The sequence below is a fragment of the Stenotrophomonas sp. 109824_Sma genome, assembly GCF_056480025.1.
Genome location: NZ_CM151078.1, coordinates 2,313,771 through 2,368,520, shown reverse-complemented (window position 1 = coordinate 2,368,520; position 54,750 = coordinate 2,313,771). Strand labels below are relative to the sequence as shown.

58 protein-coding genes (2 of these 58 running past the window's edge) are annotated in these 54,750 nt (G+C 63.5%); 32 read left to right on the top strand and 26 right to left on the bottom strand.

Features of this window, described 5'->3' with window-relative positions; translation table 11 throughout:
* The 10 genes from ACZK1G_RS11230 to ACZK1G_RS11185 form a co-directional block, all read left to right on the top strand.
* Positions 1 to 493, top strand: partial view of a copper-binding protein CopB gene (locus tag ACZK1G_RS11230; protein ID WP_005413421.1) — the 3' end only. The gene continues 776 nt to the left of window position 1, outside the view; 493 of the gene's 1,269 nt are visible here — the last part of the coding sequence; its start codon lies beyond the left edge, outside the window; its stop codon occupies positions 491 to 493.
* A 12-nt stretch (positions 494 to 505) separates the two neighbouring features.
* Positions 506 to 1,276: a c-type cytochrome gene (locus ACZK1G_RS11225; protein WP_005413420.1), complete on the top strand. Its 771-nt coding sequence runs from the start codon at positions 506 to 508 to the stop codon at positions 1,274 to 1,276.
* The gene (locus ACZK1G_RS11220) at positions 1,260 to 1,805 is read left to right on the top strand and encodes a nuclear transport factor 2 family protein (protein ID WP_223224792.1); all 546 of its coding nucleotides are present in this window, start codon (positions 1,260 to 1,262) and stop codon (positions 1,803 to 1,805) included. The genes ACZK1G_RS11225 and ACZK1G_RS11220 overlap by 17 nt, the downstream gene beginning before the upstream one ends.
* Before the next feature lie 14 nt (positions 1,806 to 1,819).
* Positions 1,820 to 2,344: a DUF411 domain-containing protein gene (locus ACZK1G_RS11215; protein WP_012480214.1), complete on the top strand. Its 525-nt coding sequence runs from the start codon at positions 1,820 to 1,822 to the stop codon at positions 2,342 to 2,344.
* Positions 2,345 to 2,414: 70 nt separating this feature from the next.
* A complete protein-coding gene (locus tag ACZK1G_RS11210; protein WP_012480213.1) occupies positions 2,415 to 2,765 on the top strand; it encodes a four-helix bundle copper-binding protein in 351 nt (116 codons plus the stop codon).
* Positions 2,766 to 2,943: 178 nt separating this feature from the next.
* A complete protein-coding gene (gene copC, locus ACZK1G_RS11205; protein ID WP_005413416.1) occupies positions 2,944 to 3,327 on the top strand; it encodes a copper homeostasis periplasmic binding protein CopC in 384 nt (127 codons plus the stop codon).
* A gap of 10 nt (positions 3,328 to 3,337) precedes the next feature.
* Positions 3,338 to 4,267 carry a copper homeostasis membrane protein CopD gene (gene copD, locus ACZK1G_RS11200; RefSeq protein WP_017354978.1) on the top strand — a complete coding sequence of 310 codons (930 nt, stop codon included), beginning with the start codon at positions 3,338 to 3,340 and terminating at the stop codon, positions 4,265 to 4,267.
* Between the two features lie 247 nt (positions 4,268 to 4,514).
* The gene (locus ACZK1G_RS11195; protein WP_024957401.1) at positions 4,515 to 6,650 is read left to right on the top strand and encodes a copper-transporting P-type ATPase; all 2,136 of its coding nucleotides are present in this window, start codon (positions 4,515 to 4,517) and stop codon (positions 6,648 to 6,650) included.
* A gap of 28 nt (positions 6,651 to 6,678) precedes the next feature.
* On the top strand, positions 6,679 to 6,954 hold the full coding sequence (locus ACZK1G_RS11190) for a hypothetical protein (RefSeq protein WP_005413412.1): 276 nt from the start codon (positions 6,679 to 6,681) through the stop codon (positions 6,952 to 6,954).
* 74 nt (positions 6,955 to 7,028) lie between these two features.
* Entirely contained in the window at positions 7,029 to 7,580 is a 552-nt protein-coding gene (locus ACZK1G_RS11185; protein WP_031269107.1) for a DUF305 domain-containing protein, read from the top strand.
* Between the two features lie 29 nt (positions 7,581 to 7,609).
* Here the strand turns inward: ACZK1G_RS11185 and ACZK1G_RS11180 are convergent, their stop codons facing one another.
* On the bottom strand, positions 7,610 to 7,798 hold the full coding sequence (locus ACZK1G_RS11180; protein WP_187756563.1) for an arginase family protein: 189 nt from the start codon (positions 7,796 to 7,798) through the stop codon (positions 7,610 to 7,612).
* Between the two features lie 73 nt (positions 7,799 to 7,871).
* On the opposite strand from ACZK1G_RS11180, the gene ACZK1G_RS11175 reads away from it, so the two are divergent.
* Together ACZK1G_RS11175 and ACZK1G_RS11170 are read left to right on the top strand one after the other, a co-directional pair.
* Entirely contained in the window at positions 7,872 to 8,180 is a 309-nt protein-coding gene (locus ACZK1G_RS11175) for a TonB-dependent receptor (protein ID WP_251101649.1), read from the top strand.
* Positions 8,181 to 8,206: 26 nt separating this feature from the next.
* Positions 8,207 to 9,037: a DUF4198 domain-containing protein gene (locus ACZK1G_RS11170; RefSeq protein ID WP_005413408.1), complete on the top strand. Its 831-nt coding sequence runs from the start codon at positions 8,207 to 8,209 to the stop codon at positions 9,035 to 9,037.
* A 104-nt stretch (positions 9,038 to 9,141) separates the two neighbouring features.
* On the opposite strand, the gene ACZK1G_RS11165 is transcribed toward ACZK1G_RS11170, so the two are convergent.
* The 5 genes from ACZK1G_RS11165 to ACZK1G_RS11145 all read right to left on the bottom strand — a co-directional run bounded on the left by ACZK1G_RS11165 (position 9,142) and on the right by ACZK1G_RS11145 (position 15,943).
* The gene (locus ACZK1G_RS11165; protein ID WP_005413407.1) at positions 9,142 to 12,282 is read right to left on the bottom strand and encodes an efflux RND transporter permease subunit; all 3,141 of its coding nucleotides are present in this window, start codon (positions 12,280 to 12,282) and stop codon (positions 9,142 to 9,144) included.
* Positions 12,279 to 13,793, bottom strand: a complete 1,515-nt coding sequence (locus ACZK1G_RS11160) for an efflux RND transporter periplasmic adaptor subunit (protein ID WP_005413406.1) — start codon at positions 13,791 to 13,793, stop codon at positions 12,279 to 12,281. The genes ACZK1G_RS11165 and ACZK1G_RS11160 overlap by 4 nt, the downstream gene beginning before the upstream one ends.
* Positions 13,790 to 15,094 carry a TolC family protein gene (locus ACZK1G_RS11155; protein WP_153855341.1) on the bottom strand — a complete coding sequence of 435 codons (1,305 nt, stop codon included), beginning with the start codon at positions 15,092 to 15,094 and terminating at the stop codon, positions 13,790 to 13,792. Before ACZK1G_RS11155 ends, ACZK1G_RS11160 begins: the two co-directional genes overlap by 4 nt.
* A 73-nt stretch (positions 15,095 to 15,167) precedes the next feature.
* Complete coding sequence (locus ACZK1G_RS11150) at positions 15,168 to 15,563, bottom strand: hypothetical protein (RefSeq protein WP_005413404.1); 396 nt, start codon at positions 15,561 to 15,563, stop codon at positions 15,168 to 15,170.
* A 137-nt stretch (positions 15,564 to 15,700) separates the two neighbouring features.
* Entirely contained in the window at positions 15,701 to 15,943 is a 243-nt protein-coding gene (locus ACZK1G_RS11145; protein ID WP_224482004.1) for a heavy-metal-associated domain-containing protein, read from the bottom strand.
* 315 nt (positions 15,944 to 16,258) lie between these two features.
* Between ACZK1G_RS11145 and ACZK1G_RS11140 the strand changes: the two genes are divergently transcribed.
* The 5 genes from ACZK1G_RS11140 to ACZK1G_RS11120 all read left to right on the top strand — a co-directional run bounded on the left by ACZK1G_RS11140 (position 16,259) and on the right by ACZK1G_RS11120 (position 20,400).
* Positions 16,259 to 16,552, top strand: coding sequence for a BPSL0761 family protein (locus ACZK1G_RS11140; RefSeq protein WP_223224794.1), 294 nt, complete (start codon positions 16,259 to 16,261; stop codon positions 16,550 to 16,552).
* 2 nt (positions 16,553 to 16,554) lie between these two features.
* Positions 16,555 to 17,496 carry an SseB family protein gene (locus ACZK1G_RS11135; RefSeq protein ID WP_049401588.1) on the top strand — a complete coding sequence of 314 codons (942 nt, stop codon included), beginning with the start codon at positions 16,555 to 16,557 and terminating at the stop codon, positions 17,494 to 17,496.
* Between the two features lie 403 nt (positions 17,497 to 17,899).
* Entirely contained in the window at positions 17,900 to 18,043 is a 144-nt protein-coding gene (locus ACZK1G_RS11130; RefSeq protein ID WP_153855340.1) for a hypothetical protein, read from the top strand.
* A 197-nt stretch (positions 18,044 to 18,240) separates the two neighbouring features.
* Complete coding sequence (locus ACZK1G_RS11125; RefSeq protein WP_031269101.1) at positions 18,241 to 18,672, top strand: NIF family HAD-type phosphatase; 432 nt, start codon at positions 18,241 to 18,243, stop codon at positions 18,670 to 18,672.
* Positions 18,673 to 19,770: 1,098 nt separating this feature from the next.
* Positions 19,771 to 20,400: a cyclin-dependent kinase inhibitor 3 family protein gene (locus tag ACZK1G_RS11120; RefSeq protein WP_306341171.1), complete on the top strand. Its 630-nt coding sequence runs from the start codon at positions 19,771 to 19,773 to the stop codon at positions 20,398 to 20,400.
* Between the two features lie 314 nt (positions 20,401 to 20,714).
* Here the strand turns inward: ACZK1G_RS11120 and ACZK1G_RS11115 are convergent, their stop codons facing one another.
* From ACZK1G_RS11115 to ACZK1G_RS11105, 3 genes are all read right to left on the bottom strand, one after another.
* Complete coding sequence (locus tag ACZK1G_RS11115) at positions 20,715 to 21,389, bottom strand: helix-turn-helix domain-containing protein (RefSeq protein ID WP_005413401.1); 675 nt, start codon at positions 21,387 to 21,389, stop codon at positions 20,715 to 20,717.
* A 242-nt stretch (positions 21,390 to 21,631) separates the two neighbouring features.
* Positions 21,632 to 22,159: a DUF6988 family protein gene (locus ACZK1G_RS11110; RefSeq protein ID WP_395760189.1), complete on the bottom strand. Its 528-nt coding sequence runs from the start codon at positions 22,157 to 22,159 to the stop codon at positions 21,632 to 21,634.
* A gap of 436 nt (positions 22,160 to 22,595) precedes the next feature.
* Entirely contained in the window at positions 22,596 to 22,856 is a 261-nt protein-coding gene (locus ACZK1G_RS11105; RefSeq protein WP_049401600.1) for a hypothetical protein, read from the bottom strand.
* Between the two features lie 61 nt (positions 22,857 to 22,917).
* Between ACZK1G_RS11105 and ACZK1G_RS11100 the strand changes: the two genes are divergently transcribed.
* Entirely contained in the window at positions 22,918 to 23,118 is a 201-nt protein-coding gene (locus ACZK1G_RS11100; protein ID WP_032966765.1) for a hypothetical protein, read from the top strand.
* Here the strand turns inward: ACZK1G_RS11100 and ACZK1G_RS11095 are convergent.
* The 8 genes from ACZK1G_RS11095 to merT form a co-directional block, all read right to left on the bottom strand.
* Entirely contained in the window at positions 23,115 to 26,081 is a 2,967-nt protein-coding gene (locus ACZK1G_RS11095) for a Tn3-like element TnAs1 family transposase (protein WP_005413400.1), read from the bottom strand. The two genes, ACZK1G_RS11100 and ACZK1G_RS11095, sit on opposite strands and share 4 nt — an antisense overlap.
* A gap of 3 nt (positions 26,082 to 26,084) precedes the next feature.
* Entirely contained in the window at positions 26,085 to 26,645 is a 561-nt protein-coding gene (locus ACZK1G_RS11090) for a recombinase family protein (RefSeq protein ID WP_010921730.1), read from the bottom strand.
* 175 nt (positions 26,646 to 26,820) lie between these two features.
* Positions 26,821 to 27,810, bottom strand: coding sequence for a DUF3330 domain-containing protein (locus ACZK1G_RS11085; RefSeq protein WP_003132006.1), 990 nt, complete (start codon positions 27,808 to 27,810; stop codon positions 26,821 to 26,823).
* Entirely contained in the window at positions 27,807 to 28,043 is a 237-nt protein-coding gene (gene merE / locus ACZK1G_RS11080) for a broad-spectrum mercury transporter MerE (protein WP_003132004.1), read from the bottom strand. The genes ACZK1G_RS11085 and merE overlap by 4 nt, the downstream gene beginning before the upstream one ends.
* On the bottom strand, positions 28,040 to 28,405 hold the full coding sequence (merD, locus tag ACZK1G_RS11075; protein WP_000995360.1) for a mercury resistance co-regulator MerD: 366 nt from the start codon (positions 28,403 to 28,405) through the stop codon (positions 28,040 to 28,042). The genes merE and merD overlap by 4 nt, the downstream gene beginning before the upstream one ends.
* Before the next feature lie 17 nt (positions 28,406 to 28,422).
* The gene (merA, locus tag ACZK1G_RS11070) at positions 28,423 to 30,108 is read right to left on the bottom strand and encodes a mercury(II) reductase (RefSeq protein ID WP_003156770.1); all 1,686 of its coding nucleotides are present in this window, start codon (positions 30,106 to 30,108) and stop codon (positions 28,423 to 28,425) included.
* 71 nt (positions 30,109 to 30,179) lie between these two features.
* A complete protein-coding gene (gene merP, locus ACZK1G_RS11065) occupies positions 30,180 to 30,455 on the bottom strand; it encodes a mercury resistance system periplasmic binding protein MerP (protein ID WP_003131987.1) in 276 nt (91 codons plus the stop codon).
* 12 nt (positions 30,456 to 30,467) lie between these two features.
* Positions 30,468 to 30,818 carry a mercuric ion transporter MerT gene (gene merT, locus ACZK1G_RS11060; protein ID WP_003131974.1) on the bottom strand — a complete coding sequence of 117 codons (351 nt, stop codon included), beginning with the start codon at positions 30,816 to 30,818 and terminating at the stop codon, positions 30,468 to 30,470.
* Positions 30,819 to 30,889: 71 nt separating this feature from the next.
* Between merT and merR the strand changes: the two genes are divergently transcribed.
* Positions 30,890 to 31,324, top strand: coding sequence for an Hg(II)-responsive transcriptional regulator (gene merR / locus ACZK1G_RS11055; protein ID WP_005413387.1), 435 nt, complete (start codon positions 30,890 to 30,892; stop codon positions 31,322 to 31,324).
* Between the two features lie 2,453 nt (positions 31,325 to 33,777).
* The gene (locus ACZK1G_RS11050) at positions 33,778 to 34,554 is read left to right on the top strand and encodes a hypothetical protein (protein WP_032966761.1); all 777 of its coding nucleotides are present in this window, start codon (positions 33,778 to 33,780) and stop codon (positions 34,552 to 34,554) included.
* Here ACZK1G_RS11050 and ACZK1G_RS11045 read toward each other — a convergent pair.
* The 4 genes from ACZK1G_RS11045 to ACZK1G_RS11030 all read right to left on the bottom strand — a co-directional run bounded on the left by ACZK1G_RS11045 (position 34,551) and on the right by ACZK1G_RS11030 (position 37,674).
* A complete protein-coding gene (locus ACZK1G_RS11045) occupies positions 34,551 to 34,877 on the bottom strand; it encodes an HNH endonuclease (RefSeq protein WP_323162603.1) in 327 nt (108 codons plus the stop codon). The genes ACZK1G_RS11050 and ACZK1G_RS11045 overlap by 4 nt on opposite strands.
* A 253-nt stretch (positions 34,878 to 35,130) precedes the next feature.
* Positions 35,131 to 35,280 (bottom strand): hypothetical protein, encoded by a 150-nt coding sequence (locus tag ACZK1G_RS11040; protein ID WP_324615445.1) that lies wholly within the window; start codon positions 35,278 to 35,280, stop codon positions 35,131 to 35,133.
* 526 nt (positions 35,281 to 35,806) lie between these two features.
* Positions 35,807 to 37,123, bottom strand: coding sequence for a glycoside hydrolase family 2 (locus ACZK1G_RS11035; protein ID WP_101765445.1), 1,317 nt, complete (start codon positions 37,121 to 37,123; stop codon positions 35,807 to 35,809).
* 71 nt (positions 37,124 to 37,194) lie between these two features.
* Positions 37,195 to 37,674, bottom strand: a complete 480-nt coding sequence (locus tag ACZK1G_RS11030; RefSeq protein ID WP_101765444.1) for a GNAT family N-acetyltransferase — start codon at positions 37,672 to 37,674, stop codon at positions 37,195 to 37,197.
* 133 nt (positions 37,675 to 37,807) lie between these two features.
* Here ACZK1G_RS11030 and ACZK1G_RS11025 point away from each other — a divergent pair, with 133 nt between their 5' ends.
* Positions 37,808 to 40,003, top strand: a complete 2,196-nt coding sequence (locus tag ACZK1G_RS11025; RefSeq protein WP_101765443.1) for an AsmA family protein — start codon at positions 37,808 to 37,810, stop codon at positions 40,001 to 40,003.
* Between the two features lie 71 nt (positions 40,004 to 40,074).
* Complete coding sequence (locus tag ACZK1G_RS11020) at positions 40,075 to 40,560, top strand: TspO/MBR family protein (protein ID WP_049445281.1); 486 nt, start codon at positions 40,075 to 40,077, stop codon at positions 40,558 to 40,560.
* Between the two features lie 16 nt (positions 40,561 to 40,576).
* Here the strand turns inward: ACZK1G_RS11020 and ACZK1G_RS11015 are convergent, their stop codons facing one another.
* Positions 40,577 to 40,870, bottom strand: coding sequence for a hypothetical protein (locus ACZK1G_RS11015; protein WP_032127324.1), 294 nt, complete (start codon positions 40,868 to 40,870; stop codon positions 40,577 to 40,579).
* A gap of 107 nt (positions 40,871 to 40,977) precedes the next feature.
* Positions 40,978 to 41,187, bottom strand: a complete 210-nt coding sequence (locus tag ACZK1G_RS11010) for a hypothetical protein (RefSeq protein WP_182474419.1) — start codon at positions 41,185 to 41,187, stop codon at positions 40,978 to 40,980.
* On the opposite strand from ACZK1G_RS11010, the gene ACZK1G_RS11005 reads away from it, so the two are divergent.
* The 3 genes from ACZK1G_RS11005 to ACZK1G_RS10995 are packed head-to-tail and all read left to right on the top strand — an operon-like array spanning position 41,123 to position 46,216.
* Positions 41,123 to 43,360 carry an ATP-binding protein gene (locus tag ACZK1G_RS11005; RefSeq protein ID WP_049445284.1) on the top strand — a complete coding sequence of 746 codons (2,238 nt, stop codon included), beginning with the start codon at positions 41,123 to 41,125 and terminating at the stop codon, positions 43,358 to 43,360. The genes ACZK1G_RS11010 and ACZK1G_RS11005 overlap by 65 nt on opposite strands.
* Positions 43,357 to 43,824 (top strand): response regulator, encoded by a 468-nt coding sequence (locus tag ACZK1G_RS11000; protein ID WP_049445287.1) that lies wholly within the window; start codon positions 43,357 to 43,359, stop codon positions 43,822 to 43,824. Before ACZK1G_RS11005 ends, ACZK1G_RS11000 begins: the two co-directional genes overlap by 4 nt.
* Entirely contained in the window at positions 43,817 to 46,216 is a 2,400-nt protein-coding gene (locus ACZK1G_RS10995; RefSeq protein ID WP_101765442.1) for a hybrid sensor histidine kinase/response regulator, read from the top strand. The genes ACZK1G_RS11000 and ACZK1G_RS10995 overlap by 8 nt, the downstream gene beginning before the upstream one ends.
* A gap of 2 nt (positions 46,217 to 46,218) precedes the next feature.
* On the opposite strand, the gene ACZK1G_RS10990 is transcribed toward ACZK1G_RS10995, so the two are convergent.
* The 3 genes from ACZK1G_RS10990 to ACZK1G_RS10980 are packed head-to-tail and all read right to left on the bottom strand — an operon-like array spanning position 46,219 to position 48,216.
* Positions 46,219 to 46,920 (bottom strand): Rossmann-fold NAD(P)-binding domain-containing protein, encoded by a 702-nt coding sequence (locus ACZK1G_RS10990; protein ID WP_233490863.1) that lies wholly within the window; start codon positions 46,918 to 46,920, stop codon positions 46,219 to 46,221.
* A 1-nt stretch (position 46,921) separates the two neighbouring features.
* On the bottom strand, positions 46,922 to 47,596 hold the full coding sequence (locus tag ACZK1G_RS10985) for a ChrR family anti-sigma-E factor (RefSeq protein WP_101765440.1): 675 nt from the start codon (positions 47,594 to 47,596) through the stop codon (positions 46,922 to 46,924).
* Positions 47,593 to 48,216, bottom strand: coding sequence for a sigma-70 family RNA polymerase sigma factor (locus ACZK1G_RS10980; protein ID WP_101765439.1), 624 nt, complete (start codon positions 48,214 to 48,216; stop codon positions 47,593 to 47,595). Before ACZK1G_RS10980 ends, ACZK1G_RS10985 begins: the two co-directional genes overlap by 4 nt.
* Before the next feature lie 133 nt (positions 48,217 to 48,349).
* Here ACZK1G_RS10980 and ACZK1G_RS10975 point away from each other — a divergent pair, with 133 nt between their 5' ends.
* The 7 genes from ACZK1G_RS10975 to ACZK1G_RS10945 all read left to right on the top strand — a co-directional run.
* Complete coding sequence (locus ACZK1G_RS10975) at positions 48,350 to 49,117, top strand: hypothetical protein (RefSeq protein WP_101766403.1); 768 nt, start codon at positions 48,350 to 48,352, stop codon at positions 49,115 to 49,117.
* An 81-nt stretch (positions 49,118 to 49,198) separates the two neighbouring features.
* Positions 49,199 to 50,149: an acyl-CoA desaturase gene (locus ACZK1G_RS10970; protein WP_101765438.1), complete on the top strand. Its 951-nt coding sequence runs from the start codon at positions 49,199 to 49,201 to the stop codon at positions 50,147 to 50,149.
* Position 50,150: 1 nt separating this feature from the next.
* Positions 50,151 to 51,428: an NAD(P)/FAD-dependent oxidoreductase gene (locus ACZK1G_RS10965; protein ID WP_101765437.1), complete on the top strand. Its 1,278-nt coding sequence runs from the start codon at positions 50,151 to 50,153 to the stop codon at positions 51,426 to 51,428.
* Positions 51,425 to 52,192: a DUF1365 domain-containing protein gene (locus ACZK1G_RS10960; RefSeq protein ID WP_101765436.1), complete on the top strand. Its 768-nt coding sequence runs from the start codon at positions 51,425 to 51,427 to the stop codon at positions 52,190 to 52,192. Before ACZK1G_RS10965 ends, ACZK1G_RS10960 begins: the two co-directional genes overlap by 4 nt.
* Positions 52,189 to 53,448: an SAM-dependent methyltransferase gene (locus ACZK1G_RS10955; protein ID WP_101765435.1), complete on the top strand. Its 1,260-nt coding sequence runs from the start codon at positions 52,189 to 52,191 to the stop codon at positions 53,446 to 53,448. The genes ACZK1G_RS10960 and ACZK1G_RS10955 overlap by 4 nt, the downstream gene beginning before the upstream one ends.
* Position 53,449: 1 nt before the next feature.
* The gene (locus ACZK1G_RS10950) at positions 53,450 to 53,995 is read left to right on the top strand and encodes a DUF2878 domain-containing protein (RefSeq protein ID WP_101765434.1); all 546 of its coding nucleotides are present in this window, start codon (positions 53,450 to 53,452) and stop codon (positions 53,993 to 53,995) included.
* Positions 53,992 to 54,750: the 5' portion of a DUF1295 domain-containing protein gene (locus ACZK1G_RS10945; RefSeq protein ID WP_478448369.1), read on the top strand. The gene runs 27 nt beyond the window's last position; 759 of the gene's 786 nt are visible here — the first part of the coding sequence; its start codon is at positions 53,992 to 53,994; its stop codon lies beyond the right edge, outside the window. Before ACZK1G_RS10950 ends, ACZK1G_RS10945 begins: the two co-directional genes overlap by 4 nt.

The window sequence follows — 54,750 nt, the reverse complement described above, 5'->3', positions numbered from 1 at the left end:
CACGGATGGTCAGACCGAGTCGGCTGATCTGGAAGTGCTTTACGGCCGCAGTATCTCCACGTGGTGGGATGTGGTGGCCGGTGTGCGTCATGACTTCAAGCCTGGGGCATCGCAGAACTTCGCCGCTATCGGTGTACAGGGCTTGGCGCCGATGAAGTTCGAAGTGTCCGCCACAGCCTATCTCGGCGAAGGGGGCCAGACTGCCGCCAATGTCGAGGCCGAGTACGAATTGCTGCTAACCAACCGGCTGATCTTGCAGCCGCTGGTGGAAGTCACCGCCTATGGCAAGAACGATCCATTGCGCGGGATAGGTTCGGGTCTGAGTGCCGCTGAGGCGGGGCTACGACTTCGCTATGAGTTCACCCGAAAGTTCGCTCCCTACATCGGCGTGGTGTACGAGCGCGCGTTTGGCAATACCGCAGACATGCGACGCGAGCATGGCGAGTCCTTTGAAGACACGCGCTTGGTCATCGGCCTTCGTACCTGGTTCTAAGGGGAACTGACAATGAAATCCAACAAAAAGATGTGGGTATGGCTCGGTGCCGGCGTGGCATTGGTTGCGGTGGTCGCAACCGCCACGCTCTCTCTGGGCGTGTACAACGTGGCCGCCGACGATCCGCATAGTCGCCCGGTGTATGCGCTACTTGAAACGGCGCGCGAGCGTTCCATTGAGGTGCGCGCCGCCAAGCTTCAGCTACCCACGAACCTTGATGATCCTGAGCGTATCCGCCAGGGTGCGGGCAACTACAACGCCATGTGCGTGACCTGCCATCTTTCACCAGACGCGGCGGCCACCGAGATGAGCAAGGGCCTGTACCCCGCGCCACCGAACCTAAGCAAACAGCCGGTCGCTCCAGCTGAGGCGTTCTGGGTGATCAAGCACGGCATCAAGGCCAGCGGCATGCCCGCTTGGGGCGGCAGCATGGACGATGAGTTCATATGGAACATGTCGGCCTTCCTGCAGAAGTTGCCCACGCTGGACGCGACTGCGTACAAGGAACTTGTCGACAGCAGCGAGGGCCATTCGCATGGCGGCGGCGAGACGCAAGGCCACCATGACGACGAAAAGGCCGAGGATCACCCTGCCTTATTCGAGCCGGGCAACAACTCCATGCCGCATGCGCACCCGCCGGGCGTGGACGACGATCACCACGGCCCGACACCCAGCGACACGGAAGTCGGGTTGGTGAGCCACGGCCATCCCGACGGCAAGGTGGAGTCGCACCCTGCACCACACACGCCCGTGGCCGATGACGGCCATGCGCACCCCCATTGATCTTCTTGGAGCCCACGCAATGAACGCAACAGCAATCTCGTTCACCCTCGCACTGGCACTGGCCGTCGTGTCCCCCGCAATGGCGCAGGCGACACAGCCGCACGCACATCACCCCGCTGCCGCGGCATCTGCGGACGTCGACGTCCCAGTCACTGCAGAGGCCGCGGTCGCCGTAGCGGAGCGTTTCAACAGGGCCCTGTCTAGCGGCGATCTGGCCACGGTCGAAGCCCTGCTCGCTGCCGACGTTCTCATCCTCGAGTCCGGGGGCGCCGAACGCAGCCGCGAGGAATACATGGGCCATCACGCAGTCAGCGATGCGGCGTTCCTCAAGGGCGCCCATCGCCAGCTGCTCCGTCAGCGCGCACGAGCCGCTGGCGAGTTCGCGTGGGTCGGAACCGAAAGCGAGTTGCATGCCCAGAAGGACGGCCAGCCACTGACCGTCCAGAGCGACGAGACGATGGTGCTGAAGGAGACCGCGGACGGCTGGCGGATCGTCCACATCCACTGGTCCTCGCGGACCAAGCGCTGAGTCGAGAGATTGAAATGACTACGCTCACATTGCACCGTCTGACTTTTGTGGTCCTTGCCGTGGCTGGTCTGGGTGCTTGCACCCAGGATGCTTCATCCGCGCAACCCACAACCTCGCCCTCCGCACAGGTTGTCGTCCAATCAGCCGACGCGACTCCAGCAGCCCTGCCACGCATGACCGTCCACAAGACCCCGACCTGCGGGTGCTGCGGTGTCTGGATCGACCACGTGCAGAAGGCGGGATTCACCGTGGATGTGCACGACATGGATGACCTGGGTCTGGTCAAGGAGCGGTTGGGTGTCCCCTATGCAAAGGGCTCCTGCCACACGGCCGAGATCGGCGGATACGTCATCGAAGGCCACGTTCCGGCCGCGGACATCAAGCGTCTCCTCGAAGAAAAGCCGAACGCACGCGGCCTGGTCCTCCCAGGGATGCCGCTTGGTTCTCCGGGCATGGAGGTCCCGGAGGGACGCCAGCAGCCGTTCACGGTCGAGCTGATACATCGCGACGGAACCACTGAACCGTTCGCACAGCACTGATCCGTCGCAGCAACAGGGGACGGTGTTGCGGGCGCGCCGATTCTCGCCCGCGAGGAAGAAGGAGAACTACATGACTCACCATTCCGCAGCACACCGGCCCCAGGCCATGAACGAGTGCATCGACAACTGCACGCAATGCCATGCGATCTGCCTGGAGACCATCAACTACTGCCTGACCAAAGGAGGTGTTCACGCGGCCCCGGAGCACATCGCGCTGTTGGCGACGTGTGCCGATACCTGCGCAACCAGTGCCGACGCGATGCTGCGCGGTGCCAGCGTTCACGACGTGGTTTGCGGTGCCTGCGCGGAGATCTGCCGCCAGTGCGCCGATGCATGCGACGCCATGAACGACCCTGAGATGACGCGCTGCGCCGAAGTTTGTCGCCGCTGCGCGGAAAGCTGCAGCGCCATGGCAGCGTAATGCGTCGAGGATCCCGCCTGAGCCGGTGGGATCCTCGTCTCGCGAAAGCGGAAGTATCAAGAAAATCCGACAAATCGTGGTTTCAGTGACAGTCCGACATCTAACGCTTGTCGCATCGAACACAGCGCGGCCCCTCCCGAACGGGCTTTGCATCACATTCCAATGAGGATTTATCCATATGAAGTCGTCCAACGTCATTCGCTCCTTCGCGCTCGTCCTCGCAATCGCGGCCGGGCAGTTTTCGCTGCAGGTCGCGCACGCCCACGCCGCGCTGCAGCAGTCCACACCGGCGGCAAATGCGGTGGTGGCCTCGCCAGGCCAGATCGATCTCGTGTTCAACGAGACATTGATTCCGCGGGCGTCGCGTCTCAAGTTGCTCATGAAGCACGGCAGTTCCACCATGCCGATCGAGAATTTCACGACCGAGATCGTCAACAACGGCAAGACCCTGCGTGCCAAGTTGCCTGGACCGCTGGCTCCGGGCGTCTATACCGTGGAATACCGCGCCGTCGGTGGTGACAACCACCCCATGCCGGGCAGCTTCAGCTTCACGGTGCGCTGAGGAGTCGCGAATGTTCGACCTGTCGGCTTATGCACTGAGATTCTTGGAATACCTTGTCATCATGGTTCTTTTCGGGGTTCCACTCTTCGGTTGGTACGGGTCGCGTCGATCGGCACTCGCCGACGCCTTGGCCGGGTGGTCACTCATGGGCGTTCTATTGGCGGGTGCCGTAGCCGGTCTCGTGCTCACCGGGCTCGATGTCGTCTTCAAGACCGCGGGCATCATGGGAATGCCGCTTGCCGAGGTTGATCGCGCATCGCTTGGCTGGTATCTGCTCGAGACGTCCGCGGGCCGGGCAGCCATGGCGAGAGGCGCGCTGCTGGTCGCCCTGATGTTCGTGCTCGGATGGCATCGTCGCCGCGGGAAGGTGGAGACCGCCTTCCCGCTGGGGGCGATGCTGGCGGGCGGCGCACTCGCTTCGCTGGCATGGAACGGCCACGCCGCCGCTGGCGAGGGCTTGGCAGGCGCGGTCCGGCTTGCTGCAGGCATCGTCCATCTTCTCGCGGCAGGCGGCTGGATCGCAGCGGTCCTGATGTTCCTTGCCATGCTGCTGCGCGGCAAAGAGACGAACGGCAGCGGGCGTCTGCGATCAACGCATGACTTTCTGCATGGTTTTTCGACGCTGGGAACGATCTTCGTTGGTGCGCTCATCGTGTCCGGCATCGCGCACTACGGGGATCTCACCGCGTGGTCGTTTTCGGCCCTGTTCCAGAGCACCTACGGGAAGTTGCTGCTTTTCAAACTGGCCCTGTTCGCTGGAATGCTGGGTTTGGGAGCGCTGCACCGATGGACGCTGGTGCCGCGCTTGGAACGAGCGCTGACCAGCGGAGATCCCGCGCAGGAGGTGCGGGCTTTGCGGCAGAGTGTTACGGCTGAGGCCGCGCTGGCCATCTTGATCCTGATTGTTGTTTCAGTGCTCGGGACGCTCAGCCCCGAATAGCTGTGTAACCCGCAATGGCACACTGCCTTGGCAGTCCATCCCCACTAAAGCGAGCATCGGCATGAACTCACCGTCGTCCCATGACCATCACCATTCTGCAGGCGCAGCCCCTGTCGAGGCTGCGGATGGACGGGTCATCACCAATCCCGTCCGCTATACGGACGATGCTCCCCAGCAAGTTGAAGTGACCGCCCCAGCAGCGGTGGCCCAACCCAGCGGTACCCACGCCACGGTCTACACCTGCCCGATGCATCCGCAGATTCGTCAGCCAGGTCCCGGCACCTGTCCGATCTGCGGCATGGCGCTGGAGCCGGAGATGCCCTCGCTGGAGGAGGACGACAATCCAGAGTTACGCGATTTCACCCGAAGGTTCTGGTGGACGTTGCCTTTGACGTTGATCGTCCTGGTCTTGGCCATGCTGGGACACCGTCTGCCCGGCTTGTCCACGCAGGCGCGCACCTGGATTGAGCTCGTGCTGAGCGCCCCGGTGGTGCTCTGGGCGGGGTGGCCTTTCTTTGAGCGCTGCCTACAGTCCATCGGCAATCGCAGCCCCAACATGTGGACGCTGATCGGCATCGGCGTGGCCGCCGCGTTTGGCTACAGCGTGGTGGCCACCGTGGCACCGGACCTGTTTCCGGACTCTTTCCGCGAGCATGGACGGGTAGGGGTCTACTTCGAGGCGGCAGCGGTCATCGTCTCGCTCACCCTGCTCGGACAGCTGCTGGAACTGCGGGCGCGTTCCAAAACCTCGGCGGCCATCAAGTCCCTGCTGGGATTGGCGCCCAAGACGGCTCGCCGCGTCAAACCCGATGGGGGCGAAGAGGACGTTGCGCTGGATCACGTGCACGTGGGTGATCTGCTTCGCGTACGACCGGGCGAGAAGGTGCCGGTCGATGGGGAAGTCATCGAAGGCCGCGCCAGTGTCGATGAGTCGATGCTGACCGGTGAACCCATTCCGGTGGAGAAGGCTGTCGGTGATCACGTTATAGGCGCCACGCTCAACGGGACGGGCGCCTTAGTCATCCGGGCGGACAAAGTCGGATCCGGGACGGTACTGGCGCAGATTGTGCAGTTGGTAGCCCAAGCCCAGCGCTCCCGCGCGCCGATGCAGCGTATGGCGGACAAGGTGGCGTACTGGTTTGTCCTGGCCGTGCTGGCCACGGCGGTGCTCACGTTCTTCGGATGGGGTCTGTTTGGACCCGAACCGTCCTGGACCTTTGCCGTCCTCAATGCCGTATCGGTTCTGATCATTGCTTGCCCGTGTGCCTTGGGTTTGGCTACCCCCATGTCGATCATGGTCGCCACTGGCCGCGCTGCGCAGGTCGGGGTCCTGTTCCGCGATGCTCAGGCGATCGAGCAGCTACGTCTGATCGACACGTTGATCGTGGACAAGACCGGTACGTTGACCGAGGGGCGTCCAGCCTTTCGCGACACGCTCTCCAACGCCGGCTTCGACGCCGATCAGATCCTTTGTTTGGCCGGCAGCTTGGAGCAGGGCAGTGAGCACCCCTTGGCCGAGGCCATCGTGGCTGAAGCCCAGCGACGTGGCTTGAACCTGGTGGCCGCCCAAGATTTTGATTCGCTCACCGGCCAAGGCGTCCGCGGGCGCGTGTCCGATCAGGATGTCGTGCTCGGCAACCAAAGCCTGATGGCGTCGGTTGGCGCCGATGTAGCACCTTTGCAAAGCAGCGCCGAGCGTCTTCGGAAAGAAGGCGCTAGCGTGATGTTCCTGGCGGTCAATGGTCGGTTGGCCGGCGCCATTGCGGTGGCTGATCCCATCAAAGCCACGACCTTGCCTGCCTTGAACCTGCTACGTGCCGATGGCCTGCACGTGGTGATGGCCTCCGGTGACGCACAGGCGACGGCCGAGGCCGTGGGGCGCACGCTGGGCATCGAGGATGTGCGTGGTGGCGTCAAGCCGCAGGACAAGGCCGACCTGGTCCAGCAACTCAAAGCCCAGGGTCGTCGCGTGGCCATGGCTGGCGATGGCATCAACGATGCGCCGGCCCTGGCGGCAGCCGATGTGGGCATCGCGATGGGGACGGGCACGGATGTGGCCATGTCCAGCGCCCAGCTCACCCTGGTCAAGGGTGATTTGAGGCGCATCGTGCAAGCCCGTGCCATCTCGTCTTTGACGGTGGCCAATATGAAGCAGAACCTGGGCTTCGCCTTCGTCTACAACGCCATCGGCGTGCCTATCGCCGCCGGCTTGCTGTATCCCAGCTTCGGCCTTTTGCTCAGTCCGATGATGGCGGCCCTGGCCATGAGCCTGAGCTCGGTTTCGGTGGTCACCAATGCCCTGCGTTTGTCCGGCTCCACCGTTGTTGCCACCCCCCACCCTGACCGCGCCGATGAGCCTGCGCGCGGCCATTCCTGTCACTGATGGCTCATATCCCACAAGGAGTACTGCAATGAAGCGTTATGCCTCCCTCTCGATGATGGCCTTGTTCCTGATGGCGGGCGCGGCCTTCGCCGGCGGCCAGACCACCACGCCCACCACCGACCACGGTCAGCACAAGCCGGCGGCGGCCGATGCCGATTTCACCAAGCTCGATGCCAACAAGGACGGCTCGCTGTCCAAGGAAGAACTGGCCAAGCACAAGCTGGCGCCGCACTTTGGCATGCTCGATAGCAACAAAGATGGCAAGCTGAGCCCGCAGGAATTCGCTGCCGGCAAGGGTATGTAAGTGTTCTCAGCCCGGGAGCTGTTCCAACAGTTCGCGGGTTCTTCCGCCGTTCTGCCATTCCCACGGAGATTGTTATGTCCTCTTCGCACGGTACGCACGAAAACGCGCAAGACCCGCAGTCCCAGCACGCAAAACCGCACGCCTCACACCAACCTGCCCACCAGGCACAACAAGGGCATCAAGGCCATTACGGCCGCCTGTTGTTGATGATGGGCCTGTCTTTCGTGGCCATGTACGCATTGATGTACGCAATGGTCGATCAGTGGGCTAACGTCTATAACAACGTGAACCAGTTCTACATGGCGGGCCTGATGGCCGCTCCCATGCTGCTGATCGAGCTGTGGCTAATGTCCAGCATGTACCCCGATCGCCGACGCAATCTGATTCTGGCTGGTCTGACGGTGGCGTTCATGCTGTTCTGCTGGTGGGGCATTCGCACTCAAGCAGCGGTCACTGACAAACAGTTCATCCGTTCGATGATTCCCCACCACGCTGGCGCCATCCTGATGTGTGAGGAGAATCGTCTGAAGGATCCTGAGTTGGTGAAGCTCTGCCAGGACATTATTACCTCGCAGACACAGGAGATCGCGCAAATGAAGCAGTTGCTGGCTGAGCGTTCCCATTAGCTCACTGCCTTTTGCCAGCCGATATCACTTCACTGAGCCTGCGCACTGACCATTCGGTGGATCAAACGCGCGGCCACACGTGCGGTGGCTTGATCCGGATCCAGGGGCGGACACAGTTCCGCCACGTCGACCACACGTACCTTGCCCGAGGCCATGACCAGATCCAGCAGGGCTTCCAGGACCTCCAGACTCACCCCGCGTGGGTTGGGGGCGCTCACGCCCGGGGCCACCACCATTGAGTACGCCGGCAAGATCACCAGCGGCTTGGGTAGCTACACCCAGTGGCGTGGCTTGGGCTCACTGCGTATGGGCAAGAACCGTTGGACCGGCGTCTATTCGGCGCAGTACATCGGCAGCGCGGACGACATCATCGCCGTGCCCGACACGATCGGCTCGCATGTGTCCAGCGTGGTGTACCACAGCCTGCAACTGAGCTACGGCATCAAGAAGAAGTGGGATATCTCCGCCGGCGTTGAAAAAGTGCTCGATAAGAAGGCGCCGTTCGTGAAGAACAACCCCAACACCGACACCGACACCGACACCATGACGTACGACTTGCTGGGTCGTCGCTGGAATGTCCGCTTTGGTTACCACTGGTAAGCCACGATCACGAGGAGCTACACATCATGAGAAACACGCAACTATCCGCCACACTACTGCTGTTCGCTGTGGCCGGCAGTGCCGGTGCGCACGACCTGTTTGTCGCTTTCTCCAAGCCTGGCACCGCAGCGGGCGAGGCGAACACAGCGTTGGTGAACAATGGCACCTTCGATGAAAGTGCAGGTGCAGTCACCCGAGCGCGTCTACAGGACGTTTCGCTGAGTCAGGGCGGCGCTAAGGCTGCACCGGACTTGGCCAGTTGGAAAGAGGTCGGCAAGCAGAGCCAGCTCACCGTGCATCCGGCGGGCGAGGGCACCTATCTGCTGGGGGTCTCGACGATGGCCTCCACCAGCACGCGTACGGCCAGCGAGTTCGGCAAGTACCTGGAGTTGGAAGACTTGCCCGATACCCTGGCCACCTATGATGCGAGCAAGTTTCCCAAAGGGGTCACCTATAGCTATACCAAGCATGCTCGTACCATTGGACAGGTGGGCACAAAACTGACCGACGATTTCGCTGCCTCGCTGGGCTATCCGCTGGAGATCCGCTTGGCCCGCAATCCTGGAAGCGTGAAGGTCGGCGAACAGCTGTCGTTCCAGGTGCTGCAGCAGGGCACGCCAGTGCCCAACCTACGCGTGTACGTCGGTCATCGTGCTGACGCACCGGTCAAGGGTGGGCACGGTAGCGCTACGCTCCTGCGCACCGATGCCCAAGGCCAAGCCAGTTTCCAGGTGACCACCGCCAAGACCTGGTACATCCACACCAATCACATTGTGCCCTCTACACAAAAGGGTTTGGATTTTGTGTCGGATCGGGCGTCGCTGAGCTTTGAGATTTCCCCGCACGCCGGGCACTGATAAGTAAGCATGTAGGCGGTACTCTCCCCTTTGACGCCAGTCATGACTTCTTCCATGACTGGCGTCTTTTTGTGGGGACTTACCTCAAGTGCTCAGTCTGTCTCTCATTGGTCGCCCCGCGCCGCGCGCAATCCACGTCGCCGCACTAGATAGAACGCTGCGGGAATCACCACCATAGAGAGCACCGGTGCGGTGAGCATGCCACCCAGCATCGGCGCGGCGATACGTTGCATGACCTCCGAGCCGGCACCGGCACCGACGAAAAGCGGAAACAACCCGGCCAGGATGACGGCTACCGTCATCGCCTTCGGGCGCACCCGTTGCACGGCGCCTTCGTAGATAGCCTCTTGCAGGGTAGACACATCTTCCGGCGCACCGCTGGCCAAGCGCTGCTCCCAGGCATGACGCAGGTACAGCAGCATGATGACGCCGAACTCAGCCGCAACGCCGCCCAGGGCGATGAATCCGATCATGCTGGCCACCGAAATCGCATGGCCCAGCCCCCAGATCAACCAGAAACCGCCCACCAACGCCAAGGGCAAGCTGAGCAGGATGATGGATACATCGCTAAGCCGGCGAAACACCATCCAGATGACCAGGAAGATGATCGCCAACGCCGCGGGCACCACCCATTGCAGGCGTGCCAAAGCCCGTTGCAGATACTCGTACTGCCCCGACCACGCCAGACCATAGCCGGCAGGCAAACTCACCTGGGTCTGCACCGCGGCTTGCAGGTCCTGGACCACCGATCCCAAGTCGCGATCGGCCACATCCACGTAGATGTAGCCCACCAACCGGCCGTTATCGCTCTTGAGCATCGGCGGGCCTGGGCTGATTGACAGCTCCGCCACCTGGCTCAAGGTCAGTTGCACACCGCCTGGCGCGATCAGCGGCAGATCCTGCAAGGCCTGCAACGAGTCACGCTGGCCACGGGGGTAGCGCAAGACGATGGGATAGCGTTCGCGCCCCTCGATCGTTTCCCCGATTGGATCACCGCCAACGACCGTGGCAATCAGTTGCTGGAGTTGGCCTTGAGTGAATCCGTAACGTGCAGCGATTTCCGGGCGCACCTGTACATCGACATAGCGCCCACCCGTGACGCGTTCGGCCAGTGCCGAACTCACGCCGGGCACAGTCTTGGCCACCTGCTCGATCTGCTGGCTCAGGCGCTCGATCTGCTCCACATCGGGTCCGGAGACCTTGATCCCAATCGGGCTCTTGATGCCGGTGGCCAACATATCGATGCGATTGCGAATGGGCGGGACCCATAGGTTGGTCAGACCGGGAATCTTGACCGCTGCGTCCAACTCCTGGCGTAGCTTCTGGGGGGTCATGCCCGGGCGCCATTGATCCCGCGGCTTGAAGGTCACGGTGGTCTCAAACATTTCGATCGGTGCCGGATCGGTCGCACTTTCGGCACGGCCCGCCTTGCCGAACACGTGCTCAACCTCCGGTACGGTCTTGATCATCCGGCCCGAGAGCTGGAGCAACTGACGGGCCTTGTCGGCGGACAGGCCGGGCAGGGCCGTGGGCATGTACAACAGGCTGCCTTCTTCCAAGGGCGGCATGAACTCACTGCCCAACCGGCTAAAGGGGATCAAGGTGAGCACTAGCAGCAGGCCGCTGAGCAGCAAGGTGACACCGGGATGTTTGAGGACCCACAGCAGGATGGGCCGATAGCCAGCGATCAGGATGCGATTGATGGGGTTCTGCTGTTCCGGGCGGATGCGGCCGCGGATCAGGTAGCCCATCAAGACGGGGATCAAGGTCACCGACAACCCTGCTGCGGCGGCCATCGCGTAGGTCTTGGTGTAGGCCAGAGGCGAGAACAATCGCCCTTCCTGCGCCTGCAGGGCAAAAACCGGCACGAAAGACAGGGTGATGACCAGCAAGCTGGCGAACAGGGCCGGTCCGACCTCGGCCGCCGAGCGGGCCATCAGCTGCCAGCGCTCCTCACCCTGAGGTTCCCGGCCGTGCGCCTCCCGCCAGTGCTCCAGATGCTTGTGTGCATTTTCGATCATCACCACCGCTGCATCGACCATCGCACCAATGGCGATGGCGATGCCGCCTAATGACAGCAAGTTGGCGGAGATCCCCTGGGCGTGCATCACGATGAAGGCCGCCAGGATACCCAAAGGCAGGGTGATGACGGCCACCAACGCCGAGCGTAGGTGCCACAGGAACAGCAGGCATACCAGCGCTACGACCAGAAACTCTTCGCCAAGCTTGTGGGTGAGGTTGCGTACCGCATCCTGGATCAGCTCGGAGCGGTCGTACACCGGCACCACTTCCACGCCCTCGGGCAAGCTGGATTGCAACGCCTGCAGTCGCGCTTTGACGTTCCGAATGGCCCCCAAGGCATCCTTGCCGGTCCGCAGGACGATCACGCCGCCGGCCACCTCACCTTGACCATCCAACTCTGCGATACCACGACGGAAGACCGGCCCGCGACTGATCGTGGCCACCTCGCCGAGCAGGACGGGGATGCCGTCGTTGCCGGTTACCGGCACCTGTTCGAACGCCTCCTGTGTGCGCAGGTAGCCTTCGCTGCGCACCATCAGTTCGGCTTCGCCTTGTTCGATCACCGAGCCCCCGGTAGCGCCGTTGGCCGCATCCACCGCCTCGATGAGCTCGGCCACCGTCAGTCCACGGGCCGCCAACGCCTGCGGATCGGGCTGGATCTGCCAGGCGCGCACCGCACCGCCCACACTGGCTACTTCAGCCACGTCCGGCACGGTTTTTAGCTCATAACGAAGAAACCAGTCCTGCAACGCACGCAGCTGCCCCACATCACGTTGACCTGTCCGATCCACCAAGGCGTACTGGTAGATCCAGCCCAGTCCTGTCGCATCAGGACCCAGCGCCGGATTCACATTCGGCGGAAGTCGATCGCGTACCTGGCTCAAGTACTCGAGCACTCGAGAGCGCGCCCAGTAAAGATCAGTGGCATCGTCAAACAGGATGTAGACGAATGAATCACCGAAGAAGGAGAAGCCGCGTACCGCCTTCACGCCCGGCACGGACAACATCGTGGTGGCCAACGGGTAGGTGACCTGGTCTTCGATGATGCGCGGGGTTTGCCCCGCCCATTGCGTGCGGATGATGACCTGGGTATCGGACAGGTCCGGCAGCGCATCCAGCGGCGTGTTCTTTACCGACCAGATACCGACCACCGCCAGCAGCGCGGCGGCAACCAGCACCAGCACGCGATTGGCGATGCAAGCATGGATCAGGCGCGCGATCATGGTGTGCCCTCCATCGCTTCGGACATGACCTCGCTTGCCTGGCAATCAGCGGCTGCGGCGGGGCCGAACTTGGGTACCAACTGCATATCCATGAACGGTGACTTGCCCGGCTTGTCGAAATGCTTCTCCGGCACCATCGGGTCATACCAGTACTGCACCGGGCAGCGCGGCGGCGTAGAGGTGGAGGTGTCTGGCGCGACAGGCGCCGGCTGTCTGGACGGTGACGGCACGACAGTGCGTGGTTCGTGCCCGGCGTCATGGCGCTCGTGCACACCTGATGCGCTGGCAGGGCGTGTCGGTTGTGCAGCACCCAGGCGCTCCAACGCACCGGAGAGACTGGCTTCGGAGTCGAGCAAGAACTGACCCGAGACGACCACGCGTTCACCACCGGCCAAGCCTGCCACGATCTGCGTGCGCCCTTGCACGCTACGTCCCACACTCACCCGCACTGGCCGGAAGCTCCCGTCCGGATCCTGCACGATGACCCGGCTGTCCCGCCCGGTGGCGATCAGCGCCTCCGTGGGAACGACTGGCAGGGCCTGCTCGGCGTCGGGCTGCACCAGAACCTCGGCGAACATGCCCGGCACCAGCCGACGCTGCGGGTTGCGCAGCACAATTCGCGCCCGCTGCGTGCGACTAGCCATGTCGACCTGGGGAAGCAACGCCTGGATCTGTCCGGCAAAGCGCTCTGCCGGCCAGGCACTGACCGTGGCCTGCACTGAGGTCCCCGGCCGCAAGGTGCCCAGCGCTGCCTGGGGTACCGAGGCCTCCAGCCACAACGTGTCCAGCCCATTGATCTTGAACAGTGGCGTACCGGGCATCACCGTCTGTCCCTCGCGTGCCAGGATCTCGGTCACGACACCACTGTGGTCTGCGCTAAGCACGACGCCACTTCTGGCCGAGGCGCCAGAAGGAACACCCAACGAACGCAACCGTTGTTGCGCCGCACCCTGCAGCTCACGCGCGCCCGCGGACTGAGCTTGGCTCAGGGCATGTGCTTCGGCGATGGCCGCGTTCCATGCCGGGGCCTGCACGGTGGCCAGCGTTTGACCACGACGAACCTCGGTAAACGGCGCCTTTACCTGCACGTGGGTGATCAAGCCTTCCATGCGCGCACTGATCACGCTTTCCTGGGTCAGATCCCACGTCAGTGTGCCCGGCACGCGTACGGCAGTCCCTAGTAACTCTACCGTCACTTCCTGAGTGCGTATGCCCACGTTCTGCTGCAGGCGCGGATCGATCTGCGTTCCGCCCCCTATGGCCTCATCTGCGTATTTGGGCAGCAACTCCATATCCATGAACGGAGATTTGCCCGGCTTGTCGAATCGCTGCTCCGGCGCCATGGGGTCGTACCAGTACAGCACCTTGCGTGCTTGATCTGCGACGCTCGTGCCGGGGGGCGGGGTGGTATCAGAGGTTCGAGTCATCCAGGCGTAGCCGCCGGCAAAGCCGAGCGCCAGCAACCCGAGGGCCACGGCGAGCTGTGTGAGACGCGTCTTGGTCGGGCTCATGGCGTGTTCTCCTCATGGGGTAGCAGATAGGCCAGTGCCGCCCAGGCACGGCCCTGTTCGCCCAGCAGACGGGCGTTCTCCAGGTGCAATTCGATCTCATCGCGCCGCGCTTCCAGCCACGGCTGCAGGTCGGCACCGGCGCCGTAGGCGGCCAACGCCGTGCGTGCACGATCGCGCGCCAAAGGCAGGCTCTGCGTGTTCTGGCGCTCCAACTGGCCGGTTAACCCGCGCCATCGCGCTATCGCGCGTTGCACCGACTCGGCTTGGATGCGCCGGGCCTCATCGCGCTCTGCGGACACCGCCTCCAGCTCGGCCCGCCGTGCCGCGATGCCTCGTGCTTGGCGGTTCTTCTGGAACAGCGGCAGGCCCACACCCACTTCCACCATGAGCATGTCGCTGCGCGCCATGCCGTCGGGTGCGCGCTCGCGACGTCCGTAGGTGAGCTCCACACTCCAATCCGGGCGGGTTTCGGCCACGGCCGCATCCACCTGGGCCTGGGCTAAGCTCTCGCGTGCCTCCCAGCCCAGTAGTGGCGTGTGTTGGTCCAGTTTGGCCAGCAGTTGGGTGGGCTCCAATGGCAACTGCGAAAAATCCGGTGCCGCACCACTGGCCAAGATCGCCTCTGGTGCAATACCCAACCACCGCGCCAGGCCGGCCTGCGCGGCGGCGTGCTCCGCATGTACCTGCTCCAGGCGATTGTCCAACTGCAGTAGGGCGGCCTGGGCGGCAAGCACATCACTGGCCCCGGCCGTGCCGCCTGCCAAGCGAGCACGCGCCGCACGCTCGGCTATACGGGCCGGCTCGCGCAGACCTTCCAACGCATCTACGGCTTGCTGCGTACTCCACAGCTCGATCCAGGCCAGCGCGGCCGCTTGGGCCACCATCTGCTGTTCGGCCATCGACAGTGAGCGCGCTTGCGCCAGCGTCGCTTGCGCCAACGCGTGCTCGGCACGTCGTTTCGCACGCGCAGGAAACTCCTGCATCAGACCGATTTGCTGGGTGGTCATCTCATCGGCCCGCAAGCTGAAGGCATCGGGTCCGCTGACGGGCCAGTTCGCCAGCCCCACGATCAAACGTGGGTCGGGAAGCGCGCCAGCACGCGCGGCTTCTTCGGTACTGGCATCGATCTGCGATCGGCGCACGTGCAGGGTTGGGGCGTTAGCAAGCGCCCGTTGTAGGGCTTCTGTGTAGCTGATCGGGATAGCGGGCGATGCCGCCAGCACAGGACCACTGAGCGCCAGGGCAAACACGAACCCACACGCCATCTTGCGCCTTGCACGCAAGAAGAAAGACATCTCCATAAGACCTCCGGGAAACGACAACGAGCGCGCTGCAACGCATGCAGCACGAGCACGGGTCAATCCAGGAGGGGGCTTAAATCAGCAGGCTACAGAAGCGCTGCAGGGGAGGCGGATCGGACACGCACACCGGAACATCCCGATACAACTGCGCGTGTACCGGTGGCAACAGAGCCTGCACCAGCGCGAAGGCGGCCAGCGCGGGCTGGTAAGGCACTTGAGGGGCCTTCGCATCGGCCGTGGCGATGTGATCGCGCTGGCAATGCTGGTCGCACAACGCCGGAGCATCGGGATCCGGCGTGGACATCTCTTCGCAACCGACCATCAGGGTCGCTTGTCCAGCTTCCACCGATTCCAGCGGACAGGCGTAAGCCACCAGCGCGAGTTGCTGCAGCAGCAGCGCCCACAGTCCCAGCCATGCCAGTCGGGCACGAGAACGGGGTCGCCGCCACCGCCTCAGCAGCCTCACCATGACAGCTCCCGCACGCCCGAAGCAGCGCCTGCGGACGCTGGGCAGATCAGGGCAGGGGACGTGCGAGCTCTCATGATGGCCAGTCTAGCCCTCTTGGGGCCGACTGTCATTGATCAGGATCAAGCCCTCGCGCGGACTCAGCGGTGGCATCCGCCGCAGCAGGAGGATGCGACGGCCGGGGCGGCCGGCGTACCAGCCTCAGAAGGGAGCACCGCAGCGATCACATAGCCTTGCCGCTGGATAGCCTCAACCGCCTGTTCTACGGCAAGCAGGCCCTCGATCTTGACCACGCCACTGCCCAGATCGACGTCCACCTGGGCGTGGGGGTCAAGGGCCTGAATGGCTTGGGTGACCGTTCGGACACAGTGACCACAGGTCATACCTTCAACAACGAGATTCATGGACAACCCTCCAAAAGCATCGGCGGTTTGCCGACGGCGTGACGATGAGCCTTCCCACGGTGGGAAGGTCAAACGACAGGCAAGTTGAGTGGTAATCCGTCCCGCGTTGTTGACCTTCCCATCATGGGAAGGCTCAGGCTACCTGCTCGTTCCTATTGGCCCTCACTCCATGGACATAACGCTCACTTATGCGAATTAAGTTATTGATTATATTACATTAATACAGGAATCGCAAGGTCTGTAGTTGCACCGTGCCCTGGCCGGCCACAAACGCGATAAGCTAAGCATTCCTTAGTGCTAGTCATTCTTGATGTCATGACGATGCCATCTGAGCGCACCCGCAATGTGCTGCAGGCGGGCGCGTTCCTCAGGCAGCTAGCGGCCAGCCAAGCCGTGCCTAAAGAGGTGCGGCAAGAGGCATATCGACTGCTGCGGCACTATCCAACCGTCAGCGACATCGAGGCGATTGCTGAGCACGAAGAGCGGCTGCGAGCGCTGACCCAGTCGGCCTTCGTACGACCCTACCTGAGCAGCGAGATCGAGGCGGATTGGTTCTCCGGGTACCCGCTCGGCCCTCATCGCATCTGACCATGAAGCAACCGAGCAGGCCGCGTGGAAGAGGGACTACGTCTGCGGAGACAGCGCTGGAGGCTTCCTTTGAACGGGCCCGCGACAGTGCGGCCGAGGAACGCGCATTCTTCAAGCGACTGATGGATGCGATCGTGTACGTGCATGCGCCCATCTCGGACGACGCGCAGACACTGCGGCTGGTCCAGTTCCGCCATCCTGACGGTTTCGATGCGATCCCTTTCTTTACCTCGCTCGACAAGGCGCAGGCGGCCAGCTCGTCTGCTGTCAGAATTCTGGGAGTTTCAGGCCGTGAGCTGCTAACCGGTACTCGCGGCGCGACGTTGATGCTCAATCCCAACTACGGCGGCGTTGTCCTGTACCCGGAAGAGGTTGCGACATTGTTGGATACGGGCTTTCTGGCCAGGGTGGAACGTCTGGCGCCGGCGGAGTTCGCGGTGAGACCTGCCCAGGCCGCGCCGGCTTGGCTCGCTCCGGCCATCAGCGGCAGCCTTGAGCACGCCGACTTCGTCTCGTCGGCCTATCTCCTGGAAACTCACTCGTCAGGGGGCGTCGAACAGCCTCCCGGTCTGTTGATCTGGCTGGTGGTGGACCTGGCTTTCGCCGAGCGGGCGGCTCGTCTGGTGACCACCGCCATACAGCCCTTATGCTCAGATTTGGACGTCATCATCGACTTGGCGGTCCACGACGTATCGCTGCCTTTGCCGGCGGGCTTGGATGATCCCCAGATCCTGCCCATATTTTTTCACGAGAATCAAGCCAACTTGAGCACAGCTCATCGGCCTATGAGCCCTGAAGATAAGCTACTAGCACTCCTTCCGGGATTGACCGAGGAAGAGAAGGAACGGCGGACCCGCGAGGGTATGGCCGACGTCGACGCTGGACGTACGATCCCGCACGAGGAACTACTGCAATGGATCAGGCGACGGTCAGAGCCTTCTTGAAGGTTTCCGTTGGGTCAGGAGCGTGGAAACTCTTGAATCCAATATTCAAGAAGGGCACGCGTGCCTGAGCAGTACTCCAGGAATGCCTGTGTCACGCGGCTTCTGGTTCAATCAAGCCTAGGTCTGTAATCCACGAACTGCCTGACGTCGAGGGGTGTTTCCTCGTTGAATCATGGTGTTAGAGACGATTCGGCTGTTTTTCTCACGAATCCCTGCCGACCTTCTTGAAAAACTGAACCAGACCTACCCAAACGCTTCCGTAAGGCAGGTGGTGAGAGGGCAGGTTAAGCACATCAGGGATAGCAATCCCAAGGAGATAGAAGCGCTATGACAGGAGGCCAACGATCAACTTCCTACTATCGCCGAGCTAAAGAGGGTCAGTGCGGTTGATCCAGAGTTCCGGATGGAAAACAGCTTCTTTGGGCCCAAGCCAGTCATCACCGCCCGCATCATCAACCGCTCAACACTGCCATTGAGCGAAGCGAGCTGGAATGCGGCGCTGTACATCAGCTACATCCACACGCGTCGAGCTGGAGATGATCCCTGAGACAGCAATGGACTTTACGGACAAAGCCTATCTAAGTGCCGATCTTCAGAAGCGCATTGATTTCCTTGAGAACCAACTCAAGCAAGCGAGCGAGTTCGAAGATGTCTGATGCTACCAAGCCCCGCCGGCGGATCACCCTCCGGCGGGGCTTGGTAGCGGTACCGACGTTCACCCCCGCCAAAGAGGACCATTACACAATGCGCCCGTCCATCCTCGCCTTGGACTTAGAAGGAACGCTGATTTCCAACGCTGTAAGCCAGATCCCGCGCCCGGGCCTCTACGAATTTCTGGAGTCGGCAAAGTCGCTCTTTGAGGGTCTAGTCATCTTCACCACAGTTCCGGAGCCTAGATTTCGCGAGATTGCCGACCTATTGGCTTGCGAAGGAGCGGCCCCGGGTTGGTTTGCCCGCTTGCCATACATAGACTGGACTGGGCCGACGAAGGATCTTGCCAACGTTTCCCAGCCCATCGGCTCTGCATGGCTACTAGATGATTACGCCCCCTATGTACAACCGGGACAGGAACATTGCTGGGTCCCGGTTCAACTGTTTTGTTCTCCTTACCCCGAGGACGACGCGGGACTGGACGATGCCATCGAGGCAATCCGTAAGCGACTGAACGAGTACTAGAGGGCCATCTCTTGGCCAGCGTCCAATGGGCCACAGGCTCGCCGGTCAACCAAGGTCCAGCGCTTCGTTGGAGAACCGTCGATATAGACCTGGGGGGGCGTTTACCGCGATAGAGTCCTGAGCCCCCTCAAACCATCTCATGGACCCGTGGCAGCTGGTCGGTCTACTCAGACTAGAAGCTAAAGCTGCCAACTGCCGCTAGGTTCCAGCCAGTACGCCATGCCCAGCGGCAGGAAAGTCTCCATTGCAACGTCCAGGATCAACGGCTGACGCCAACCCTGACCAGGCAAGAAGCAAAAATCCTTCCGGGCGAGGGTTCCAGCTTGCTCGCGTCCAGCTAACCAGATGCATCTGCGTTTTATCTCGCGATCAAGTGCTCGCCTCGCGGCATGCTCATCCAAACCGCTTTGTATGAACTCCGAGGCAGAATTTCGCATGCTCGCCCACAGCACGTAGCGCTTACGCCCCAAGCTGAGCGCATTCCATTCAGGCGATCCAATCGACTGAAGCCCGTCGCCTAGCTTCGGGTCCAACCGATGCTTCCGCAGAAGGTTTGCCAAGTACGCTCGAGCTTCGGTGGATGCCAGTGAAATTCCGAGATTCCGCCTCGCACTGGGCGTGCACTCAGCCGCCCACTGGGTGAGCGACCGGGTCAATGCCGACTCAAGGTTCAAGTCACTGCGAGACCACGGAGATTTGTAGGACCAAGCCAGGGGCTCATACAGAGATCTTGCGGCAAGCCGAGAACATTCGACTGGTTCGCGATGGAGGACGCGCAGCGTCGCAAGCGTGTCAAGTGCCTGCGAGGCCAACCCCTCAGCAGCTACCGGCGAACTAGCCGTTCTTGAGCGCTCTAGCGCGCACCACGCGCACGCAAGAAAGGGACCTATTGAACGAACGAAATTGTCCAGTTCTGGCCAGGGCGCGATGAGGGTCGGTTGGCTAACGACATAGGCCACACAGCCCTCAAATCGCGATACCAGTTGTCAGGATATCAACCTGCCCACAGACTGTCTATCTGACTTTCCGATATTGACCCTTAGGTGTTCTCTCCAGTTCAACGATATCTGAACATCCGATATCCTAGCCGTGCAGCGAATGAGCGGGGAGCGCCCCGGCGCACGACGCAGAACGTTACCGCATGTTGGGAGAGCCGAAATGATGCGCACCAGCGCTAGCCACCCGTTACTGATTGCAGAGTTGCCTGTTGGAGCCCATGGAGGCGGCATAGGGGTGACATTTGCGCCAGGCAAGTACCAGGAAGTCGCCATGACTGGAGCATGGGCGAGAGACCTAGATGTGGACGTCTCGGCTATTCAGGACTGGGGTGCCACTCACCTAGTCACCTTGCTTGAGCCTTGGGAGCTCAAGGACCTTCGAATCGAGAGCTTACCGGCGATAGTGGCGGGGAAGGGCATCTCTTGGCATGGACTGCCAATCACTGATGGAGCCGCACCAGACGACAGACTCCTCAAAGATTGGCTACAGCTAAGTGCTGAGCTCGTCGCTGACATGCTGAGCGGTCAAAGGATCGTGGTCCACTGCAAGGGGGGGTTGGGACGCGCGGGAACGGTCGCTGCCATGCTTTTGCTGCAGTCTGGCGAGGCCAAGCGGGCATCGGATGCCATCCACATGGTGCGGCATGCCAGGCCAGGCGCAATCGAAACGATTGCTCAAGAGGAGTTCCTAGAGTACTGGGCGCAGAGCCTTCACCCGGGCGGAGCTTGACCACTCAGGTGCGCAGTCAGGAACTCAAGGACGAGTTGCCTGTGGATCCAGAACTCGAGGGCTTCTTAGGTCTGGATCCAGAAATCGACGGCGTCTCCATAGTGGATCTTCGCGAGGGTTCAGGGCACATCAAAAATTCGCTGCCTCGAAAGCTAAGAACCTTGCTGTCGCACGAATCAGGGTCTTGTGCTGGGGCCGGACCAGCGCTATCGCTGACTAAGGCAGGGCAACCTCCAGGGACTGTACTGCGACGGCGCGATCAATAGACATCTGTCAGATGTATCGCCACCACTATCGATCTAATGAATGCTGACTCAGCCGATGCGTGCTGCCTTAGGAGTTACGATCTGACTGCACTCGTGGCCGAGGCGAAACGCCACGACGTACAGGACCGTGGCATCCATCGGCATACCTGAGCCCATCCGAATGACGACCTTACGCTGACCGTGCGACAGTGATACTCCCAGTTCCCGCAGGACCTCAATGCGCTGCTGCAGCCCGTCGTAGATGTCTAGCTTGTCGACTTCTGAATACAGGTCTTGGCAGTCGCGATACTCACGGTAGTAGTCGACCAGTGCAGCAAACTCGCTCGCCGCCTCGCGCGACAGCTCGAAAGCCGGTTCGGACAGATCCATGTCGCACGAAACGATCAGGCTGGCCAGCTCGCGCCCAGCAGCAAGCGGGGACACCGCCAGGGTGATGTAGTCGCGCTCAAACTGCGCTTGCGCCGCCTGCAGTTCCTCGTCTGTCGGCAGCGAGAAAGGCTTGTTGAGTGCATCGATGTCATTGAAATCGAAGGCGCGCGCCAGTGCGCGACGGGTGTCGAAACTGGCCGAGTCACCCTGCTCAACCCGCTGAACTGTTCGCACGTTCAGGCCCGAGATCTCGGCCAATTGTTCTTGCGACCAATGACGCAACTGGCGGAACTGGCGAATGCAGGCGCCAACCTCAGCAGCGGTAAGCAGGCGAGGCGGGGTCTTGGTGGTCATAGAAGATAACTCCGGAGGGGTAGGGAGCCCAGATTAGGAGGGTGCCGAACTTGGAAACATGACAGTCGCCCGACAGGCCCCCGACACAGATCAACTGCCAGGACTTGCCCCAACGAGAAATCCGGGGCAACTGCTTATGCGCCCGTGATGTTCTCCCCGTGCCCCCAGAGGGGGGCGAGGCCCAACTGCCTAGTCACTCACCACAGACCCCACCCTAGACGCGCAGGCGATCCGGGACAGCTCTATGGCGAGGGCTGATGGGGGGTCAATGGCTCCAACTCTGGCAAAACACCCCCAAATTGATGATGCAGTGCATTCATCCATGCCAGAACTGGTTCGCCTGGCCACAGGTGCGCCAGATTCAGAAGGGTTAGCATGGCAAGCGCATTGCTGTTCATGGCCACCCCCGCCAGAAGCGCGCCCGGGTAGCCATTTAACTGCCTTGCCAAGGGGTGAATCCCGGCATGGAGATAGGAGTTCAAGCCGACATAAAGGCATTGTCTGGCTCTGCCCAACAACTGTGATGCTCCTCGGGGCCCAGAGGACTCAAGCTTTACGAGCATGTCCTGAACGCCAGGGAGCCTCTTTGCCGCTTGCTGACTCTCCAGAGTCAGGGGCGCAAGAAGCTTCTCGATGTCGGTGTCGGTAGCTGCATAACATGCCCAGGTTGCACGCACGAGGGCCTCATACTGGGGCCGGACCAGCGAGATTGCTGACTGGGGCAGAGTAGCGATCAGGGACTGTACTGCCACGGCGTGATCAAGGGACATCTGGCAAAGTGCCGCCACCGCCGTCGATCTTCGGTCACGTCCATGCTCTATCTCCATCCAAGCGGCTCGAATTTCACCCAAGAGCTCTAAGGAGCCCTCCAGCACAGACGCCCGATCCTGGTCAGCCGATTGAGGCACAAGTCATCCTAGAATCGTGATCTGCAGGCAAGAGTAACGGCTCGTCCATCGGGCAAAGCCCTCAGTTGGCCGGCTGGGCTGCAGCATCTGTTAGCCGGTAATCTCTGCATTGCATCATCCGTGCATCAGCAATTTCTGCGTTGCGTCAGTCGCAAGTCAAATTTTTCTGCAATGGACCGTCTTGCACTGAAATTTTATTCCTCAAAAGCTGAAATCTCTGCAATGGCACCCTAAGAATGTCTGCGATGAACAGCGTTCTGGTCCGCGCGCGATTGCTTCCTATATTGCAACCATACGCTCAGCCAGCCAACCGCCGGGATCCATGATCGCGCGAGCGGACGATCCCGGTCGCAAATGGCTGGCTGCCGTCACTCTCGTGGCTTTGAGCGATCAAGGGGAGCAGTCTGGCCCACGTGTCGAACAGAAGCCTTGGATCTTGGTGGATCAGAAGCGAAACCCGCAGCGCATCTTCCATCGCCTTGAGGTAGCCGCGGCGTATCTCAAGTGCGTTCTCGCAAGCATTGGGGCGACCAAGAATTTGTGTGATCGCGGAGGCCATAGCAGTCTGGACAGGAGGGGAGGGGAAGGCGATAGTCTGCAAACGTCTAGACGATCCCGCAATGAGCATCCTCAACGTTCTCCTCACTCGTGACCACCTCGTCGTCGCAGCGGATACCCTGGCAGAGGATGCTCTCACAGGGGCGTATTCCGCGGGGGCAAAGCTGCTGCTGATCCCTCAGCACAACGTAGTGCTTGCTGCGCGCGGGTCTACGCAATTCTTCCTGGGGGGCTCGCAGAATTCGGAAAAAATCGTACGCTAAGGTTTTCCGGGCATCCGTAGGGGCCGAAACTTCCCGTCTTCCAGTCTGCGGCTCTGCCGCCAGACGTAATCGCCGGTGAGGTTGATGTGCTCCCAGCCCAGCGGCGACAGGAATTGCAGCAGCTCGCCGTCCACCGGCTTGCCGGCCTCGACCAACCCCTGGGTGGCGCGCTCCAGGTACACCGTGTTCCACAGCACGATAGCCGCCGTCACCAGGTTGAGGCCGCTGGCCCGGTAGCGCTGCTGCTCGAAGCTCCGATCCCTGATTTCCCCAAGGCGGTTGAAGAACACCGCCCTGGCCAGCGAGTTGCGCGCCTCACCTTTGTTCAGGCCGGCATGCACGCGGCGGCGCAGCTCAACACTTTGCAGCCAGTCTAGGATGAACAGCGTGCGTTCGATCCGGCCCAGCTCGCGCAGGGCCACGGCCAGGCCGTTCTGGCGCGGATAGCTGCCGAGCTTGCGCAGCATCAGCGAGGCAGTGACGGTGCCCTGTTTGATCGAGCTGGCCAGGCGCAGGATGTCGTCCCAATGGGCGCGGACGTGCTTGATGTTCAGGGTGCCGCCGATCAGCGGCCGCAGCGTCGGGTAGGTCTGCACGCCCTGCGGCACGTACAGCTTGGTTTCGCCGAGGTCGCGGATGCGCGGCGCGAAACGGAAGCCCAGCAGGTGCATCAGGGCGAAGACGTGATCGGTGAAGCCGGCCGTGTCGGTGTAGTGCTCCTCGATCCGCAGGTCGGACTCGTGGTACAGCAGGCCGTCGAGCACATAGGTGGAATCGCGCACGCCGACATTCACCACGCGGGTGCTGAACGGCGCGTACTGGTCGGAGATATGGGTGTAGAACAGCCGTCCCGGCTCACTGCCGTACTTCGGGTTGACGTGTCTGGTGCTCTCGCCCCGGCCGCCAGCCCGGAAACGCTGGCCATCGGAGGATGAGGTGGTGCCGTCGCCCCAGTGGGCGGCGAAGGCATGCTGGTACTGGTGGTTGACCAGCTCGGCCAGGGCCGCCGAATAGGTCTCGTCGCGGATGTGCCAGGCTTGCAGCCAGGACAGCTTGGCGTAGGTCAGACCGGGGCTCGACTCGGCCATCTTGGTCAGCCCGAGGTTGATCGCATCACCGAGGATCGCGGACAGCAGCAACGTCCGGTCTTTGGCCTCGGCCCCGTCCTTCAGGTGGGTGAAGTGGCGGCTGAAGCCCGTCCAGTCGTCCACGTCCATCAGCAGTTCGGTGATCTTGATGCGCGGCAGTAACTGACTGGTCTGGTCGATCAGCGCCTGCGCCCGATCCGGCACCGCCGCATCCAGCGGGGTGATCTTCAACCCGGACTCGGTGAGGATGGCATCGGGCAGCTCGTTGTCCTTGGCCAGGCGGGCGACAGTGGCCAACTGCTCGTCCAGCAGCTGCAAGCGCTCTTCCAGATACTGGTCGCTGTTCGGGTTGATCGCCAGCGGCAGGGCCTGTTCCCGCTTGAGCGCGGCGAACTTCTCGGCCGGCAGCAGGTAGTCGTCGAAGTCGCGGAACTGCCGCGAGCCCTTGACCCAGATGTCGCCGGAGCGCAGGGCGTTCTTCAGCTCGGACAGGGCGCAGATTTCGTAGAAGCGCCGGTCGAGGCCTTCCGGGGTGATCACCAGTGGCTTCCAGCGCGGCTTGATGAAGGCGGTGGGAGCATCGGCCGGCACCTTGCGCAGGTTGTCGGCGTTCATCTCGCGCAGCGTCTGCACGGCTGCCAGCACGCCCTGCGCGGCCGGGGCGGCGCGCAGCTCCAATACCTCCAGCAGAGCCGGCGTGTAGCGGCGCAGGGTGGCGAAGTTCTCGCCGACCAGGTGCAGGTGGTCGAAGCCCTCCGGCCGGGCCAGCAGCTCGGCTTCGCTGACGCTCTCGGTGAACTCGTCCCAGGGGATCACCGCCTCGATGGCGGCATAGGGGTCGCTGCCGGCTTCCTTGGCCTCCAGCAGCGCCTGGCCGATCTTGGAGTACAGGCGCACCTTGTCGTTGATCGCCTTGCCCTGCTTCTGGAACTGCTGCTGATGCTTGTGCTTCGCGCCGCTGAACAGCTTGACTAGGATGCGGTCGTGCAGATCCACCAGCTCATCAATCACGGTTGCAGTGCTCTCCAGCACCACGGCGGCCAGGGTCGCATAGCGCCGCTGCGGCTCGAACTTGCCGAGGTCTTTGGGCGTCATCTGCCCACCCTCGCGGGCCAGCTTGAGCAGGCGGTTCTGGTGGATGTGCCGGCCCAGGACTTCGGGCAAGTCCACCAGCTGAAATGTCTTCAGCCGCTCGATGTGCTCAAGCATGTGCCGAGAGTTGGGTTTCAGCGGTGCCTGGCGCAGCCAGGTCAACCAGGTGATGCTGCTGCCGGCCTTGAGCTTCAACAGCTCGTCCAGCTTGGCCCGATGCGAGTCCGTGAGCGGTTCAACCAGGGCGCGGTAGACCCGCCGATTGGCCCGTGCAATGGCCTCCGAGCAAGCCCGGTCGATCACGCTCAACGCCGGCAGGATGCGTCGCTTCTGCCGCAGGCTCTCCAGCGCCTGGCCGGCCAGCAGCAAGCCCTTGTCGGTCTGCTGGGCCAGTTCGGTCAGCTCGCGCACCAGGGCGCGGAAGTCGGACAGGCCGAACGGGGCCAGTTGAAGGTAGGTGCGCAGTTCCTGGGCGTGCTCGCGACGGGTCACATCGCGCTCGCCGTACTTCGTCCAACTCGCCGGATCGGTCTGGACTTGCTTGGCCACCCACAGGATGACCGGTTCGGGCAGCTCGCTGTCAGTGCCCAACGCATAGCCGGGGTAGCGCAGCAGGCAGAGTTGCACGGCGAAGCCGAGGCGGTTGGCGTCGCCGCGCCGCTGACGGATCAGCGACAGGTCGGAGTCGTTGAAGGTGTAGTAGCGGATCAGGTCATCCTGGCTTTCTGGCAACGCGAGCAGGGTGCCCCGCTCCGTGGCCGAGAGGATCAAGCGACGCGGCATGTGTCAGTCGTCCGTGCGGAGGTACTGGTAGAGGGTTTCCCGGCTGATGTTGAACTCGCGGGCAAGCTGCGCCTTGGGCTCGCCGGCCGTCGCTCGCTGCCGCAGGGTAGCAGCCTGCTCATCGGACAGGGCTTTCTTGCGGCCCCGGTACGCGCCACGCTGCTTGGCCAAGGTGATGCCCTCACGCTGCCGCTCGCGGATCAGGGCGCGCTCGAACTCAGCGAAGGCCCCCATCACCGACAGCATCAGGTTGGCCATCGGCGAGTCCTCGCCAGTGAACACCAGGCCCTCCTTCAGGAACTCGATGCGCACGCCGCGTTGAGTCAGCTTCTGTACCAAGCGACGCAGGTCATCGAGGTTGCGGGCCAGCCGGTCCATGCTGTGCACCACCACTGTATCGCCTTCGCGGACGAAGCTCAGCAGCGCTTCGAGCTGGGGGCGCTGGGTGTCCTTGCCCGATGCCTTGTCGGTGAACACCTTGCTCACCTGTGTCTGTTCCAGCTGGCGTTCCGGGTTCTGGTCGAAGCTGCTGACCCGGACGTAGCCGATGCGGTGCCCCTGCACGATGTCTCCTTGGTTGAAGGCGGCTTAAGTGCTCCTTCTGTTCCGTTGTGCCTCAAACCCCGTTTCTGTCAGGCTGAAATCTATGACCTTCGCAGGCATGTGTCAAAAAATGCGAAAGATGACTCTATTCTGACTAAGCGGCGCGGCCCTGCCTGACATCCAGTTAGGGTATGCCTCAATCTGACGGTAGCGAGTCGCAGGCGTTCGGATCGGCATCGGTTTCGTTCCCTGTCTTGGCACGCGCTTCGAAGCGTTGATAACACTCCAACCCGCAGAAGTGCTCGACGTATTCCGCGCCTTCCGGGGTGAAGGCGGCATCGAGCGGGATTTCCTTGCAGCACACGCAGCAACTGGTGGTGGTCGAGTCACTTGCATTCATGGTGGCACCCCTCCATTGACTGACGAAGACGGCGAATGCCGCCGCCGGCATTGGCTTCGCGAACAGGAAGCCTTGTCCTGTGTCGCAGTCCGCTTGTCGCAATAGATCAAGACTCGCCGATGTTTCCACGCCTTCAGCCACCACATCCATGCCCAGCCCGTGCGCAAGCTGAATCACGGTGTGCACGATGGTTTGGTCGCGGCGGTCGTTGGCGAGCCCGGCGACAAACGATTGGTCGATCTTGAGCGTGCTGATTGGGCAGCACTTCAGATGTTGCAGACAGGAATACCCCGTCCCGAAGTCATCGGCGGCGAAGCGCACACCGATCTGCCGCAAGGCGTCCAGGGCGGGGAAGATCGCCGGATCACCAAACGCGACCGATTCGGTCAGCTCGATTTCGAGATACTCGGCGGGCAACTCGGCATCAGCCAGCACGCCCTTTACCCACCCGTCGAAGTCCGGTCCCACTTGGCTCGCCGAAACATTGACGGCCAGCCGGAACGGTCGCCATGCCAGCATTCGCCAGTCACGCATCTGGCGGCAGGCTTCGCCCAGCACCCAAGCGCCGATTTCAGGCATCAGGCCGGACGATTCGACCACGGGCAGGAACTGGCCCGGTGGCAATAGTCCAAGCGTCGGATGACGCCAGCGCAACAGGGCTTCCGCGCCGACAATCCCACCACTGCGCAGATCGACGACGGGCTGGTAGTGCAGTTCAAGCTGCCCGCGCTCGACCGCTTGGGCCAGTTCCGGCGTCGTCCATCCATCCGGCCGGAAAGCGCTCATTCTCTTTCCCTGAATGCCCGCAACGCCCGCGACAGGGACAGAAGGAACAGGCCGGTCAAACCGAGCGCCGCGATGACCCAATGCTCGCCGAGGAAAGCACCGGCGGTTGTGCCGGCCAGCACGACAGCGAGGATGGGCAGGTGGCAGGGGCAAGTCAGCACAGCCAGTCCGCCCCACAGGTAGCCGGTGATCGGTTTGTGCGTCTCGGACGGCAAGCGCTCGGGGTTGTTCATGGCAGACTCTCCGCGTGCTGTGCCGGCTCGGTCGGCAGGGTGGCCAACTGCACTTCCAGATCGGCCAACGCTTCGCGCCGACGCTCGACGAACTGACGCAGCAGGGCAAGCTGCGCGGCCGCTTCGTCGCCGTCCGCCGCATCCAGCGCCCGGCACAGCCGCGCCAGCGCGTCGAGGCCGATGCCCGCCTCGAAGGCCGCCCGCACGAAGCACAGCCGTTGCAAGGCGGCGTCATCGAACAAGCCGTAGCCGCCTGGTGTGCACGCCACCGGGCGCAGCAATCCGCGCAGCAGGTAGTCGCGCACGATATGCACGCTCACCCCGGCATCAAGAGCCAGCCGGGACACCGTGTAGGCGTTCATTGAACACCTCCTTTTTCTCACCCGGCGCAGCAGGAAAGCTGCTTCACATCCTTGTTGAAGGTCTGCGCCGCGAGCTTCAACCCCTCGACCATCGTCAGGTAGGGGAACAACTGGTCGGCCAGTTCCTGCACCGTCATGCGGTTGCGAATGGCCAGAGCCGCCGTCTGGATCAGTTCACCCGCTTCCGGCGCGACCGCCTGTACGCCGATCAGCCGATGGCTGCCTTCCTCGATAACCAACTTGATGAAGCCGCGTGTGTCGAAGTTGGCGAGCGCACGCGGCACGTTGTCCAAGGTCAAGGTGCGGCTGTCGGTCTCGATCCCGTCGTGGTGGGCTTCCGCCTCGCTGTAGCCCACGGTCGCCACTTGCGGATCGGTGAACACCACGGCCGGCATTGCGGTCAGGTCGAGCGCCGCATCGCCGCCGGTCATGTTGATCGCGGCACGGGTGCCGGCCGCTGCCGCCACATAGACGAACTGCGGCTGGTCGGTGCAGTCGCCGGCCGCGTAGATGTTCGGGTTGCTCGTGCGCATGCCTTGGTCGATGACGATGGCACCTTGCGCATTGACAGTGACCCCCGCTGCGTCCAGCGCGAGGCTGCGCGTGTTCGGTGTCCGACCGGTGGCAACCAGCAGTTTGTCGGCGCGCAATTCACCGTGCGTGGTGGTCAGCACGAATTCACCGTCCATATGGGCGACCTGGCTGGCTTGCGTGTGCTCCAGCACCTCGATGCCCTCGGCACGGAAAGCGGCTGTCACCGCCTCGCCGATGGCCGGGTCTTCACGGAAGAACAAGGTATTGCGCGCCAGGACCGTGACCTTGCTGCCCAGCCGGGCAAAGGCTTGCGCCAGCTCCAGCGCCACCACCGACGAGCCGATTACGGCAAGGCGTTCGGGAATGGTGTCGCTCGCCAGGGCCTCGGTGGAAGTCCAGTAGGGTGACTCTTTCAAGCCCGGAATCGGCGGGACCGCCGGGCTGGCACCCGTGGCGACCAGGCAGCGGTCGAACATCACGACGCGCTCGCCACCCTCGTTCAAACGGACGGTAAGGCTCTGGTCGTCCTTGAAGCGCGCCTCACCGTGCACAACGGTGATGGCCGGATTACCGCCCAGGATGCCTTCGTACTTGGCGTGCCGCAGTTCGTCGACGCGGGCCTGCTGCTGGGCCAGCAGCTTACTGCGGTCAATCGTAGGCACAGTTGCCGCAATACCGCCATCGAACGGGCTTTCCCGGCGCAGATGGGCGATGTGGGCGGCGCGGATCATGATCTTGGACGGCACACAGCCGACATTGACGCAGGTGCCGCCGATGGTGCCGCGCTCGATCAGCGTGACCTGCGCGCCTTGCTCGACGGCCTTCAGCGCCGCCGCCATCGCGGCTCCACCGCTGCCAATGACCGCTACCTGCACCGGGGGCTCGTTGCCACTGTGCTTTTCGGCGGCGGCCATCCATCCCCGCACCTTGTCGAGCAGTCCGACGCGGTTGTCCGCCAGTGGCGCATCGGCTAGCGTTGCCTTGTAGCCCAGTCCGGCCACGGCGGCAGTCAGCGCGTCCGGCGATGTGCCCGGCACGATGGCGAGTTGCGCTGTGCCCTTCGGATAGGACACCAGCGCCGACTGCACGCCTGGCACTTTTTCCAGCGCTTCCTTGACGTGCGCCGCGCACGAGTCGCAAGTCATGCCGGTGATTTTTAGATGGGTCATGCAACAGATCCTTTATCGTTTGTGGCGCCAGACAATGACGTCCGTTGTGCTGCGGTGCCGTTTTCAGTGACTCACTGCTTGACGCTGGACGGATAGCCCGCGTCTGCGGTTGCCTTGGTCAGCTTCTGCACGCTGGTCTTGGCATCGTCGAAGGTGACGACCGCTTGGCGTGTCTCGAAAGTCACGTCAACTTTGCTGACGCCTTCGACCTTGGAAATCGCCTTCTTGACAGTGATCGGGCAGGCGGAGCAGGTCATGCCCGGTACGGACAGCGTGACGGTCTGGGTGGCGGCCCAGACGGGGGCAACAACGGCGGCGAGGGCGAGGGAGGCAAACAGTTTCTTCATGGTGAACTCCGATCAGTAGAAAAATGGCATGACGTAGGGAAATCCGAGCGCGACCAGAACCAGCGCGGCCACGATCCAGAAAATGAGCTTGTAAGTAGCTCGCACTTGGGGAATCGCGCAGACCTCACCCGGTTTGCAGGCCGCTGCCTGCCGGTAGATGCGCCGCCAGGCGAAGAACAACGCCACCAGCGCCACGCCGATAAAGATGGGGCGATAGGGTTCCAACACCGCCAAGTTGCCGATCCAAGCGCCGCTGAACCCCAAGGCGATCAGAACCAACGGCCCGAGGCAGCAAGCCGAGGCGAGGATGGCGGCAAGCCCTCCAGTGAAGAGCGCGCCGCGCCCGGTTTTTGGTTCAGACATGCGCTTGTCCTTTCGAATTGAAATTGGATAGCGTAACCTTACTTCCGTACTCATGTACGGAGTCAAGCGATATGGAAAACAATTTGGAGAACCTGACCATTGGCGTTTTCGCCAAGGCGGCCGGGGTCAATGTGGAGACCATCCGTTTCTATCAGCGCAAGGGCTTGTTGCTGGAGCCTGACAAGCCCTATGGCAGCATCCGCCGCTATGGCGAGGCGAATGTAACGCGGGTGCGCTTCGTGAAATCAGCCCAGCGGCTGGGCTTCAGCCTGGATGAGATCGCCGAGCTGCTGCGGCTGGAGGATGGCACCCATTGCGAGGAAGCCAGCAGTCTGGCCGAGCACAAGCTCAAGGACGTGCGCGAGAAAATGGCTGACCTGGCGCGCATGGAGGCCGTGCTGTCTGAGTTGGTGCGCGCCTGCCATGCGCGAAGGGGGAACGTTTCCTGCCCGCTGATCGCGTCACTACAGGGTGGAGCAAGCTTGGCAGGTTCGGCTATGCCTTAGCGTGCTTTATTTTCCGTTTTCTGAGACGACCCCTTAGAAAGCCTAGTCAAAGAGCTGTCACGAGAACACCGTTAGCTTAGCGTACGATTTTTTCCGAATTCTGCGGTTCCCCCTTCCTCCGCATCTACGAGCTTGCACTGCAGGCCAGCTTCCGCGCAGATTTCACAATAGAACAGCTATCTGCCGAGCTAGGGCTGGTGGTGGACCAACTCTGGCCGAACTTTGAGAAAGCGGTTAGCGAAGCGGGATTGCCGATCGAGCAACTCGGGACCGAGTTGGTGCTTGGTGGATGGTCGTTGAAGAACGGCCGGATGATGGCCACGGCGTATGCGAAGAGTGACAGCCGGCGCCCTTGCGTTGTCCAGCCGATCGGGGGGCAGATGGCGTCGCCGGGCGAACCGCTCCAGGCCGCGACCCCTAGCATGGCCCAGGTGGATCTGCTGGCCCATGCGCGTCTCCAGGTCAGCTACCTCAATGGGCAATTGGGCCGGAAAGTAGCAGGAGGTCGACTGCTAGTTGGGTTTCTGCAGAAGGGGCAAGCCCTGCTCAAGGATCTAGGAGAGATCTAGGTCGCGGGAGTCAAATACGCTAGGGGCTGAAATCGAAGTTCAGGTCTGGCCCTAAGGCAGAAGGCCAAAGCAGACCAAGGTCGTCCGTGGATTTGGGATGTTTATCGAGGGCAGGGTGGATGTCCGCTTCTGGCCGGAAGCGGACATTGGGCGGCGACCGGCCCGGTGATGGCATCCGCCTTCGACCCAAAGCGGGCATCGTTCTCGACACACCTGAGTTGATCCGTACTCCAAAGCCTGTTTCCGCTACCCCTTGTAGTGCTCGACGTAGAGCCCCAAAGCTGCCAACGACGCATACACGGCGGACCCAGCGTTGGTCGCGTACAAGGCAAAGGGAACCGGAGGATCGCAGGGAACTGTTGCGATGAACCACGGAGCTGAGCTCGTCAAGCTCGTCCTAGGTGATGTGAGGAATCCTAGCTCCCTACGCATACCTAGCGCCTCGCGGACGTACGCCTTGTTCCAGCCGCCAGTCTTGCACGAGACCCCAAGAAGTAACTCCGTAAATGCGGGATAGCGACGGGTCTTAATCGGACGATATACACCGACGTCAATCTCGTGACGGTCAGCCGCTTTGACCACCGTCGTGCCTTTCCAGCTATGGCTTAGTGTGGTGACCTGCACTGAAATCCTAATCTCGAGCTTCTCAGTAGACGTAGATCCACTGATGTAATCGTGATCCGGATGGTTTGCTTTGCATGGAGATCCTCCAAACGTCAGGACGCCTGCCATCTTGGGGGTACACGTGAGCTTGTAGCCCGCACTATCGATGATTCGCAGAAGCCTAAGCAGCACCCGAAGTTCGTAAGCCTTTCCTTGCGCGTAGGGAGACCCGCTCGCCTTAGCACGCGAAATGGCTGCTTTCACAGCGTTGAGGATTGCTAACTTACTGATCGTCACAGTCGCGGTCCTCGTGGCGCGTGTTCCTCGCGAGGGTCGTCCGGTGGCAGATATCGAGCGATATAGGCCTCAAGATCTGCCTGCTCGTGATCCGTCAAACGCTGGGGTGATACAGTTGGTAGATGTGACCGGATTGAGCGAACTCGGCGACCTTCTGGTGTCTCAACAGTGTAATGAACGTCCTCCAGTCCGGTGAGACCTTGGACCAGCTTCCCGATCTCACCCAAGGTTTGCGAGAGGGCGTCTTGGGTCGTCACAGGTCTAAAATCGAGAACCGCCGCAAGTGCGGCTGCAGCTTGTGCATTCGTGTCGTCCTCGTAATCAGACATCGCCTGAACAATCGCGGAGCGAAGCGATCTAACAATTTGTGGATCAAGCTCAGACGCAAGGGCTAGCGCCTTCCCTATCTCCCTAATTACCTCTTCACCACCTTGATCTTCTGCCATTCACAACTCCACAGCTGTAGACATTAACGGGCCGCGCGGGATGAACCGCCCGGATTCTCTAAATTCAATTGCCGAAGGTTGCCGTTGGCAATGTTCCTTAAGAGTAAGGCACAGTGCGGTTTGGTTCCATAAGCGGATCGCGCTGGCTGTATCCCGAAGTGTGCGATGACGCCGAAGCTGGATAGTGTCGCTGAATTGGACCATCAGGCACTTAGGTCTGAGCCCTGATACAGATTGATGATATGACTCCAAGTCGCGTACGGGCTGCGAAGAGCACCGGCTACTTTGGTCCGCTTCTGACCGAAAGCGGACATTCGTTTAACCAAGGGTGAAGGAAACTTTTAGGGCCAGGATGGACTTCAACTCTCTCGTTCGCTCGCTTCTATCCGATGCGAAGATGCGCCGTAACAAGCCTCTGCGAGACTAGTGCGCGAGCCAGGTCGCTGACATTGCTCCATGGCCTATGACGTGCCCCGCACCCGCTGGTCAAATGGAACCGCCCTCGGCACCATGGGCACGACCATCTAAGGAGTTCTTCATGCTCTACCAAGATAAGTACGTCGCCTTCATCGACATGCTCGGGTTCTCCGCACTTGTCCAAGAGTCGGCAGCCGACATGAGCAAGCTTGATGAAATAGCAGAGGCCATCGACAGACTAAAGAACACAGCGTGCTGCAACCCAGCAACAGGACTTTTGTTCACTTACTTCAGCGACTGCATCGTCATATCAAGCAGCCGCTCTCCTGCTGGCCTTGCCGACATCCTGAGCTGCATCAGAATGTTGGCCGAGAACCTGCTAGTGGTTGATATATTGATACGTGGAGGGCTCACAGTTGGAAGCATTCATCATGATTCTCAGATGATCTTCGGACCGGCGATGCTGGACGCCTATCGCATGGAATGTAAGGAAGCACGCAATCCCATGGTGCTCGTGAGCGAAGAGGTGCGATCGGATGCTCGCGCTGCGGGGTTAAGCAACCTGTTGACGTGGGATGACGAAGAGCCAGACCGCCACTATGTCCACTATCTGATCTCGTACAGCGCTTATGACTCTAATCCAAGGGCGGGCGTCGTGATTCTCGATAGCCAGGCCGCTCTCATCCGGCATTTCATCGCCAAGAGGCTGCTAGGCGCTCCGGGTAAGATCCTGGATAAAGCCGAGTGGATGGAACGATATTGGAACGAGAAGGTGGCGACAGGTGGAATTCTCGGACGTGTTGACAGGGTCGCAGACCTTGTTAGGCCCAATGCGCGACCATTTCGCAGCAGACTCGCCGTTCTAGCACCGCAACCGGGCGCCACTAGTGTGGACTAGCGAATCAGGCAAGCAGCTGCCGATTCCTTGCAAAGATTCAATTCAATTGGCCATACGGAAGCACGTGCAATCCCTGATGGCAGTCGGGACCACCATCTCCCCATTGCCAGCCGCGTCTGAACCAGCGCCCGGAACGCTTCAGCGGAAGGGGCTGGTCCCTTCCGCTGGTGCCTGCCCTGGTTGCACCGGCTATGCGCGGCCACCACGTTCCCGGACACGTCTCTGCCCCCGTCCTGTTGGGCCACCAGGTGCTCGGCGGTGCATTGAAAGGCTCGGGCCTTACTGGCCTTCAGCCCGAGCTCTGAGGGTGCAGTGAGCCACATCGGCAGGCCGCAATAGAAGCAACGGCCCGATTGGGCGTAGAAGGCAGAAGTGCGAAGGGATCTGCGGCGTTTGGCGGTCATGGATGGCTCCGGAATCGAAGGATTCCCGTGCCCCCATTGGGTGGACCTCGGGCACCCGGAGCCTATTGGCTATGCGGGCACAACACCGGCGCTTTATAGCGACTGGCTAAGGCGTTATAGCTCAGCGCTTGAGCCGCTACAAGGCCCAGATGCCGACCAGAACGGGAGGGAGTCACCGACGCCCAGTTAAGGTCAAAGCTTGGTCAGGGGGCGAGCGACGCGCTTGAGCAGGTGGAGCGGGGCGTGGCGCGTCACCCAGGGAAGTCGCGGTGTTGTAGTCCTGCTCAACCCGCTGAACTGTTCGCACGTTCAGGCCCGAGATCTCGTCTAATTGTTCTTGCGACCAATGTCGCGACTGGCGGAACTGGGAAGTGCAGGCGACAAGCTCTGACCGATCAGGTGCGCAGTTGGGAACTCAAGGGCGAGCTGGATGTGGAGCCAGAAATCGAGGGCGTCTTAGGTGCGGATCCAGGAATCAAGGGCATCTTTGGGGGAGATCTGGAAATCGCGGGCGTCCTTGTGGGGAAATACGGGCGGACAGCTGTGGGATCTGGGGCGTTTCCGTTGTGGCAGTCAATGAATAAGGGGCGATCCTAAGCAAAAGGACACGAATTGGAAAAGCCGACACCAGCCATTGCCATGCAAAGCCAACGAAAGGCCAGATCCCACGGGCAAGTTATTTCGCATAATGTATATTATGTTCTAGAGCTTCAGGGCCTGTACGGCCCTTAGCCAGCCCCCAGGCTCCTGGTCTGGCATGGACCCTGATCGTGCGTCATCGGAATCTGGCCAACCCTCGTGATCAATGTGGCCACACCGCTGGCTCCCTGTCACCGGCCCCCGTTTCACTAACGCCTCCCAGGAACCGCTTCAGCCGCCGTGACCGTCCGCACAATCAACACCGCCAGCAACGGGATCGCGATTCCATACACATACTGGGTCAGCGTCACGCCAATCCCGAACGGGAACCAGATCGTTGGAACCCCCAGCGAACCGAGTTCACCCGTGTACTGCGATACGGTAATCACCAACATCACGGTCAGCGCCATGCCGCGCATTGGCCCATTGCGGGCTATCCGCGCGGCGACAAGCACGAGCAGCGCGAGTGTGCCGAGGCGAAAGACCTGACTGGCCCAGGCAGCCCCCATAACGCCTCCAGCAACCCCCAGCGCCGCCAGAACAAGGGCGCCAGCATCGATCGCCCGCGAAGGTGGCAGCACCCAGCGATTCCACGCCAGCGCCCATGCCGCCAGACTGAGCGGCATCCACAGCACATTGTTCAACCAGGTGTAGGCCGGAAGGCTGAGCAGATCCGTCCAGGAGACGATCGCGTTGTCGAGCCGCTTCACGGCAGAGAGCAGAAGCGCGACGCAAACGAAGGCGATGAACGACTGGTGGCTGCTGAGCGGCCTCAGCGACAGCGCCAACACGATCACCATGGCCATCGCAAGCGGCTCGACCACTTCAACAATGTAGCCCGCGACGGTACGCCACCATTGCACGCGATGCAGCTCACGGCTTTCCGGCTGCGGGGCAAGTGTCGGTGCCACGTGAATGCCTCCGCTTGCAGAGCCGGAAGCACTGCCGGGCTGCATGAATACTCTTATGGCGATCACGCCCTGCGTGCCTGCGGCATCGGTGGGCAGCGAATAGATCATCGGCCGCGTACCCACGACACGAGGCGGCTCCCCTAGCCTGCCTGAGCCGCCAAGGCGCTTGCCGTTCCAGTACAGCTCGTAGCCATCCTCCACGGCGGTAGGCCCGAGGATGTCCCACGCGCGGTCGCCCTCTGGAATCACAAGCGAGCGCCGGTACCAGGCATATCCCTGGTACCCGGCGTGACCGTGTGCCATCCATCCGCCGACATAGTTGGGCAGCCCCACGTCGCCGTCGATGCTGCTGGCCGGCGCGCTCAGGTCGAGTGTTTCCCAGGACGAATCATCCACTGAGACACTCGCCCAGCGCGGATCGTCACCGACATGAAATTTCCATGGCCCGTCAATCAGGGGTGCCACATCGCGGAGCCTGGATGGATCAGGCCGACCGCCGATGGCAAGGACGGCGGCGGTACACACCCAGGCCACCAAGGTGAGCGCCAGGATGCCTGTCACGAGCGTGCGTTGCGCCGATGGTGCGAGGAACTGGAATCTGGTCGCCGCAGTCATTACGGGTCCTCTGCAATGGAGTCGCCAAGGATTCTTGCTGTACGGGCAGGCCGCCCCTGCCCCACCTGGTCCTACAGGAACCGGTGCATCACATACACATCAACCAATCCCAGCGACCGATGCCGGAACGCCGCCGGCAGCGTCCCGACCACGGCAAAGCGCAGCTTCCGGTATAGCTCAACCGCTGGCGCATTGGTGCTGACCACGTAATTGAACTGCATGGCCAGGAACCCCTCCGATCTGGCCCGGACCAGGCTGTCTTCCACCAGCGCCCGGCCGATGCCACGCCCTTGCGTCAGCGGATCGACCACGTAGGTGGCGCTGGCCACATGCGCCCCCAGGTCCGGGTAGTTGGCGCCCATCTTGTACATTCCGACCACGCGCCCTTCCAGAACGGCCACAAAGGCCGCCTGCACTCCGAACCAGTGGCTCTGAAAGGTGCCGGCCTCGAAGGTGCCGGCGAACGGGAGCGCATCCTCCGCCGCAATGGCCGCCTTGAAAATCGCCCACATGGCGTCGAAGTCACCGGCGGTGGCAGCTCGGATATCCATGCGATTCCTCACGGATCGGCGTAGTGGGCAAGGCGGACACTAGCAGAATCCAGCAAGCGTCCCCTACCCGCTTCACGCGCCACCGCCATCGGTTCGGCAATAGTTGAGTGAATTCCGGCCCTTAGAGCAGTACATGCCCCCTACTTCCGCGCGCATCCCGCACCGGCTCCGCCGATGGCGCGTCGCTGGCTACATCCTGCTGGGCGTGTACGTTCTCTACCTGCTGGCCGGCAACATCTTCCTCAACACCCCGCTGTTCGACCAGGTCACCAACCGCAAGCCGCACAAGTTCGTGATGACGACCGGCCCGGCCATCACGCTGCTGCCGGGCCACGTCATTGCCTGGAACGTGCATATGCGCGGCCACGTCAACCACACCGTCTACGTACTGCACGCCGAGCGTGCCAGCGCCCGCCTGGCAGTCCTGCCCCTGTTTAGCCGCGAAGTGCGGGTTCCCCGATTGCAGGCCACTGGCGTGTCGGCCGAGATCAGTCGCGTTGAGGGCGCCATTCCGTCGCCCCCGCGCAGCGACCAGGGCTGGACCCTGCGTTTCGACGCCATCCACAGCGACAGCATTCGCAGTGCCCGGCTCGGCAAGCTGCTGATCATCGGCAAGGGCCGGGGCACGGTTGGGTTCCTCAAGCAGCTTCGCGGCGGTCCGTCCGAACTGTTCGATTCCGAGGTCTCGTTCAGCAAGGCGGACACCAGCTATGACGGCGTGCAGCTGCTGGGCGACATGGATCTGACCGCGCGCTTCAGCTATCCGCGCCACTATCGCGACCAGGCGCCCGGCCTGGCCAAGTTGAAGCTGCTGCATGCGCAACTGGAGGTGGATGCGCGCAGCCAGGGCCTGCGCATGGATACGGATGCGCAGACGCCGCGCATCTCCAGCTCGCCAGTGCCCGGCCGCCTGCAACTGGCAGTTCACATGATCGACGGCCAGCTGCAACCCGGTGACCACGCGCTCTGGCAGGTGCCGCTCTTCCTCGGCGATGGCGCGCCCAATCGCGGCGTGCTGGCCCTGCAGCTCAATGTGGCCAACGACCTGCGCCTGCAGGCCCGCCTGCCGCCACGCCCGGATTCGGCCGCCGGCATCGATGCCGACCTGCTCATCACCGGGCGCGAGATTCCGTTCCAGCACCCTGCCCAGCTGCTGGAACGCAGCTCCGGTACCGTGCGTGGCGAATGGGCCTTCACCTCGCTCAACTGGATCCCTGCCCTGTTCGTGCGCAAACCATGGCTGCAACTCGACGGCGGCGGCACCCTGAAGGCCGATCTGCGCCTGCGCAATGGCGAACTGATGGAAGGCAGCACCGTGGACATTCCCTCCGCCGCGGCGGTGGCCGAAGTGGCCGGCGTGCGTCTGGCCGGTACCGCCAGCGCGCATGGCGAGCTGAAGGCCGGCAGCCCCAACCAGGCACAGCTGGCGATCCGGTTGCCTCGCTTCACCGCGCGGCCCAGCGATGCGAAGGATGTGCGGCTGTTCGACGGGCGTGACCTGGCCGTGGACCTCACCGGCGATGGCCGCCTGCAGGAACTGCGCAAGGGCGTTCGTGCGCGGTTGCGCTTCAGCCAAGCGACCATCCCGGACCTGGCCGCCTACAACCGCTACCTTGGCTCCCAACAGGTGCGCCTGCTGCGGGGCACCGGCAGCCTCAGCGGCGACGCCACGCTCGACACCGATGGCCGCGTCGGCCACGGCACCGCGCGGCTGCTGGGCCGCAATGCCAGCGCCAAGGTAGCGGGCCTGGACATGGGCGGCGATGTCGACGTGAATGCGACGCTTCGCCGCGGCGACTTCAACCAGCGCCATTTCGATCTGTCCGGCACCACCGTGGAGCTGCGCAATGTGCAGGTGGCGGGCACCGATTCCAGCAGCGTGTGGAAAGGCCGTGCCGTGTTCAAGCGGGGCCGCATCGACGCGCAGTCCCCGTTCCAGGTGGACGCCACCACCGATCTGACCCTGAGCGATGCACGCCCCTTGCTGGCGGTGTTCGCCAGGCGCACCGACTATCCGCGCTGGACGCTGTCGCTGCTCGACTCCGGCCAGGTCGATGCACAGGCCACGTTGCGCTGGCGCCCAGGTCATCTGCTGATCGACGGCCTGCGGGCCGAGAATGATCGCCTGTCGGTACGTGCGCGGCTGGATCTGCTGGAGCAGCGCAAGCGTGGTGATCTCTACCTGCGTTGGGGGCTGCTGGGCGCGGGCATCGAGCTTGATGGCGAACAGCGCCAGTGGCATCTGGCCAAGGCGCGGGAATGGTTCGATCAGCGCCCTTCGCTGTTGCCGGCTGGCGAAAGTGGAAGCGCCGCGGGTTCTTCAGACTGATCGCCCCGGGCTGCATCCATTTGCCGCTTCCGTTCGTATGAGCGTGTAAACGCAGGACGGAGCGGCACGGAATGAAGCGGCGTTCACAGGTTATGGGCCTTCTGGGATGGGGTGTGGTCACTTTTGCGGCGGCGGCAGTCGGCGCGTGGGCATCGACATCCGCCGCCAGCTTCTACGCCACCCTCGCCTTGCCCGCCTGGGCACCGCCTGCCACCGTGTTTGGCCCGGTGTGGAGTCTGCTCTACGCGATGATGGCCATTGCGGCGTGGCTGGTCTGGCGCGAACGCGGCTGGCGCAACGCACAGCCGGCCTTGGCGCTCTATCTGGTGCAGCTGGCCGTCAACGCCCTCTGGAGCTGGCTGTTCTTCGGCTGGAAGCTGGGCGCGCTGGCCTTCGTCGACATTCTTGTATTGATCACCCTGGTCTGCGCAACGATCGTTGCCTTCGCCCGCATCCATCGCGGCGCGGCGGTGATGCTGCTGCCTTACCTGGCCTGGATATCGTTCGCCTCGGCGCTGAACTTCGCGGTGTGGCGCGCCAATCCCGGGTTGCTGTGACCCAGTGTCAGTGCTCTCAGGCCTGTGCGACGCGCTGCGGCTGCCATGCACGCAGCAACGCCGGCTTGAACGCCTGCTGGCCACAACCCGTGGGGCATCGCACCACGCGTGCGGCGGTATGGCTGACCAGTCCCTGCCCCTCTTCCGCCTTGAACACCGTTTCGCAGCACAGGCAGCGCGCAACCAGCGAGTACAGGTGGAGCAGGCGCCCACTGGCCGGATCCTGCAGGGCATCCACATCCAGCAACTCGAATTGGCAGCTGTCGGCAAGCATGCGGTATGGCGTTGAAGGCAAGGTCTGCAGGTTCACGGGACGTGGTCACTCAGGAATGTGCGTTCACCCTAGGCAAGTCGGTGTCGAGCGCGCGTGCAGCGCACATGTACCTTTCGCGAAACATGCAAGTGCTGTTGGAATGTTCAGATGAAGAATTCAGGTTTGAATGAAACGTTCTTCACGCGCACGTGCTGGTAGGCGAATGCACGATTTTGCTTCACCATCCATGCATACCGGATGCAGCGCTGGGCCATTCCAGCCATCCACGAATCATGAGTCCCGCCCTTGATGCCTTCTGCCGAGCCCACGCACGACACCGCTAAGTCCCGTTGTGCGCGCGAACCGATCCACACGCCCGGTGCCATCCAGCCATACGGCGTGCTTCTGGTAGTGGAGCCACAGTCACTGCGGGTGCGTGAGCGCGCCATCAGCCAGCCGGGGTTGCTGCAGCAGTTCGGCGAACCCTTGATGCAGCATGTCAGCGAAGTACTGGGCGGCGTGCTGGCACCCTTCCAGGCGCTGTTCCAGCAGGCCACGGTGGGCAGCAGCGCCCATGTCGGCGCTGTGCACCTGGATGGCCATGGGCGGCATCAGCTGCTGGTGCATCGCTCCGCCACCGATCTGCTGATCGAGCTGGAGGCACCGGTTCCCGGCCAGCCGGGTTCGCTGGAAGAACTGTATCCGTCGATCCGCGAACTGATGACCGGCATCGAATCGGCTACCACCGTGGAAGATCTGTGCCAGCTGGCGGCCGCGCACATGCGCCGACTGACCGGCTTCGACCGTACCCTGGTCTACCAGTTCGATGCCGGCTGGAACGGCATCGTGGTCGCCGAGGATGGCAACGGCCTGTTGCCGTCCTACCTGGACCTGCGCTTCCCCGAGTCGGACATTCCGGCCCAGGCCCGCGAGCTGTACCGGCGCAACCGGGTGCGACTGATCGCGGACAGCAACTACACCCCTGCCCCGCTGATGCGCAGCGACGAACACCGCGACGCACCGGCCACCGACCTGAGCCTGGCCGTGCTGCGCAGCGTTTCGCCCGTGCACCTGCAGTACATGCGCAACATGGGCACCGGCGCGTCGATGTCGGTGTCGCTGGTGCATGAGGGCCAGCTGTGGGGCCTGGTGTCCTGCCACACGGTGCAGCCGCGCCGCCTGCCCTACCACGTGCGCACCGCCTGCGAATTCATGGGCCAGATCCTCTCGCTGCAGATCGCACTGAAGGAGCGTGCCCGCGCCATCGAAGAGCGCGTGGCGCGCCGCTCGGTGCTGGTAAAGCTGCTGGCACGCATGGCCGGCGATGAGGATTTCATGGCTGCGCTGCGCCACGATGAAGCCAGCCTGCTGTCGCTGACCGGCGCGGCAGGCGCCGCCATCGTGCACAAGGGCGACTGCATGCGTGTGGGCCAGAGCCCGCCCGCAACCGACGTGCTGGCCCTGGCCGATTGGCTGGCCGCACAGCAGGCCGGGCAGGAGACGTACTGCAGTGACCACCTGGCAGCCGACTGGGCGCCCGGTGCGCGCCTGTCCGACGTGGCCAGCGGCGTACTGGCGGTGTCCATTTCGCAGCTGCATGACAGCTACCTGATGTGGTTCCGCCCCGAAGTGCTGCGCACCGTGCGCTGGGGCGGCGATCCACGCAAGACCGCGGCACCCGACGTGGCACTGTCGCCGCGCAGCTCCTTCGAGGCCTGGAAGGAAACCGTTCAGCAGCGCAGCCTGCCGTGGAACGACGCCGACCGCGATGCCGCCCACGAGATGCGCACCGCCATCGTCGACATCGTGCTGCGCAAGGCCGAAGAAATGGCCGAGCTCAACGAGCAGCTGGTCCGCAGCAACAAGGAACTCGAAGCGTTTTCCTATTCGGTCAGCCACGACCTGCGTGCGCCCTTCCGCCACATCGTCGGTTACTCGGAGCTGTTGGGCAGCTCGGCCGGCGAACGCCTCAACGATACCGAGCGCCGCTTCCTGGATACCATCGTGGAGTCGGCCAAATCTGCCGGAACGCTGGTGGACGACCTGCTGAGCTTCTCTCAGATGGGTCGCTCCACGCTCGGCCGGGTGCGGCTGGACATGGCCGCACTGGCCAAGGATGTGCGCCGCAGCCTGGCGCTGGACTACGCAGGACGCGACGTGCAGTGGACACTGGCGCCGCTGCCGGAGGTGCAGGCCGACCCGACAATGATGCGCCTGGTCTGGCAGAACCTGCTGGCCAACGCGGTCAAGTTCACCCGTGAGCGCGAGCAGGCAGCGATCGAGATCGGCCATGAGCGCCTTGAGGAGGAGGACCACTTCTTCGTGCGCGACAACGGCTGCGGTTTCGACATGCGCTACGTGGACAAGCTGTTCGGCGTGTTCCAGCGCCTGCACCATGTCGAGGAATTCGAAGGCACGGGCATCGGCCTGGCCAATGTCCGCCGCATCGTCGGCCGCCATGGCGGCCGCACCTGGGCCGAGGGCGAACCCGGCAAGGGCGCCACGATCCACTTCACCCTACCCCGTTCCACAGGAGATCACCCATGAGGGACCTGCGGCCGATCCTCTTGGTAGAGGACAGCCCCAAGGATGCAGAGCTGACGCTGGCGGCGTTGTCGCGTTGCCAGTTGCTGAACGATGTCATCCATGTACGCGACGGCGCCGAAGCGCTGGACTACCTGCGCTGCGAAGGCAAATTTGCCGGCGCCAACCACGGCGGCCCGGTGGTGGTGCTGCTGGACCTGAAGCTGCCCAAGGTGAACGGCCTGGAGGTGCTGGAGCAGGTACGTGGCGATTCGAACCTGAGCAGCACGCCGGTGGTGATGCTGACCTCCTCCCGCGAAGAGCAGGATCTGGTGCGCAGTTACGAACTGGGCGTCAACGCATTCGTGGTCAAGCCGGTGGACTTCAAGGAGTTCTTCGACGCCATCCAGGGCCTGGGCATGTTCTGGGGCATCACCAACCAGCCGCCGCCGCATCGCCCCAACGGCTCGGGGCAGCACGATGCGTGATGGATCGCGCCGCAGCGAGCGCCTGCGCATCCTCATGCTGGAGGACAGTGCGCTTGATGCGGAGCTGATCACCGCACAACTGCAACGGGCCGGCCTCGACTTCGAGGCCGAGCGCCTGTGGACCCGCAATGCCTTCATCGAGGCGATCGAGAATCGCGCCTTCGATGTCATCCTGGCCGATCATGTGCTGCCGGGATTCGATGGCGACGCCGCGCTGGCGCTGGCCCGAGAGCGCATCCCGCAGACGCCCTTCATCTTTGTCTCCGGCACGCTTACCGAGGAGCTGGCGGTACAGGCCCTGACCCGTGGCGCGCGCGATTACGTGGTCAAGCAGCGCCTGCAACGCCTGCCGGATGCGATCCGCCGCGCCCGCCAGGAGGCGCACGAGCGCACCCAGCTGGCCCACGCCCAAGCCGCCCTGAATGACAGCCAGGCCCAGCTGCAGCAGGTGACCGATGCCGTCCCGGCACTGATCGCCCAGCTCGACAGGGAGCATCGCTACCGCTTCGCCAACAAGGCCTTCCTCGACTGGCACGGCGTCAGCCTGGCCGAACTGCTGGGCCGTACTGCGCGCGATGTCAGTGGCATTTCCGCCTTCGAACATGCCCTGCCCAGCATCGAACGGGTGCTGCAGGGTGAGCGCACCCGCTTCCAGGTGGAACTGGCCCACCGCAGTGGCGAGTCACGATTCGTGCAGATGGACTGCGTGCCGGAGCGAGGCGCCGACGGCACCGTGGTCGGCTACATCTGCCTGGGCAGCGACGTCTCCGGGCTGAAGCAGGCCGAGCTCGCCCTGCGCGAAGACAACCAGCTGCTCGAGCAGCAGGTGCAGGCGCGTACTGCCGAGCTTCGAGCCAGCAAGCGACGCTTGCAGGCCATCTTCGAATCCAGCTTCCAGCACCAGGTGCTGCTGGACCAGGGCGGCCGCGTGGTCGACGCCAATATCGCCTCGTTGGCCGCCGTACTGGCCGACAAGCCCGATGTGGTGGGTCAGCGCTATGGGCAATCGCTGTGGTTCGCCACCAGCGGCGACGTCGGCACCCTGGTGGACCAGGCCGTTGCCGCTGCCGCGAAGGGGCACAGCTCGCTGCATGCACTGGATCTGGAGTTGCCCACCGGCCGTCGCAGCTACGATTTTTCGTTCCGTCCGCTATTGGATGCCGAAGGCGCGGTGACGGCGGTGGTGTCGGAGGCCGTGGAAACCACCGCCCGCCTGCAGGCCGAGCATGCACTGCGCCAGTCACAGAAGATTGAAGCGGTGGGCCAGCTCACCGGCGGCATCGCCCACGACTTCAACAATATCCTGACGGTGATTTCCGGCAACGTCGAACACGCCATGCTGCTCAGCGAGCGTGCCGGCGAGCCGGGCGCCATCGTCAGCCGTGCGCTGGACAACGCCCTCAAGGGCGTGGGCCGTGCCGCCAGCCTGACCCAGCGCCTGCTGGCATTTGCCCGGCGCCAGCCGCTGCACAGCCAGGCCGCCAATCTCAACGACCGCCTGCTGGACATGCATGACATGCTGCAGCGTGCGTTGGGCGAGCTGGTGCAGCTGGAAATCCGCGCCGCTGCGGACGTCTGGTGTGTCGAGATCGACGTCAGCCAGCTGGAAGCTTCGGTACTCAACCTGGCCGTCAACGCCCGCGATGCCATGCCCCACGGCGGCCGGCTGGTGATCGAGGTCGACAACAGCCATCTCGACCACGACTACGCCGCCTTGTTCCCCGATGCAGCGCCTGGCGAATACGTGATGCTGCGGGTCCGCGACAACGGCCACGGCATGGATGCGACCACCCTCGCGCGCGTGTTCGAGCCCTTCTTCACCACCAAGCAGGTCGGCCGCGGCACCGGCCTGGGCCTGTCGATGGTGCACGGCTTCGTCAAGCAGTCCGGCGGCCATGTGCTGATCGATTCAGTGGAAGGTGGCGGCACCAGCATCACCATGATGTTCCCGCGTTCCGCGCTGGCCCTGCCCTGCGCGGCAAGCGCGCCTCAGACAGGCTTGGCGGGCTACTCGCCGCGCGAGGAAACCATCCTGGTGGCCGAGGACAACGATGATGTGCGTGCGCACACCGTTGATGCCCTGCGCCTGCTCGGCTATCGCGTGCTGGAAGCGCACGACGGCCCCTCCGCGCTGCGGCTGCTGGAACGTCCCGACACCCGGGTGGACCTGCTGTTCTCGGACGTGGTGATGCCCGGCATGTCGGGTTGGGAGCTGGTGCGTGAAGTGCGGGAACGCTGGCCGGAAGTCGCCGTGCTGTTCACTTCGGGGTATCCACGCGACCACGACCAGGTGGGCAGCCAGGGCCGGGCAGCCGCGCTGCTGCCCAAGCCGTTTACCCGCAGCGACCTGGCCCAGGCCGTGCGTACCGCGCTGGAAGGTGCCGCGCACTGAGGTCAGGCAACCGGGTCGCTCACGTCCATCGCGATCCGGTTGATGTCCGCGCACTCCACCATGGCCGGCGGATGTTCCCTGCCGGCCAGTGCAATCATCGCCTGGCCCAGGGCCAGGTTGCTGGTCATCAGCGATGGCGCAATCGCGCCCGCCAGCTTCATCAACGGTGCGCCACCCCAGTACAAGGGCTTCAACAGGGGATGACGGGTACCGGTTCCCTCGACAGGGCGCACGCCACCCGGGCGCAGCATGACCGTGCGGACCGGCAGTTCCTGCAGCGCCCGCTCGGTCTCGCCCTTCACCCGCAATGGCATTACACGGCTTCGCGCATCCGCGCCGGCGCCGGACACATACAGGAAGCACCCCTGCGGATTCGCGGTGGCCCAGGCGCGGGCAACGGCCAGGGTGGTGTCCAGCGTCACCCGCCGGTACTCGGCCTCGGCCGTGCCCACCGGCGGAGCGCCGGCGCAGTAGAAGCAGGCGTCGAATCCCAACAGATCATCCTGCCGTTCCTGGATGCGCAGAAAGTCAGGCACGATCAGTTCGCTGCCAGTGCCATTGAGACTGCCCGGGTGCCGGACCAGCGCGGCCAGATTGGCGACCCGGAGTGAGCGCTGGCAGGCCAGGGCCACACCCTGCCCCACCAGCCCCGCGGCACCGGTCAACAGAACCCGTAGCGCGCCCGTTGCCATCGCTGCACTCATCCTAGAGCTTCACAAACCGCTGGATCTTCCGCGCCAGCCAGCCACTGAACACCAGTGGCGCATCCAGCGCCGACACGCAGATGCACGGCACGCCCGGCGCCGTCACCGGTTGATGCTCCACGTCCTCATCCAGGTCCGCCACGTCGCCCGGCGCGAACAGGCCCAGCGCATCGTTGTAGGAGCCGCGCAGGATCTGGGTCAGCTCGCTGCGGCCATGGCTGTGCATGGGCAGGCACTTGCCCGGGGCGATCTTCAGCATGATCAGCGAAGGCATCTGCTCGGCACGGATGCAGTGCACGCCCGGCGCCATCCAGCACCAGCGCAGCCCACTGAGTGAAGCACCAAAGTAGGGGTGCAGCGAGGCAGGCAGATGGTCCGGATTGGCCTCGGGCCGCTCCTTCGGCACAGGGCGCATGCTTTCGGCCATGGCATTGGGCGTTTCCGTGACCAGCTGCATCAACATGGCCTCGCGCAACTGCTCACGCCGCAGATCGGCGGTGGACGGTTGTGTCTGTTCCAGCAGAGCAGAGCCGATCGCCTCAGCCTCGCGCAGGCGCTGGCGGCAATGCGGGCACTGCTCCAGGTGGGCGCCGGCCACGATACTCAACGGCGCTGGCAGCGCGCCGGCGGCGTAGCTCATCAAGGTGGATTCGTGCAGGTGATGGTGCGGATTCACAGCGCACCTCCCACTTTGGCCTGCAGTTGCAGGAACGCACGGCGCAGGTGTGACTTGACCGTACCCAGCGGCATACCGAGTGCCTCGGCGATCTCGCTGTGGCTCTTCGCTTCGAAATAGGACATCCGCACCAGCCTCGCCTGCACGGCGGGCAGCTCATTGATCTTCTGCCGCAACCGCGCCTGGTCGGCGAACTGCTCGGCGCTGCTGCGCTCAACCACATCCATCGTTGCCGCATCTTCCACCGCGGCCTGCACCTGCATCCAGCTGCGTTCGCGCCGTATGCGATCGATATGCAGATTGCGGGCGATGCGATACAGCCAGGTACTCAGCGCCCCCTGCGCAGGATCGAAGTCGGCAGCGCGCAGCCATAGCCGCAGCAGGCTCTCCTGCGCCAGCTCCTCGGCCACCGCCTCAGGCACGCCCAGGCCACGCAGGTACACGCACAGCCGCGGCATGAAGTAGTCGTAGATCCGCATGAAACAGTCGCGGTCACGCAGCCGTGCCACGCCGTCCATGTCACCGGCCCAGTTCGTCGGCTCGTTGCTCGGCTGCTGGGCGCTGGACACGATGCGTACGCTATCGAAGTTGAGGAGGTGGCTGGCGGCGTCAGGGTACATCGGCGTTCGCGGCGGGCGGGTGAAGGTCTGTCCTCTGTACGGGCGGGGGCAGCAATTGGATGCAGGCAATGCAATGCATCCAACCAGCCGCTCCCGCCGTATCACCTGGACCCTTCCCTTCCGGATGAACGCCATGCGCGCTGCCTGGCTGTTGCTGTGCCTGCCCCATGCTGCGCTGGCGGCGCCCTGGCTGCGAAGCGAGGGCGTGGCGACCTCCAGCCAGGGCGCCGTCCTTTACCGTGAGGTGCACTGGCGGCGCGAGGCAGCGGAGGGCGCCGAGCGATGGGTGTTGTACCAATGCCCGGACGGCCAGCCATTCGCCCGCAAGCATCTGCCGGCAAGCGCCCGGCCGCAGGCACGGGGCTACTCGCTTGAGGATCGTCGCAGCGGCCAGAAGGCCGAGGTGGAGGCCGCCGGCGATTCGGTGTCGATCTCCTGGCGGGAAGATGGCACAAGCCCGCTGCGGCAGGGCCAGCTTGCGCTGCCGGCGGATACGGTGATCGATGCGGGATTCGACGCGGCGGTGCGCCTGCACTGGCCGGCGCTGCTGCGGGGCGAGCGCATCACGCTGCCGTTCCTGGTACCGGCGCGCCAGCGCTACTTCCCGGTACAGGTGCGGCGCACCGGCCCTGTTCGCTGGCAGGGTATCGACGCCCAGGCAATCGAGGTCAGCCTTGACACCTGGTACGGCGGCATCGCGCCGCGCCTGGCCCTGGTCTACGCCACTGCCGACCGCCGCCTGCTGGAGTTCCGTGGCACCAGCAACCTGCGCGATGCGCGCGGCAGCTACCCGCAGGTGACGGTGCGCTTCCGCTCGCCACCAGCCGAGCGACCGGCAAGCGACTGGCAACAGGCGTGGGCGCAACCCCTGCTTGAGCGCTGCGTCGTGACGCCCAGGTGAAATGGAAATTTACTGCGCCGTGGCGCATCCATTGCGCATCCTGCTGCGTACAGAACATCAAGACACCCGCCGAGATCCGCCATGGCCTCTGTAGCGCCCCTCCCCCATCGACGCTGGCGCCTGCTGCGCACGCTGCAGCGCTGGTTCGATACCGGCAACGCCGCAGAAAGCAGCGGCGAACGGCCGGGCCGCATCGACTGGGTGCGCGCCGTGCCCTTCGCGCTGATGCACCTGGCCTGCATCGCCGTGCTCTGGGTGGGGATCTCGTGGACAGCGGTGATCGTCGCCGCAGCGCTCTATGCGGTGCGCATGTTCGCCATCACCGCGTTCTACCACCGCTACTTCTCGCACCGCACCTTCCAGGCATCGCGGCCGGTGCAGTTCGTGTTCGCGGTGATCGGCGCCTCCAGCGTGCAGCGCGGGCCGCTGTGGTGGGCCGCCCACCACCGCCACCATCACCGTCACGCCGACCAGCCGCTGGACCCGCACTCCCCCCGTGAAGGCGGTTTCTGGCGCAGCCACATGGGCTGGTTCCTGACCCGCGAGGCCTTTGCCACCGATCTGTCGCGGGTACCGGACCTGGCGCGCTTCTCCGAACTGCGCTGGCTGGACCGTTTCGATACGGCCGTGCCGGTACTGCTGGCCGCAGCGCTGTATGCACTGGGCGCCGGGCTGGAGCGCTGGGCACCGGGCCTGCACACCTCCGGCCCGCAGCTGCTGGTATGGGGCTTCTTCATCTCCACCATCGTGCTGTTCCACGCCACGGTCACCATCAACTCTCTGGCGCACCGCTTCGGCCGCCGCCGCTTCGAGACCCGCGATGACAGCCGCAACAATCTCTGGCTGGCGCTGCTTACCTTCGGCGAAGGCTGGCACAACAACCACCACTTCTTTCCGGGCACCGTCCGCCAGGGCTTCCGCTGGTGGGAAGTGGACCTGACCTGGTATGGACTGCGCGCGATGGCGGCGCTCGGGCTGGTCAAAGGGCTCAAGCCGATTCCCGAGTGGGTGCTGGCCAAGGCGAGGTACTGACATGCGCATCGCGATCATCGGCTCCGGCATTGCAGGACTGGCCAGCGCCTGGTGGCTGGACGGCGAACACGACGTCACGCTGTTCGAGGCCAATGACTATCTGGGCGGCCATACCCACACCCACGACGTACAGGTGGATGGCATGCGCATGGCGGTGGACACCGGCTTCATCGTGTTCAATCCCCAGCACTATCCGCTGCTGACCGCATTGTTCGACGAACTGGGCGTAGCTTCGCAGCCGACCACGATGAGCTTCTCGATGCACAGCGAACGCAGCGGCGTGGAGTACAACGCCACCTCGCTGGATGGCCTGTTCTGCCAGCGCCGCAACCTCGTGTCGCCGCGGTTCTGGGGCATGCTGGCCGACCTGCGCCGGTTCTACCGCGATGCCCCCCTGTTGCTGGCAGAAGACGAGGGCCCAACGCTGGGGCAGTACCTGCGCAGCCAGCGCTACGGCGATGCCTTCATCGACGAGCACCTGCTGCCGATGGCCTCCGCGCTGTGGTCGTCCCCGACGGCCACGGTGATGGACTTCCCGGCCCGCTACATGGCCCAGTTCATGGCCAACCACCAGATGCTGCAGATGACCGGGCGAGCGCCGTGGCGGGTGGTGAGCGGCGGATCGGCGCGCTATGTCGATGCCCTGCGTGCCCGCTGGCGGGTGCATGAGCGGCTGGAGTGCCCGGTGCAGTCGGTCGAGCGCATGCCCTGGGGGGCGCGCGTGCACAGCGCGGCCGGCGTGGAAGGCTTCGATCAGGTCATCCTGGCCTGCCACAGCGACCAGGCCCTGGTGCTGCTGCGTGACGCCGACTCCATTGAGCGCGACGTGCTCGGCGCCATCCGCTATCAAACCAATGAAGCGGTCCTGCATACCGATGCGTCATTGCTGCCGCGCAACCGCAAGGCGTGGGCGGCATGGAACGCCCATGTGCCCCGCGACCCTGCCGCGCCGTGCACGGTCAGCTACTGCATGAACCTGCTGCAGGGCCTGCCCGGCAACACGCCGCTGGTGGTCACGCTCAACCGCAGCGCGGCGATCGACCCCGGCAAGGTGCTGCGCACCCTGCGCTACGCCCATCCGGTGCACGACCATGCGGCAGTGCGCGCGCAACAGCGCTGGGCCGAGCTGCAGGGCCGCCGCCACACCTGGTTCGCGGGCGCCTATTGGGGCTGGGGTTTCCATGAGGACGGCATCCGCAGCGCCCGCCGCGTGGTCGATGCCCTGCGCACCTGCGAGCCGCACCGGGTCATGGCGGCTCCCGGCGAGGTGGCCGCATGAGCGCCAGTGCGCTCTACTTCGGGCAGGTGATGCACCGCCGGCATCATCCGCATCCGCATGCGTTCCGTTATCCGATCGCCCAGCTGCTGCTCGATCTGGACGAGGTGGACACGGTGTTCGCCGGCCGCTGGCTGTGGTCGGTCAATCGCCGCAACCTGGCCGAGTTCCGTCGCAGCGATTACTTCGGCGATCCCGCGCGGCCGTTGGCCGATGCAGTGCGCGACCACGCTGCATCCAGCCTCGGCTACCGGCCCACCGGCCCCGTCCGCCTGCTCACCCATCTCCGCTTCGCCGGGCACGTGTTCAACCCGGTCAGCTTCTACTACTGCTACCGCGCCGATGGCAGCACGCTGGACTGCATCCTCGCCGAGATCACCAACACGCCCTGGAAGGAACGGCACGCCTACGTGCTGCCAGTCGCAACGGCCACGCACGAAGGCACCTCGCTGCGCTGGCGGTTCGACAAGTGCTTCCATGTCTCGCCCTTCATGCCGATGGATTGCCATTACGACTGGCGGTTCAACTGCCCTGATGAGGATCTGCGCGTGCACATGCAGGTCTGGCGCGACGGCGCGCGCCAGTTTGATGCCACCCAGGTGATGCAACGGCACGCCCTGGATGGCCGCGGGCTGGCCCGCGTCCTGGGCTGCTACCCACTGATGACCACCCAGGTGGTGGCCGCCATCCACTGGCACGCGTTGCGTCTGTGGCTGAAACGCAATCCCGTGCACGACCACCCCACCCTTGCCGAGAAACCGCGATGAACTCGATGACTCCTTCGGTCGCGCTGCCGCGCCCCGGCGCCTTGGATGCCTTCCTGCGCCGCCGCCTGCTGGCCCAGCTGGCCCCGATGCGCGACGGCCGCCTGTGCGTGCGCGACGCGCTGGGCGAAGTCTGGCTGGGTGATGCCCGCGGCGAACTGCATGTCACCGTCACCATCGAAGACCCGGCGTTCTATCGCAAGGTGGCGGCACAGGGCAGCGTCGGTGCAGGCGAAAGCTACATCCACGGCGAATGGCACTGTGACGACCTGGTCGCCCTGATACGCCTGCTGGTGCGCAATCGCGATCTGCTCGACAGCATGGAACACGGCCCGGCGCGCGTAGGCGGCTGGCTGTTGCGTGGCTGGAACCGCCTGCGCCGCAACAGCCGTGAGGGCAGTCGCCGCAACATCGCCGCGCACTACGACCTCGGCAACGACTTCTTCGCCCTGTTCCTGTCGCCGGACCTGATGTATTCCTCGGCCCTGTTCACCAAAGAGAGCGAGTCGCTGGAATCCGCCTCGCGGCGCAAGCTGGACCGCATCTGCCAGCAGCTGCAACTCAAGCCGGGCGACCGCGTGGTGGAGATCGGTACCGGTTGGGGTGGTTTTGCGCTGCACGCGGCGCAGCACTATGGCTGCCATGTCACCACAACCACCATCTCCGCGGAACAGCATGCATTAGCCGCCGAACGTGTGCGGGCAGCTGGCCTGCAGGATCAGGTCACGCTGCTGATGCAGGACTACCGCGACCTGCAGGGCCAGTTCGACAAGCTGGTATCGATCGAGATGATCGAAGCCATCGGCGCCGAATACCTGGACACCTACATGGCCACGCTGCAGCGCCTGCTCAAGCCCGATGGCATTGCCCTGCTGCAGGCCATCACCATCGAGGACCACCGCTACGAGCAGGCCCGGCGCAGCGTCGACTACATCAAGCGCTATGTGTTCCCGGGCAGCTTCATTCCGTCGATCAACGCGATCATGGCCGCCAAGACCCGCTCCAGCGACCTGCAGCTGATCGCCCAGCAGGACTTCGGCCACTCCTACGCACTGACCCTGCGCGCCTGGCGCCAACGGTTTCTCGCCAGGTTGCCCGACGTGCTGGCGCAGGGCTTCGATACGCGCTTCTGCCGACTGTGGGAGTTCTACCTGGCCTATTGCGAGGGCGGCTTCCTGGAGCGTTCGATCGGCGTTTCACATCTGCTGCTGGCGCGCCCGGGGCATCGTCCGGGTGCCTCGCCGGACCAGGGCAGCTGAGATGCGCCGGTTCTGGGCCAATCTGCTTGGCAACCAGCTGGTCTGGCTGTGCGCCGTGGCCGGCGCCGGGCGCGGCTGGCAATGGCCTGCGCTGCTGGCAGCATCGATCTACATCGGCAGCCAGCTACTGACATCGCCACAACCCCGGCTGGATCTTCGCCTGATGCTGCTGGCGCTGGCCTGCGCGTGGCTGGTCGACGCCAGTGCCGCCGCCAGCGGCACCGTGCGCTACGCCGCGGCTCCGCTGGGCTGGACGCCGCCGCCCTGGATCATGGCGTTATGGGCCGCGTTTGCGATGACGCTGACCACCTCGATGCGCTTCCTGCTGCGCCACCCTGCCCTGCCAGCCCTGTTCGGCCTGTTGCTGGCCCCGCTGGCGTATCTCTCCGCAGCGCGCGGTTTCGAGGCGGTCCGTTTCACTGCGCCGCTATGGCAGGGCCTGCTGGTGCTAGGCGTGGGCTGGAGCATCGCGCTTTCGCTGCTGTGCATGGCCGCTCGTCGCGGTTCCCGCACCATCCCGCCGCCCTTGGCCGGAGCACCGTCATGATCAATCTGTTGTGGGTCCTGCTGTATGCCGTGCTGGTGATGAGCTGGGGCTGGGCCTGGCAGCGCCGCCACCGCAACATCGGCGTGGTCGATGTGCTCTGGGCCAAGGGCGTGGGCGCTTCGGCCCTGTTGCTGGCGCTGCTGGGCGATGGCGCGATGGTGCCGCGGGTTGCACTGGGGCTGCTGGGCGGCCTCTGGGGCAGCCGACTCGCCCTGCACCTGTGGCATAGGGTCCGTCACGAAGATGAGGACGGGCGTTACCGTTACCTGCGCGAGCATTGGCACGGGCATCAAGGCAGGATCTTCGGCTTCTTCATGGCCCAGGCATTGCTGGTCGTACTGTTCGCCCTGCCCTTCGTCGCGGTGGCTGCCAATCCGCAGACAAGCATGACGGTGTGGATCGTGGCCGCCGCACTCGTCTGGCTGCTGAGCGTCGGCGGCGAGAGCCTGGCCGACCATCAACTGGCCCGGTTCCGCGCGAATCCAGCGAACAAGGGCCGCACCTGCCGCGATGGGCTGTGGCGCTACTCCCGCCACCCCAACTACTTCTTCGAATGGCCGCACTGGTTCAGCTACGTCCTGCTCGCGGTCGGCTCGCCACTGTGGTGGCTGGCGTGGGCCGGCCCGCTGCTGATGTACGTATTCCTGCGCTACCTGAGCGGCATTCCGTTTACCGAAAAGCAGGCGCTGCGCAGCCGCGGCGACGATTACCGCGCCTACCAGCGCAGCACGCCGATGTTCTTCCCCTGGTTCCCC

What these genes read in the sequence shown, in the direction of transcription:
- ACZK1G_RS10970 (WP_101765438.1), top strand. Translation starts at nt 49,199, where the DNA reads ATGGCCTCTGTAGCGCCCCTCCCCCATCGACGCTGGCGCCTGCTGCGC.
- ACZK1G_RS11225 (WP_005413420.1), top strand. Translation starts at nt 506, where the DNA reads ATGAAATCCAACAAAAAGATGTGGGTATGGCTCGGTGCCGGCGTGGCA.
- copC (WP_005413416.1), top strand. Translation starts at nt 2,944, where the DNA reads ATGAAGTCGTCCAACGTCATTCGCTCCTTCGCGCTCGTCCTCGCAATC.
- ACZK1G_RS10980 (WP_101765439.1), bottom strand. Translation starts at nt 48,216, where the DNA reads ATGTACCCTGACGCCGCCAGCCACCTCCTCAACTTCGATAGCGTACGC.
- ACZK1G_RS11215 (WP_012480214.1), top strand. Translation starts at nt 1,820, where the DNA reads ATGACTACGCTCACATTGCACCGTCTGACTTTTGTGGTCCTTGCCGTG.
- ACZK1G_RS11025 (WP_101765443.1), top strand. Translation starts at nt 37,808, where the DNA reads ATGCCCCCTACTTCCGCGCGCATCCCGCACCGGCTCCGCCGATGGCGC.
- ACZK1G_RS10975 (WP_101766403.1), top strand. Translation starts at nt 48,350, where the DNA reads ATGCGCGCTGCCTGGCTGTTGCTGTGCCTGCCCCATGCTGCGCTGGCG.
- ACZK1G_RS10995 (WP_101765442.1), top strand. Translation starts at nt 43,817, where the DNA reads ATGCGTGATGGATCGCGCCGCAGCGAGCGCCTGCGCATCCTCATGCTG.
- ACZK1G_RS11185 (WP_031269107.1), top strand. Translation starts at nt 7,029, where the DNA reads ATGTCCTCTTCGCACGGTACGCACGAAAACGCGCAAGACCCGCAGTCC.
- ACZK1G_RS11105 (WP_049401600.1), bottom strand. Translation starts at nt 22,856, where the DNA reads ATGGCCTCCGCGATCACACAAATTCTTGGTCGCCCCAATGCTTGCGAG.
- merA (WP_003156770.1), bottom strand. Translation starts at nt 30,108, where the DNA reads ATGACCCATCTAAAAATCACCGGCATGACTTGCGACTCGTGCGCGGCG.
- ACZK1G_RS11100 (WP_032966765.1), top strand. Translation starts at nt 22,918, where the DNA reads ATGAGCATCCTCAACGTTCTCCTCACTCGTGACCACCTCGTCGTCGCA.
- ACZK1G_RS11030 (WP_101765444.1), bottom strand. Translation starts at nt 37,674, where the DNA reads ATGGATATCCGAGCTGCCACCGCCGGTGACTTCGACGCCATGTGGGCG.
- ACZK1G_RS11020 (WP_049445281.1), top strand. Translation starts at nt 40,075, where the DNA reads ATGAAGCGGCGTTCACAGGTTATGGGCCTTCTGGGATGGGGTGTGGTC.
- ACZK1G_RS11155 (WP_153855341.1), bottom strand. Translation starts at nt 15,094, where the DNA reads ATGGAGATGTCTTTCTTCTTGCGTGCAAGGCGCAAGATGGCGTGTGGG.
- ACZK1G_RS11085 (WP_003132006.1), bottom strand. Translation starts at nt 27,810, where the DNA reads ATGAGCGCTTTCCGGCCGGATGGATGGACGACGCCGGAACTGGCCCAA.
- ACZK1G_RS11035 (WP_101765445.1), bottom strand. Translation starts at nt 37,123, where the DNA reads ATGACTGCGGCGACCAGATTCCAGTTCCTCGCACCATCGGCGCAACGC.
- ACZK1G_RS10965 (WP_101765437.1), top strand. Translation starts at nt 50,151, where the DNA reads ATGCGCATCGCGATCATCGGCTCCGGCATTGCAGGACTGGCCAGCGCC.
- ACZK1G_RS11160 (WP_005413406.1), bottom strand. Translation starts at nt 13,793, where the DNA reads ATGAGCCCGACCAAGACGCGTCTCACACAGCTCGCCGTGGCCCTCGGG.
- ACZK1G_RS11190 (WP_005413412.1), top strand. Translation starts at nt 6,679, where the DNA reads ATGAAGCGTTATGCCTCCCTCTCGATGATGGCCTTGTTCCTGATGGCG.
- ACZK1G_RS11210 (WP_012480213.1), top strand. Translation starts at nt 2,415, where the DNA reads ATGACTCACCATTCCGCAGCACACCGGCCCCAGGCCATGAACGAGTGC.
- ACZK1G_RS10960 (WP_101765436.1), top strand. Translation starts at nt 51,425, where the DNA reads ATGAGCGCCAGTGCGCTCTACTTCGGGCAGGTGATGCACCGCCGGCAT.
- ACZK1G_RS11145 (WP_224482004.1), bottom strand. Translation starts at nt 15,943, where the DNA reads ATGACCTGTGGTCACTGTGTCCGAACGGTCACCCAAGCCATTCAGGCC.
- ACZK1G_RS11110 (WP_395760189.1), bottom strand. Translation starts at nt 22,159, where the DNA reads ATGTCCCTTGATCACGCCGTGGCAGTACAGTCCCTGATCGCTACTCTG.
- ACZK1G_RS11115 (WP_005413401.1), bottom strand. Translation starts at nt 21,389, where the DNA reads ATGACCACCAAGACCCCGCCTCGCCTGCTTACCGCTGCTGAGGTTGGC.
- ACZK1G_RS10990 (WP_233490863.1), bottom strand. Translation starts at nt 46,920, where the DNA reads ATGAGTGCAGCGATGGCAACGGGCGCGCTACGGGTTCTGTTGACCGGT.
- merT (WP_003131974.1), bottom strand. Translation starts at nt 30,818, where the DNA reads ATGTCTGAACCAAAAACCGGGCGCGGCGCGCTCTTCACTGGAGGGCTT.
- merD (WP_000995360.1), bottom strand. Translation starts at nt 28,405, where the DNA reads ATGAACGCCTACACGGTGTCCCGGCTGGCTCTTGATGCCGGGGTGAGC.
- ACZK1G_RS11165 (WP_005413407.1), bottom strand. Translation starts at nt 12,282, where the DNA reads ATGATCGCGCGCCTGATCCATGCTTGCATCGCCAATCGCGTGCTGGTG.
- ACZK1G_RS11170 (WP_005413408.1), top strand. Translation starts at nt 8,207, where the DNA reads ATGAGAAACACGCAACTATCCGCCACACTACTGCTGTTCGCTGTGGCC.
- merE (WP_003132004.1), bottom strand. Translation starts at nt 28,043, where the DNA reads ATGAACAACCCCGAGCGCTTGCCGTCCGAGACGCACAAACCGATCACC.
- ACZK1G_RS11005 (WP_049445284.1), top strand. Translation starts at nt 41,123, where the DNA reads ATGCCTTCTGCCGAGCCCACGCACGACACCGCTAAGTCCCGTTGTGCG.
- ACZK1G_RS11135 (WP_049401588.1), top strand. Translation starts at nt 16,555, where the DNA reads ATGAAGCAACCGAGCAGGCCGCGTGGAAGAGGGACTACGTCTGCGGAG.
- ACZK1G_RS10955 (WP_101765435.1), top strand. Translation starts at nt 52,189, where the DNA reads ATGAACTCGATGACTCCTTCGGTCGCGCTGCCGCGCCCCGGCGCCTTG.
- ACZK1G_RS11130 (WP_153855340.1), top strand. Translation starts at nt 17,900, where the DNA reads ATGGAAAACAGCTTCTTTGGGCCCAAGCCAGTCATCACCGCCCGCATC.
- ACZK1G_RS11000 (WP_049445287.1), top strand. Translation starts at nt 43,357, where the DNA reads ATGAGGGACCTGCGGCCGATCCTCTTGGTAGAGGACAGCCCCAAGGAT.
- merR (WP_005413387.1), top strand. Translation starts at nt 30,890, where the DNA reads ATGGAAAACAATTTGGAGAACCTGACCATTGGCGTTTTCGCCAAGGCG.
- ACZK1G_RS11050 (WP_032966761.1), top strand. Translation starts at nt 33,778, where the DNA reads ATGCTCTACCAAGATAAGTACGTCGCCTTCATCGACATGCTCGGGTTC.
- merP (WP_003131987.1), bottom strand. Translation starts at nt 30,455, where the DNA reads ATGAAGAAACTGTTTGCCTCCCTCGCCCTCGCCGCCGTTGTTGCCCCC.
- ACZK1G_RS11125 (WP_031269101.1), top strand. Translation starts at nt 18,241, where the DNA reads ATGCGCCCGTCCATCCTCGCCTTGGACTTAGAAGGAACGCTGATTTCC.
- ACZK1G_RS11195 (WP_024957401.1), top strand. Translation starts at nt 4,515, where the DNA reads ATGCATCCGCAGATTCGTCAGCCAGGTCCCGGCACCTGTCCGATCTGC.
- ACZK1G_RS11120 (WP_306341171.1), top strand. Translation starts at nt 19,771, where the DNA reads ATGAGCGGGGAGCGCCCCGGCGCACGACGCAGAACGTTACCGCATGTT.
- ACZK1G_RS11045 (WP_323162603.1), bottom strand. Translation starts at nt 34,877, where the DNA reads ATGTGGCTCACTGCACCCTCAGAGCTCGGGCTGAAGGCCAGTAAGGCC.
- ACZK1G_RS11150 (WP_005413404.1), bottom strand. Translation starts at nt 15,563, where the DNA reads ATGGTGAGGCTGCTGAGGCGGTGGCGGCGACCCCGTTCTCGTGCCCGA.
- copD (WP_017354978.1), top strand. Translation starts at nt 3,338, where the DNA reads ATGTTCGACCTGTCGGCTTATGCACTGAGATTCTTGGAATACCTTGTC.
- ACZK1G_RS10950 (WP_101765434.1), top strand. Translation starts at nt 53,450, where the DNA reads ATGCGCCGGTTCTGGGCCAATCTGCTTGGCAACCAGCTGGTCTGGCTG.
- ACZK1G_RS11095 (WP_005413400.1), bottom strand. Translation starts at nt 26,081, where the DNA reads ATGCCGCGTCGCTTGATCCTCTCGGCCACGGAGCGGGGCACCCTGCTC.
- ACZK1G_RS11220 (WP_223224792.1), top strand. Translation starts at nt 1,260, where the DNA reads ATGCGCACCCCCATTGATCTTCTTGGAGCCCACGCAATGAACGCAACA.